35 protein-coding genes and 1 pseudogene are annotated in these 43,998 nt (G+C 71.6%); 17 read left to right on the top strand and 19 right to left on the bottom strand.

The window, feature by feature from the left end:
- Positions 1 to 195: 195 nt before the first annotated feature.
- A complete protein-coding gene (locus ACF07B_RS37550) occupies positions 196 to 1,854 on the top strand; it encodes a threonine/serine exporter ThrE family protein (RefSeq protein WP_392182223.1) in 1,659 nt (552 codons plus the stop codon).
- A 76-nt stretch (positions 1,855 to 1,930) separates the two neighbouring features.
- On the opposite strand, the gene ACF07B_RS37545 is transcribed toward ACF07B_RS37550, so the two are convergent.
- The gene (locus ACF07B_RS37545; RefSeq protein ID WP_392182222.1) at positions 1,931 to 3,175 is read right to left on the bottom strand and encodes a DedA family protein; all 1,245 of its coding nucleotides are present in this window, start codon (positions 3,173 to 3,175) and stop codon (positions 1,931 to 1,933) included.
- A 140-nt stretch (positions 3,176 to 3,315) separates the two neighbouring features.
- Between ACF07B_RS37545 and ACF07B_RS37540 the strand changes: the two genes are divergently transcribed.
- A complete protein-coding gene (locus ACF07B_RS37540; protein WP_362395798.1) occupies positions 3,316 to 3,681 on the top strand; it encodes a YbjQ family protein in 366 nt (121 codons plus the stop codon).
- 175 nt (positions 3,682 to 3,856) lie between these two features.
- Here the strand turns inward: ACF07B_RS37540 and ACF07B_RS37535 are convergent, their stop codons facing one another.
- A complete protein-coding gene (locus ACF07B_RS37535; RefSeq protein WP_392182221.1) occupies positions 3,857 to 4,624 on the bottom strand; it encodes a MerR family transcriptional regulator in 768 nt (255 codons plus the stop codon).
- A gap of 132 nt (positions 4,625 to 4,756) precedes the next feature.
- Here ACF07B_RS37535 and ACF07B_RS37530 point away from each other — a divergent pair, with 132 nt between their 5' ends.
- The gene (locus tag ACF07B_RS37530; protein ID WP_392182220.1) at positions 4,757 to 6,043 is read left to right on the top strand and encodes an ion channel protein; all 1,287 of its coding nucleotides are present in this window, start codon (positions 4,757 to 4,759) and stop codon (positions 6,041 to 6,043) included.
- 96 nt (positions 6,044 to 6,139) lie between these two features.
- Entirely contained in the window at positions 6,140 to 7,546 is a 1,407-nt protein-coding gene (locus ACF07B_RS37525; protein WP_392182219.1) for a glutamate decarboxylase, read from the top strand.
- Positions 7,547 to 7,656: 110 nt separating this feature from the next.
- Here ACF07B_RS37525 and ACF07B_RS37520 read toward each other — a convergent pair whose 3' ends face one another.
- The 6 genes from ACF07B_RS37520 to ACF07B_RS37495 form a co-directional block, all read right to left on the bottom strand.
- Positions 7,657 to 8,385, bottom strand: a complete 729-nt coding sequence (locus ACF07B_RS37520; RefSeq protein ID WP_362395973.1) for an ABC transporter permease — start codon at positions 8,383 to 8,385, stop codon at positions 7,657 to 7,659.
- 113 nt (positions 8,386 to 8,498) lie between these two features.
- Positions 8,499 to 9,452, bottom strand: a complete 954-nt coding sequence (locus tag ACF07B_RS37515; protein ID WP_392182218.1) for an ATP-binding cassette domain-containing protein — start codon at positions 9,450 to 9,452, stop codon at positions 8,499 to 8,501.
- 169 nt (positions 9,453 to 9,621) lie between these two features.
- Entirely contained in the window at positions 9,622 to 10,263 is a 642-nt protein-coding gene (locus tag ACF07B_RS37510) for a PadR family transcriptional regulator (RefSeq protein WP_392182217.1), read from the bottom strand.
- Positions 10,264 to 10,288: 25 nt separating this feature from the next.
- Complete coding sequence (locus ACF07B_RS37505; protein ID WP_392182216.1) at positions 10,289 to 10,837, bottom strand: DinB family protein; 549 nt, start codon at positions 10,835 to 10,837, stop codon at positions 10,289 to 10,291.
- 113 nt (positions 10,838 to 10,950) lie between these two features.
- Positions 10,951 to 12,411: an aldehyde dehydrogenase family protein gene (locus ACF07B_RS37500; RefSeq protein WP_392182215.1), complete on the bottom strand. Its 1,461-nt coding sequence runs from the start codon at positions 12,409 to 12,411 to the stop codon at positions 10,951 to 10,953.
- 135 nt (positions 12,412 to 12,546) lie between these two features.
- The gene (locus ACF07B_RS37495; RefSeq protein WP_351866470.1) at positions 12,547 to 13,371 is read right to left on the bottom strand and encodes a helix-turn-helix transcriptional regulator; all 825 of its coding nucleotides are present in this window, start codon (positions 13,369 to 13,371) and stop codon (positions 12,547 to 12,549) included.
- A 338-nt stretch (positions 13,372 to 13,709) separates the two neighbouring features.
- Between ACF07B_RS37495 and ACF07B_RS37490 the strand changes: the two genes are divergently transcribed.
- On the top strand, positions 13,710 to 14,231 hold the full coding sequence (locus ACF07B_RS37490) for an ATP-binding protein (RefSeq protein ID WP_369481840.1): 522 nt from the start codon (positions 13,710 to 13,712) through the stop codon (positions 14,229 to 14,231).
- A 138-nt stretch (positions 14,232 to 14,369) separates the two neighbouring features.
- On the opposite strand, the gene ACF07B_RS37485 is transcribed toward ACF07B_RS37490, so the two are convergent.
- The 4 genes and pseudogenes from ACF07B_RS37485 to ACF07B_RS37470 form a co-directional block, all read right to left on the bottom strand.
- Positions 14,370 to 14,654, bottom strand: coding sequence for a DUF397 domain-containing protein (locus ACF07B_RS37485; RefSeq protein WP_037625978.1), 285 nt, complete (start codon positions 14,652 to 14,654; stop codon positions 14,370 to 14,372).
- A gap of 206 nt (positions 14,655 to 14,860) precedes the next feature.
- A complete protein-coding gene (locus ACF07B_RS37480; RefSeq protein ID WP_392182256.1) occupies positions 14,861 to 15,331 on the bottom strand; it encodes an SRPBCC domain-containing protein in 471 nt (156 codons plus the stop codon).
- Positions 15,332 to 15,465: 134 nt separating this feature from the next.
- A pseudogene (locus ACF07B_RS37475) lies at positions 15,466 to 15,789 on the bottom strand (ArsR/SmtB family transcription factor); the annotation flags it as partial.
- A gap of 311 nt (positions 15,790 to 16,100) precedes the next feature.
- Positions 16,101 to 16,472 carry a VOC family protein gene (locus tag ACF07B_RS37470; protein ID WP_392182214.1) on the bottom strand — a complete coding sequence of 124 codons (372 nt, stop codon included), beginning with the start codon at positions 16,470 to 16,472 and terminating at the stop codon, positions 16,101 to 16,103.
- Positions 16,473 to 16,662: 190 nt separating this feature from the next.
- Here ACF07B_RS37470 and ACF07B_RS37465 point away from each other — a divergent pair, with 190 nt between their 5' ends.
- Both ACF07B_RS37465 and ACF07B_RS37460 read left to right on the top strand, forming a co-directional pair.
- On the top strand, positions 16,663 to 17,169 hold the full coding sequence (locus ACF07B_RS37465) for a hypothetical protein (RefSeq protein WP_392182213.1): 507 nt from the start codon (positions 16,663 to 16,665) through the stop codon (positions 17,167 to 17,169).
- A gap of 206 nt (positions 17,170 to 17,375) precedes the next feature.
- Positions 17,376 to 17,933 carry a DUF4232 domain-containing protein gene (locus tag ACF07B_RS37460; RefSeq protein ID WP_392182212.1) on the top strand — a complete coding sequence of 186 codons (558 nt, stop codon included), beginning with the start codon at positions 17,376 to 17,378 and terminating at the stop codon, positions 17,931 to 17,933.
- A 251-nt stretch (positions 17,934 to 18,184) separates the two neighbouring features.
- Here ACF07B_RS37460 and ACF07B_RS37455 read toward each other — a convergent pair whose 3' ends face one another.
- Positions 18,185 to 19,312 carry a DUF2786 domain-containing protein gene (locus ACF07B_RS37455; protein WP_392182211.1) on the bottom strand — a complete coding sequence of 376 codons (1,128 nt, stop codon included), beginning with the start codon at positions 19,310 to 19,312 and terminating at the stop codon, positions 18,185 to 18,187.
- A gap of 233 nt (positions 19,313 to 19,545) precedes the next feature.
- Between ACF07B_RS37455 and ACF07B_RS37450 the strand changes: the two genes are divergently transcribed.
- Both ACF07B_RS37450 and ACF07B_RS37445 read left to right on the top strand, forming a co-directional pair.
- Positions 19,546 to 20,328 (top strand): Clp protease N-terminal domain-containing protein, encoded by a 783-nt coding sequence (locus tag ACF07B_RS37450; protein ID WP_392182210.1) that lies wholly within the window; start codon positions 19,546 to 19,548, stop codon positions 20,326 to 20,328.
- Positions 20,329 to 20,431: 103 nt separating this feature from the next.
- Positions 20,432 to 22,123: a bifunctional 3'-5' exonuclease/DNA polymerase gene (locus tag ACF07B_RS37445; protein WP_392182209.1), complete on the top strand. Its 1,692-nt coding sequence runs from the start codon at positions 20,432 to 20,434 to the stop codon at positions 22,121 to 22,123.
- Positions 22,124 to 22,387: 264 nt separating this feature from the next.
- On the opposite strand, the gene ACF07B_RS37440 is transcribed toward ACF07B_RS37445, so the two are convergent.
- Positions 22,388 to 26,578 (bottom strand): BTAD domain-containing putative transcriptional regulator, encoded by a 4,191-nt coding sequence (locus ACF07B_RS37440; RefSeq protein ID WP_392182208.1) that lies wholly within the window; start codon positions 26,576 to 26,578, stop codon positions 22,388 to 22,390.
- 438 nt (positions 26,579 to 27,016) lie between these two features.
- Entirely contained in the window at positions 27,017 to 27,931 is a 915-nt protein-coding gene (locus tag ACF07B_RS37435) for a glycosyltransferase family 2 protein (RefSeq protein ID WP_369481832.1), read from the bottom strand.
- A gap of 532 nt (positions 27,932 to 28,463) precedes the next feature.
- Here ACF07B_RS37435 and ACF07B_RS37430 point away from each other — a divergent pair.
- A complete protein-coding gene (locus tag ACF07B_RS37430) occupies positions 28,464 to 30,026 on the top strand; it encodes an APC family permease (RefSeq protein WP_392182207.1) in 1,563 nt (520 codons plus the stop codon).
- 93 nt (positions 30,027 to 30,119) lie between these two features.
- Here the strand turns inward: ACF07B_RS37430 and ACF07B_RS37425 are convergent, their stop codons facing one another.
- Complete coding sequence (locus ACF07B_RS37425) at positions 30,120 to 31,676, bottom strand: MFS transporter (RefSeq protein WP_392182206.1); 1,557 nt, start codon at positions 31,674 to 31,676, stop codon at positions 30,120 to 30,122.
- Between the two features lie 419 nt (positions 31,677 to 32,095).
- Entirely contained in the window at positions 32,096 to 32,587 is a 492-nt protein-coding gene (locus tag ACF07B_RS37420) for a MarR family winged helix-turn-helix transcriptional regulator (RefSeq protein ID WP_362395744.1), read from the bottom strand.
- Between the two features lie 836 nt (positions 32,588 to 33,423).
- On the opposite strand from ACF07B_RS37420, the gene ACF07B_RS37415 reads away from it, so the two are divergent.
- The 7 genes from ACF07B_RS37415 to ACF07B_RS37385 are packed head-to-tail and all read left to right on the top strand — an operon-like array spanning position 33,424 to position 43,240.
- Positions 33,424 to 35,232: an acyl-CoA dehydrogenase family protein gene (locus ACF07B_RS37415; protein WP_392182205.1), complete on the top strand. Its 1,809-nt coding sequence runs from the start codon at positions 33,424 to 33,426 to the stop codon at positions 35,230 to 35,232.
- Positions 35,233 to 35,272: 40 nt separating this feature from the next.
- Positions 35,273 to 35,566 carry an acyl carrier protein gene (locus ACF07B_RS37410; protein ID WP_362395738.1) on the top strand — a complete coding sequence of 98 codons (294 nt, stop codon included), beginning with the start codon at positions 35,273 to 35,275 and terminating at the stop codon, positions 35,564 to 35,566.
- Positions 35,563 to 39,603 carry an amino acid adenylation domain-containing protein gene (locus ACF07B_RS37405; protein ID WP_392182204.1) on the top strand — a complete coding sequence of 1,347 codons (4,041 nt, stop codon included), beginning with the start codon at positions 35,563 to 35,565 and terminating at the stop codon, positions 39,601 to 39,603. The genes ACF07B_RS37410 and ACF07B_RS37405 overlap by 4 nt, the downstream gene beginning before the upstream one ends.
- Complete coding sequence (locus ACF07B_RS37400) at positions 39,590 to 40,054, top strand: SRPBCC family protein (protein WP_392182203.1); 465 nt, start codon at positions 39,590 to 39,592, stop codon at positions 40,052 to 40,054. Before ACF07B_RS37405 ends, ACF07B_RS37400 begins: the two co-directional genes overlap by 14 nt.
- The gene (locus ACF07B_RS37395; RefSeq protein ID WP_392182202.1) at positions 40,051 to 41,355 is read left to right on the top strand and encodes a beta-ketoacyl-[acyl-carrier-protein] synthase family protein; all 1,305 of its coding nucleotides are present in this window, start codon (positions 40,051 to 40,053) and stop codon (positions 41,353 to 41,355) included. The genes ACF07B_RS37400 and ACF07B_RS37395 overlap by 4 nt, the downstream gene beginning before the upstream one ends.
- Positions 41,352 to 42,593, top strand: a complete 1,242-nt coding sequence (locus ACF07B_RS37390; protein ID WP_392182201.1) for a beta-ketoacyl-[acyl-carrier-protein] synthase family protein — start codon at positions 41,352 to 41,354, stop codon at positions 42,591 to 42,593. The genes ACF07B_RS37395 and ACF07B_RS37390 overlap by 4 nt, the downstream gene beginning before the upstream one ends.
- 29 nt (positions 42,594 to 42,622) lie before the next feature.
- Entirely contained in the window at positions 42,623 to 43,240 is a 618-nt protein-coding gene (locus tag ACF07B_RS37385) for an NADPH-dependent F420 reductase (RefSeq protein WP_392182200.1), read from the top strand.
- On the opposite strand, the gene ACF07B_RS37380 is transcribed toward ACF07B_RS37385, so the two are convergent.
- Positions 43,146 to 43,529, bottom strand: coding sequence for an ATP-binding cassette domain-containing protein (locus ACF07B_RS37380; RefSeq protein ID WP_392182199.1), 384 nt, complete (start codon positions 43,527 to 43,529; stop codon positions 43,146 to 43,148). The genes ACF07B_RS37385 and ACF07B_RS37380 overlap by 95 nt on opposite strands.
- Before the next feature lie 75 nt (positions 43,530 to 43,604).
- The gene (locus ACF07B_RS37375) at positions 43,605 to 43,775 is read right to left on the bottom strand and encodes a hypothetical protein (RefSeq protein WP_392182198.1); all 171 of its coding nucleotides are present in this window, start codon (positions 43,773 to 43,775) and stop codon (positions 43,605 to 43,607) included.
- Positions 43,776 to 43,998 lie beyond the last annotated feature (223 nt).

Below are 43,998 nucleotides of genomic sequence, written 5' to 3'. Positions count from 1 at the left end.
CTTACCCAAACGCCACAAACCGCCCCGGGGGGTCCCGGCCCCCCCCCCGGGGGGGGCCCCCCCCCCCCCGCCTCCCCCCCGGGCCGGGGCCCCCCGGGGGGGCCCCGCGGCCCGTTCGTGTGTCCGTACGCATACTGAGGCATACGGAAGGCAAGAAGGAGAACGACACCGACGGGAAAGGCGAGGCTGGAGTTGGTGGCGGACCCGGAAGCGGAAGACCGCAAGCCCCACTCGGACGAGGCGAGGAGTGCTTTCAGCCCGCCCACGGGTGTGGCGCCGCCGGGCCCGGCGGCGGCCGACGAGGAATCGTCGGCGACCTCGGAGTTCGCGCTCCCCCGGGGCCTCGACGCACCGCAGCCCGCCGGGCCGGAGCACGAGGGCTCCGCGTTCAGCACACCGCGCACCTACAGTGCCCGGGACGCGCCTCCCGCCTTCACACCGGCGACCGGCATCCCTTTGGTCAGCCTGACCAAGGACGCGCCGTGGCAGGACCGCATGCGCACCATGCTGCGCATGCCGGTGACCGAGCGGCCCGCGCCCGAGCCCGTGCACAAGGAGGACGAGTCGGGGCCCGCCGTCCCGCGCGTCCTCGACCTGACCCTGCGTATCGGCGAGCTGCTCCTCGCGGGCGGCGAGGGCGCCGAGGACGTGGAGACGGCGATGTTCGCCGTCTGCCGCTCCTACGGGCTCGACCGCTGCGAGCCGAACGTCACCTTCACCCTGCTGTCGATCTCGCACCAGCCGTCCCTGGTGGACGACCCGGTGACGGCGTCACGGACCGTGCGCCGCCGGGGCACCGACTACACGCGCCTGGGGGCCGTCTACCGGCTCGTCGACGACCTGAGCGACCCCGAGACCGCGATCCCCCTGGAAGAGGCCTACAGGCGGCTCGCGGAGATGCGGCGCAACCGGCACCCGTACCCCGGCTGGGTGCTGACGGCCTCCGGAGGGCTGCTGGCCGGCGCGGCCTCCGTGCTCGTCGGCGGTGACGCGGTCGTGTTCGTCGCCGCCGCGCTCGGCGCGATGCTCGGCGACCGACTCGCCTGGCTGTGCGCCGGACGCGGGCTGCCGGAGTTCTACCAGTTCACGGTGGCCGCCATGCCGCCGGCCGCGATAGGGGTCGCGCTCACGCTGGCGCACGTCGATGTGAACGCCTCCGCGGTGATCACCGGTGGGCTCTTCGCGCTGCTGCCGGGACGGGCGCTCGTCGCGGGGGTGCAGGACGGGCTGACCGGCTTCTACATCACCGCGTCCGCGCGGCTGCTCGAAGTCATGTACTTCTTCGTGGGGATCGTCTCCGGCGTCCTGCTGGTGCTCTATTTCGGCGTGAAGCTGGGCACGCAGCTCAACCCGGACGCGGCGCTGAGCCTCTCCGAGCGGCCCCTGATCCAGATCGCCGCGTCCATGCTGCTGTCGCTCACCTTCGCGGTCCTGCTCCAGCAGGAACGATCCACCGTCCTCGCGGTGACCCTCAACGGAGGCGTGGCCTGGTCGGTGTACGGGGCGATGCACTACGCGGGCGGCCTCTCGCCGGTGGCCTCCACGGCCGCCGCCGCGGGCCTGGTGGGCCTCTTCGGGCAGCTGCTCTCGCGCTACCGGTTCGCTTCCGCGCTGCCCTACACGACGGCCGCGATCGGCCCGCTGCTGCCCGGTTCGGCGACGTACTTCGGGCTGCTGTCGATCGCCCAGAACGACGTCGACAAGGGACTGGTGTCGCTCACCAAGGCCGCGGCCCTCGCCATGGCCATCGCGATCGGCGTGAACCTGGGTTCGGAGATCTCGCGGCTGTTCCTGCGTCTGCCGGGCGGCTCCGCCGGCGGGCGTCGGGCCGCCAAGCGGACCCGCGGGTTCTGAGGCCCGGTCCCGGCAGGCCCGGTCCGAGGAGGACCCGGCTCGGGAGGACCGGGCTCGGGAGGACCGGGCGGGTGCCTCAGTTCTGCGCGGGGCCCTGGCCGTAGGGGTGCTGTTCGGCACCGTACTGACGCCGGGGGTGGCCCTGGGGGTGCTGCTGCGGGTGGGCCTGGTCCTGGTCGTAGCCCTGCTGGTAACCCTGGTCGTACTGCTGCTGGTCGTACCCGTAGCCCTGGTCCTGGCCGTACGGCTGCTGGGGCTGCTGCTGGTACTGCTGGGGCTGGGGCTGGGGCTGCTGGTACCCCTGCTGGGGCTGGTACTGCTGCTGGGACGGGTACGCGTCGCCCTGACGGCCGTAGCCCTGGCCCTGGTTCCCGTAGGCCTGGCCGTGGCCCTGGTCGCCGTACGGCTGCGCCGGTCCCTGGTTGCCGTACGACTGCGACTGGCCCTGGCCCTGGTCCCCGTACGACTGGTCCTGGGCCTGGTCGCCGTACGACCGGCCGTGACCGTGGCCGCCGTACGGAGCGCCGTGGTTCTGGTTGCCGTACGACCCGTTCCGGTCCTCGTGGACCGGCGGCACACGCAGCGGCCTGGTCGCGTCGTCCATGACGGGCGCGGCGGGGCGGGTGCGGGCGGCCTCGGGCCGGGCCGGGAAGGGCTCCTGGAAGTCCTGGGACTCCTCGGCCTGCCGGGGCGGGTTCTTCTTGGCCTGGGAGCGGGCGCGCAGGAACTCGATCATGATCGGGACGACCGAGACGAGCACGATCAGGATCAGGATCAGCTCGATGTGCTTGTTGACCAGATCGATCTTGCCGAGCCAGGAGCCGAGCAGCGTGACACCGGCGCCCCACAGGACGCCGCCGATGATGTTGAAGGTGAGGAAGGGGCGGTACCGCATGCCGCTGACGCCCGCGATGATCGGCGTGAACGTGCGGACGATGGGCACGAAGCGGGCCAGCACCAGGGACTTGGGGCCGTACTTCTCGAAGAACTCGTTGGCCTTGACCACGTTCTCCTGCTTGAACAGGCGGGAGTCCGGGCGGGTGAAGAGCGAGGGTCCGACCTTCTTGCCGAAGAGGTAACCCGCCTGGTCGCCGAGGACCGCCGCGAGGCAGATCAGCGGGATCGCCGCCCAGAGCGGGAAGTCCATGGCGTCCGTGGCGATCAGCAGACCGCAGGTGAACAGCAGCGAGTCACCCGGCAGGAAGAAGCCGATGAGCAGGCCGGACTCGGCGAACACCACCAGCAGCAGGCCCCAGATGCCGAAATTGTCCAGGAGCGTGTTCGGATCCAGCCAGCTGGGACCGAGGGCAAGCGTCATCACGGGTCCGGGCTCCTGAGGGGTGAAGGGAGGTACGGCGGTCCTGTACGGCCTGCCAAAGCTATCAACGCAATGTGTCGACGCCAGGTTCCACCCGTGACTCCAGGATGCACTGTGCGACGACTGGGACAAAGCTGTGGACCATGGGCATCGATGAATACGGCGGCGGCCAGAGTCCCCACGCGGACGTCCTGGTCGTGACGACGAACGACGTTCCGGGCCATCGCGTCGAGCAGGTCATCGGCGAGGTCTTCGGTCTCACGGTCCGCTCACGCCATCTGGGCAGCCAGATCGGCGCGGGCCTGAAGTCGATGATCGGCGGGGAGCTCAAGGGGCTCACCAAGACGCTGGTGGAGACCCGCAACCAGGCCATGGAGCGGCTCGTGGAGCAGGCACGCGCGCGGGGCGCCAACGGCGTGCTCATGTTCCGCTTCGACGTGTCGGAGGCGGCGGACGTGGGCACGGAGGTCTGCGCCTACGGCACGGCCGTGGTCCTGGTGAAGGAGTAGCCCCGCCGCGGGACGGTGCTCCGCGCCGGTGGAGCCCGCGGGCCCTGGACTCCGCCGGCGACCGACCCGTAAAACTCCCGCGACCGGACCGGAAGTGTCCGGCGACCGGCCCGGAAAAGCGGCGACCGGCCCAGAAAGGTAAGGGGCGCCCGCATGGGCGGGCACCCCTTACCTATCAGGCTTCCCCGGTCCGACGGGCGGCGTTCGCCGTGATCGCGTCCCTGAGGTGTTCGGCCAGCCCCGGCCGCATGGAGTCGTAGAACGCCTTGAACCGTTCGTCCGCGACGTACATGTCCCCCAGGCCCCGGTGGATCTCGTACGTACAGGTGTAGAACCACTTGGTGATGTGCTGCCGGTGTTCCTCGGCCATGTCCATCGCCCGCGCGCCGTCCGGCCGCTCCCCGGCCGCCATCAGGGCGTCGTACCGCTCGCCCCAGGAGGCGACCTCCGCCTGCATGCGCTTCCAGTCGTCCTTGGTGTAGCGGGCGGTGCGACGCCGCGACTCGGCGTACGTCTCCGTGCCGCCCCAGCGGCGTTCGGCCTCCTCCGCGTGTTCCTCGGGGTCCTTGTCCCCGAAGACCTCGAACTTCTCCTCGGGCGTGAGGTTGATGCCCATCGTGCGTGCCTCCATGGCGTGCTCCACGGCCGCGGCCATCTTCTGCAGTCTCTCGATCCGGGCGGTCAGCAGGTCGTGCTGGCGGCGCAGCTGCGCGCGCGGGTCCGCTCCCGGGTCGTCGAGCAGGGCGGCGACCTCGTCGAGCGGGAAGCCGAGCTCCCGGTAGAACAGGATCTGCTGCAGCCGGTCGAGGTCGGCGTCGCTGTAGCGCCGGTGACCCGCGTGGCTGCGTTCGCCGGGCGCGAGCAGACCGATCTCGTCGTAGTGGTGCAGCGTGCGCACCGTGACTCCGGCGAATCCGGCGACCTGGCCCACTGAATAGCCCACTTCCGCTCCTTCCTCGGTACGCCCTTCACGATGAGGCCTGACGTGACGTGAGGTGCAAGCCCGAACTCCCGGGCCCGGTCCGGCGGCGACGCTCGGGGTGTTATGTCCGATTGGCACGCTTAGGGTGAGCCCGTGACCCCCGAAGCGGCTCCCCCGGGACCGGCCCCCACCCGGGCGACGCCCGCACGGACTCTGCTGCCGTTGTTCCTCCCGTCCGTGGTCGTCGGCGCGGTCTCGGCCCTTCTCTACGTGGGGGTGAGCAAGCTCGCCGACCAGCTCAAGGACGTGCTCTGGACGGACCTGCCGGACGCCCTCGGCATCGGCGGGTACTCCTCGCTCTGGATGATCGTCATGCTCACCGGCACCGGCGTCCTGGTCGGTCTGGTGGTGTGGAAGGCGCCGGGGCACGCGGGGCCCGACCCGGCCACGGTGGGGCTCCAGGAGGAGCCGATGGCCCCCTTCATCCTGCCCGGACTGCTGGTGGCGACCGCGCTGATGCTCGCGGGCGGCCCGAGCCTCGGTCCCGAGAACCCGATCATCGCCACCAACGTCGCGCTGGCGTTCTGGGCGGGCCGCAGGTTCGCGCCCGCGGCGCCCGGCGTGCTGTGGGTGACCCTGGCCGAGGCGGGGACGATCGGCGCCCTGTTCGGTACACCGGTCGCGGCGGCACTGGTCATCTCCGAGGCGCTCGCCGGACGACAGATGAAGGGCCTGTTGTGGGACAACCTCTTCGCGCCGCTGACGGCGGCCGCGGTGGGCTCGATCACCACCTCGCTGATCGGCCATCCGAGCTTCGACCTGGATCTGCCCCCGCTCGGTGATCCCGGCTGGGCCGATGTGCTGTCCGCCCTCGTGATCGCCTCCGCGGCGGCGGTGCTCGGTATGACCGCCGTCTACGTGTTCCCCTACGTCCACAAGGTGTTCTCGCTCCTGCGCCACCCCATGATCACCCTGCCCGTCGGCGGGCTCGTCCTCGGCCTGCTGGGCTGCCTGGGCGGGCCGCTGACGCTGTTCAAGGGCCTGGACCAGGTCGCCGAGATCGCCCGGCACCCCGACGACTACTCGGCGGGCCGGTACGCGCTGATGGCCGTGGTGAAGCTGGCCGCGCTGGTCGTCGCGACGTCCTGCGGGTTCCGGGGCGGCCGGATCTTCCCGGCCCTCTTCGCCGGTGCCGCGTTCGGTCTGTGCGCCCACGCGCTCGTGCCCTCGGTCCCGGCCTCGCTGGGCCTGGCCGCCGGAGTGCTGGGCGTGCTCCTCGCGACCACCCGGCAGGGCTGGGTGAGCCTGTTCACGGCCGCCGTCCTGGTGTCCTCGCCCACGATCATCGCCCTGCTCTGCATCGCCTCGCTGCCGGCCTGGCTGCTGGTGACCGGACGGTCGCAGCTGCAACTGCGCAAGGACGGAAGACCGGTCCGATGAACCGCCGGAGAACCGCATCTCCAATGAACCAGCGGGAACCCCACATCCGATGAACCATGGGGACACCCCGTCCCGCTGAACCATTGGGAGAAGCCCATGCCGCTCCATCAGGGCCACTCGACGCCCGATGAACGCCCCGCCTCCGTCAACCCGTTCTACGGGGAGACCAATCCGGTCAGCGGCATGACCGAGGCACCGCCGAAGCACCGCCTTCCGGACGGACCGCTGCCGCCCACGACCGCGCTCCAGCTCGTCCACGACGAGCTCATGCTGGACGGGAACTCCCGGCTGAACCTGGCCACCTTCGTCACGACCTGGATGGAACCGCAGGCCGGGGTCCTGATGGCGGAGTGCCGGGACAAGAACATGATCGACAAGGACGAGTACCCCCGTACGGCCGAACTGGAGCGGCGCTGCGTGGCCATGCTCGCGGACCTGTGGAACGCGCCGGATCCGTCAGCCGCGGTGGGCTGTTCCACGACCGGGTCGAGCGAGGCCTGCATGCTCGCCGGCATGGCGCTGAAGCGGCGCTGGGCGCAGCGCAACGCGGACCGCTACCCGGGCGCGCGACCCAACCTGATCATGGGCGTGAACGTCCAGGTGTGCTGGGAGAAGTTCTGCAACTTCTGGGAGGTCGAGGCCCGCCAGATCCCCATGGAGGGCGACCGGTTCCATCTCGACCCCGAGGCGGCGGCCCAGCTGTGCGACGAGAACACGATCGGGGTCGTCGGCATCCTGGGCTCCACCTTCGACGGGTCGTACGAACCGATCGAGGAGCTGTGCGCGGCGCTGGACCGGCTCCAGGAACGCACGGGCCTCGACATCCCGGTCCACGTCGACGGCGCGTCCGGGGCGATGGTCGCGCCGTTCATCGACGAGGACCTGATCTGGGACTTCCGGCTGCCCAGGGTGTCGTCGATCAACACCTCGGGGCACAAGTACGGCCTGGTCTACCCGGGTGTCGGCTGGGCGCTGTGGCGGACGGCGGCCGAACTGCCGGAGGAGCTGGTCTTCCGGGTGAACTACCTGGGCGGCGACATGCCGACCTTCGCGCTCAACTTCTCCCGCCCCGGAGCCCAGGTCGTCGCGCAGTACTACACGTTCCTGCGGCTGGGCCGGGCGGGCTACCGGGCCGTGCAGCAGACGACCAGGGACGTGGCGCGCGCCCTCGCCGAACGCGTGGACTGCCTGGGCGACTTCCGGCTCATCACCCGCGGGGACGAACTGCCGGTGTTCGCCTTCACGACGGCGCCCGAGGTGAAGGCGTTCGACGTGTTCGACGTGTCCCGGAGAATGCGCGAGAGCGGCTGGCTGGTGCCCGCGTACACCTTCCCCGAGAACCGCGAGGACCTGTCCGTGCTGCGTGTGGTGTGCCGCAACGGTTTCACCTCCGACCTCGCCGACCTCTTCATCGAGGACCTGACGCGGCTGCTGCCCGAACTGCGCCGTCAGTCCCATCCGCTGACCCGGGACAAGGGGGCGGGGACGAGTTTCCACCACTGAGGGCCCCCACGGCTCCCCTCCCCTGCCCGAAGCGGCCCCGGGCACCCGAAACAGCCCCGGACACCCGGAGCCCCCGGCATCCGGGGCGGCTCCGCCCCTGTGGTGCTCCGTCAGCGGCTCAGGCGGGCGAACCTCCGTACCGCCAGCGGGAGGAAGACCGCGAGCAGGGCCAGCGGCCACAGGACCGCCGGGCCGATGTGCCCCTGCTCCCCGCCCGGTCCGCCGAACAGCTCGCGGACGGCCGTCGCCGTCTGGGACATCGGGTTCCAGCCGACCGCCGTGCCCAGCCAGCCGGGCATGGAGTCGGGAGAGGCGAAGACGTTGGACAGGAAGCCGACGGGCCAGACCAGGATCTGCACGGCCTGCACCAGCTCCGGTTTCCCGGCCACCATCGCCAGGTGGATGCCGATCCACAGCATGGCGAAGCGGAAGAGCAGGAGCAGTCCCATCGCCCCCAGGAACGCGCCGGGGGTGCTGTCGGGGCGCCAGCCGAGCGCGTACCCGACCCCGGCCAGCACGGCCAGGCTCACCGCCGAGTGGAGCATGTCGGCGGCCGAACGCCCCACCAGGACGGCTCCGTCGGCCATCGGCAGGGAGCGGAAGCGGTCGATGACGCCCTTGCCGAGGTCCTGGGTGACGGCCAGCATCGTGCCCTCCAGGCCGAACGCCATGGTCAGGGCGAGCATGCCCGGCACCAGGTAGTCGACGTAGTCGCCCTCCACGCCCCGGCCCCCGCCCACCAGATAGCCGAACATCAACAGCAGCATCACCGGGAAGACGAGACCCACCGCCGCCTGGACGGGCTGCCGCGCCCAACGGATCAGCTCGCGGCGGGTCATGGTCCAGCAGTCGGAGAACACGCGCACTGACGCGCGGAGTTCGCGCGGCTCACCGGGTCCTCCCGGCCGCCCAGGTCCCCGGTTCCCTTCGCGGACGGTGTCGAACGTCGTACTCACACGGCCTCCTTGGCTCGCGACGCGTCCCCGGTGAGGTGCAGGAACACCTCGTCCAGCGTCGGGCGCCGCAGCGCGATGTCCTCCGCCTCGATGCCGGCCTCCCGCAGAGCGTGTACGGCCCCGGCGAGGGCCGCCATGCGGTCCGTGACCGGTGCGCTGAGCAGACGGCGGTCCGCGTCGACCGACACCCCCTCCCCCGCGAACGGCGGCAGGGCCACGGCGGCGCCCAGCAGGCCCGCGTCACGCAGCACCACGTCGATGCGGTCGCCGCCCGTCCGGGTCTTCAGTTCGTCGGCCGTGCCGTCCGCGATGACCCGTCCGCGGTCGAGGACCGTGATGCGGTCGGCGAGTTGGTCCGCCTCCTCCAGGTACTGGGTGGTGAGCAGCACCGTCGTACCGCCGCCGACCAGGGAGCGCACCGCCGCCCACACCTCGGCCCGGCCGCGCGGGTCGAGCCCGGTCGTCGGCTCGTCCAGGAACAGGACCTCGGGGTCCGTGATGAGCGACGCGGCCAGGTCCAGGCGGCGCCGCATGCCGCCGCTGTACGCGCGGACCGCCTTGCGGCCGGTGCCGGCGAGACCGAAGCGCTCCAGGAGTTCGTCGGCCCGCGCCCGCGCGGCGCGGGAGCCCAGGTGGTGGAGGCGCCCGAACATCTCCAGGTTCTGCCGGCCGCCGAGCTCCTCGTCGAGCGCGGCGTGCTGGCCGAGCAGGCCGATGCGCGACCGCACCCGGCGGGCCTCGCGCACCACGTCGTACCCGGCGACCTCCACCCGGCCGCCGTCCGGCCGCAGCAGCGTCGACAGGATCCGGACCAGGGTGGTCTTGCCCGCGCCGTTGGGGCCGAGCACCGCGTGCACCGTGCCGCGCCCGGCCACCAGGCCCGGTCCGTCCAGCGCGTGATGGTCCCCGTACCGCTTGCGTACGCCTTCGACGACGATCGCTCCGGTCATCCCGCTCCCTCCGTTCCGGCCCGTTTCCGGGCCGGCCCTCAACGCCGGTAATCAAACTTGACTACCGGCATGCCAACGGAGAGTAGGCCGGTGCGCGGGATTAGTCAAACTTGATGAGTGGCGGGACCGATGCGCGACCGACGCGGGTCAGGGCGCGGTCGGCGCGCGGTCAGCGCGCGTCCTCCGGGTGCCGCTGCCCCGTCGCGTAGGGGTTCTCCTGGTCGTCCCGGAGGACCCCGACAAACGGTTCGCCCTCCCCGGCGAAGGTGTAGGCGCCGCCCTCGACGCGGGCGATCAGGCCGCGGGTCCACGCGGCGTCGGCGTCGGCGGAGTGGACCCAGAGGTCCATGAGCTCGCCGATGTGCCCGAGCCGGGCGGGGCCGTCCTCGGGCACGTAGTGCTCGGTGACGGCCGTCCTCCACTGCTCGATCCCGCGGATCCGCTCCTTCAGGAGGGCCACCGCCTCGCCCCTCGGCAGGTCGACGATGAAGCCGATGCCCGCCGAGCGGACGTCCATCTTCTGGTCGTACGACGTCAGGGCCTCACGCAGCAGCGCCAGGAACTCCTCGGTCCCCTCGGCCGTGATCTCGTACTCGGTGCGCGGCGGCCCGCCGACGGTCGACGGCGCGATCTCGTGGGCACGCAGCAGTCCCTGCTTGGCCATCTGCTTGAGCGCGTGGTAGATCGAGCCGGGCTTGGCGTTGGACCACTCGTGCGCGCCCCAGTACTCCAGGTCGTTGCGCACCTGATAGCCGTGGGCCCGCCCGTGCTGGCGGACCGCGCCGAGCACGAGGAGACGGATCGCTGACATACCGCCCAGCCTAGGGGTGCCGTGGTCAGCCCCAGGAGGAGCCCTGCTCCATCGCCACCAGCTCGAAGGCCGTCTTGCCGTCCAGGGATTCGCGGATGATGTCGGCGTGCCCGGCGTGCCGCGCCGTCTCGCGGATCAGGTGCAGGGCCACCCAGCGCATCGAGACACGGCCCTCGGGCGGGAACCAGGGGTCGGGCGGAAGCGCGCAGGTGTCGTCGAGGCTCGGCACCGAGCGCAGGAAGGCCTCCGTCTCGGCGGCGACCTTCTCCCAGTGGGCGAGCTGCGAGGCGACCGTCTCGCCGTCGGCGAGGACGAAGCACTCGTGCCAGTTCGACTCGTCCCGCTTCACGGCCGGCGGCTCGCCCTTGGCCCGCGCGATCCAGCCCTGCTCGACCTCGGCGACATGCTTGAGCAGTCCGCCCAGGGACAGTTCACTGGCGCTCGGCCGGCTCGCGGCCTGCTCCTCCGTCAGCCCGAGGAGCGACCGGCGGATGCCGCCGCGCTGCTCCTCGATGAAGGCGAGCAGTGCCCCGCGCTCATCGCCCCGCTCTTCCGCTCCCACATGCGTGACCATGACCGGCCGCCTTTCATCGGGTCCTTCCGGATGACACCGATGACGCTACGGACCCTTGCGGTCAGTTTCTGTCCGCAAGGGTCCGGGCGCGCTGACAATCACGCGAAGGCGTCTCAGAAGGGGAAGCGGCTCCGCCCGTGCTGCACCGAGATCCACTTCGTCGTGGTGAAGGAGTCGACCGTCGTCTCGCCGTTCAGACGGCCGATGCCGGAGTGCTTCTCACCGCCGAAGGGGACGAGGGGCTCGTCGTGGACGGTGCCGTCGTTGACGTGGAACATGCCGGTGTCGATCTGCTTGGCGAAGTTCACGCCGCGCTCGATGTCGGCCGTGTGGACGGCACCCGAGAGGCCGTAGGGCGTGTCGTTGACGATCCGGACCGCCTCTTCCTCCCCGTCGAACGGTACGAGGAAGACGACCGGGCCGAAGACCTCCTGGCGGAGCAGGTCCGAGTCGGCGGGGACGCCGGTCAGGACGGAGGGCTCGACCAGGTTGTCGGTCGTCGAGCCGTGCAGCAGGGCGGTGGCGCCCTCGGCGATCGCCTGCTGGACGACGCCCGACAGCGCGTCCGCCTGGGAGGAGTTGATGACCGGTCCGATGACCGTCTGCGGGTCCCTCGGGTCGCCGACCTTCAGCTTCCTGACCTTGGCGACGAACTTCTCGGTGAACTCGGCCTCGATCGACCGGTCCACGAGGACGCGGTTGGCGGCCATGCAGACCTGCCCCTGGTGGACGTAACGGCTGAAGACCGCAGCGTCGACCGCGTAGTCGATGTCCGCGTCCTCCAGGACCACCAGGGCGCTGTTGCCGCCCAGTTCGAGCACCGAGCGCTTGAAGTTCGCGGCGCAGACCGTGGCGACGTGCCGGCCGACCTTGTCGGAGCCGGTGAAGGAGATGACCTTCGGCACCGGGTGCTCGATGAAGGCGTCGCCGATCTCGGCGATGTCGGTGATGACGACGTTGAGGAGACCGCCGGGCAGGCCCGCCTCCTCGAAGATCTTCGCGACCAGGGAGCCGCCGACGATCGGGGTGTTCTGGTGCGGCTTCAGGACCACGCCGTTGCCGAGCGCGAGGGCGGGGGCGACGGACTTGACCGACAGCAGGAAGGGGAAGTTGAAGGGGCTGATGACACCGACGACACCGACCGGGACGCGGTAGAGGCGGTTCTCCTTGCCGTCCACCGGCGAGGGGATGATCTTCCCCTCGGGGCGCAGCGCGAGCTGGACCGACTCGCGCAGGAACTCCCGGACGAGGTGCAGCTCGAAGGCCGCCTTGAGACGGGTGCCGCCGAGCTCGGCGATGATCACCTCGGTGATCTCTTCCTCGAGCTCGTCGATGACGGCGAGCGCCTTCTCGAAGACCGCGCGGCGCGCGTACGCGTTCGTCGCGCCCCACGCCTTCTGGGCGCGCTCGGCGGCGCGGTAGGCGTCATCGACCTCGTCGACCGTGGCTATCGTGATCGACGCCAGCTTCTCGCCGTCGTACGGGTTGAAATCGATGATGTCCCAGGAGCCCGTTCCCGGGCGCCACTCGCCGTCGATGTACTGCCGGGCCAGGTCGGTGAAGTAGGACGACATGTGCTCCCTCAATCCCTGTGCTGCCGAGGCAGTCCTTGGCCCGGGTCAGCAGACATCCGATCACGGTCTGATCACATGTCATCGTACTTGTGTTTCAAGGGAGTTGAGGGATACCAGGGAACTCGGCGGCCGCTCTCAGGAGAGCTGGAGCAGTCCTCGCAGCAGATCGCGGCTCTCGTCCGGCCCGGGGCTGTCCTGCTGGAGCTGCTTGAGCGCGCCCTCGTACTGGTTGACGTCCTCGCGTTTGTCCAGATAGAGCGCGCTGGTGAGCTGCTCCAGATAGACGACGTCCGACAGATCGGACTCGGGGAAGCTCAGGATGGTGAAGGCGCCGCTCTCGCCGGAGTGCCCGCCGAAGCTGAACGGCATGACCTGGAGCCGCACGTTGGGCCGCTCGGAGACCTCGATCAGGTGCTGGAGCTGTCCGCGCATCACCTCGCGGTCGCCGTACGGGCGGCGCAGCGCGGCCTCGTCGAGGACGATGTGGAACTCGGGGGCGTTCTCGGAGACGAGGTACTTCTGCCGCTCCAGGCGCAGGGCCACCCGCCGGTCGACGTCGGCGGCGGAGGCGCCCTTCATCCCGCGCCTGACGACGGCGTGGGCGTACGCCTCGGTCTGGAGCAGTCCGTGCACGAACTGCACCTCGTACACCCGGATCAGGTGGGCCGCGCCCTCCAGGCCGACGTACGTGGGGAACCAGCTGGGCAGGACGTCGGAGTAACTGTGCCACCAGCCCGCGACGTTGGCCTCCTTGGCGAGCGAGACCAGGGACGTGCGCTCGGCCTCGTCGGTGATGCCGTAGAGCGTCAGCAGGTCCTCGACATCGCGGGTCTTGAAGCTCACCCTTCCCAACTCCATACGGCTGATCTTCGATTCGGAGGCGCGGATCGAGTAGCCGGCCGCTTCACGGGTGATGCCACGTGCCTCACGCAGGCGCCGCAGATGTGACCCCAGCAGCATGCGCCGCACCACCGAGCCGCTCGACTCACCAGCGCTCACGTTCGTCAGCCTCCCCAACCGTCTTCCAGACGCCGAAGTCTGCCACTAAAACACTTCAAGCAGTACTCGTTCAGTTACGGAAACGGAAAGCAGCCAAAGCCGATGCACAGGAAAGGATCAGCCAAGGGGCAACAACTGAGAATAAGGTGAAGGAAGAAATGAGCAAGAAGTAGCAGATGAAGGTCCAATTCGGGCGCGTGCACGTGCATCTGCCCTTGCATCTGCTGTACGCATTCGGAACCATGGTCCCCGCGCCACCGCTGCATCGCAACGACCGCGAACACCCGGGAGTGCCTCGCATGGGGACGAATGGATCGACCATGCTCGAACCCTTACGGCAGGGACTTCCGCCTCTCGATCCCGCGGCCGTGTCCAGCGCCGCTTCGTGCGCCTTGCCCGCCCGCTACGAAGCGGTGCGCGAGGCCCGGCAGTTCACCCGCGGAACGCTGGACCAGTGGGAGATCGGCGACCGTTTCGACGACGTCTGCCTGGTGGTCTCCGAACTCGTCACCAACGCCCTGCGGCACGCGCTGCCCGCGGACACTCCCCGCAAGGACGACCAAGGGCCGCCCGTACGGCTGCACTTGATGAGGTGGACCTCACGACTGGTGTGCGCGGTGCGCGACCCCAGCCACGAGAGTCCGGTCGCCGGCGACTCGGACGACTTCGCGGCGGAGTCGGGACGCGGCCTCTTCCTGGTCGACTCGTTCTCGGACAGCTGGGGCTGGCACCCGCTCGCCGGAACGCTCAGCGGCAAGGTCGTCTGGGCGCTGTTCCGACTGGGAGCACAGCCGGGGACGGCCGCGCTCTCCTCCGAATAACGACCGCGGCGCCTTTTGGCGCCGCGGTTCTACGCGCGTTACGGAACGCTGAGTGAAGCTCACCCTCGGTTTACGTCATCCGTACCGTGGCCACCCTCCCGTGACCGGCCGGTTCGGGGCTGTTCGCGATCACGGCGCTCAGCCCGCGATCAGGTGGTCGAACTCGCCGTCCTTGATGCCCAGGAGCATGGCTTCGATCTCGGCGCGCGTGTAGACGAGCGCGGGCCCCTCGGGGAACCGCGAGTTCCGCACGGCCACGTCACCGCCGGGCAGCCGCGCGAACTCCACGCAGGAACCCTGTGAGTTGCTGTGCCGGCTCTTCTGCCAGGCGACGCCGTCAAGCTCGGTCGCAGCCATGCCGTTGTACACGAATTCAGCCATACCGTCGTACACGTCATCCACGTCGAACACGTCGTGGTCCACAGGTCGCTCCCCGGTCGTGCAGTGGCTGAGGTGGCCATAGATGCAGTAGTCAACTGACTCGGATCATAGCTCTGTTCATGTGCAGATGCATGGGCAGATGCACGTGCACGCGGGGTGGTCCTGCGGTTACAGCTTTTACCGGCCCTTGACTACCGGCTGTCGTTCGACCGACTACGGCCCGCGCCTCACCGGAGTGCGGCACAGGCCTACATACGGTCCAGCGCATTCCCCAGAGATCGCATCACATGCGATCTCCAGCCCCCGTCCATGATCTTCCGCGCCATCATCTGTGCGGGATCGTCCGGATCGAATCCCTCGTGTACTAGGAAGAGACGCGTACCGCGCCCTTCCTGTTCCAACGTCCAGGTAATGGTCCAGTCCGCCGGTCGCCGCGCGTTCGCGTCGGCCCAGCGGACCCTCAGCATCCGCTGCGGCTCGTAGGCGAGAACGCGCACGTCAACGGTGCCGGAGAAGTCCGTGTTGGGGCGCGGCACGGCGGTCAGCGTGTACCGGTGACCGACTTCGAGCCGGAAGTCCTCGGACCCCGGCATCTGCCACTGGGCGAGCAGTTCGGGCTCGGTGAGCGCCCGCCAGACCTTGGCGGGCGGATGCGGCAGGAACTGGGCGACGCGGATGGTCGTCAGGTCGTCGTCGCCATCGGGGGCCGGGCCCCGCACATCGGACTTCGCGCCCTCCGGGCCGGGATCGGCGCCCCGCGAGTCAGGGCCGGCACCCTCCGGCTGAGCGTTGGTGCCCTCCGGATCGGGGTTCACGCCCTGCGACTCGGGGTTCACGTCGTGCGGATCGGGGTTCATGTCTCGGCATCGTCGGGCATGCGGTCCAGGAGATCGCCGAGGCCCTTCAGCCTGTCGCGCCAGAACCGCTCGTACGGATGGAGCCAGTCCTGGACGTCGGCGAGCGGGGCGGCCTCCAGGCGGTAGATGCGCTGCCGGCCCGCGCGCTCCTCGGACACGAGTCCGGCCTCCCGGAGCACCTTGAGGTGTTCCGAGAGGCTGGGGCGCCGCATGGCGAAGTGGTCGGCCAGCGCCTGAACGGGCTGGGGTCCCTGCTCGCGCAGCAGCCGGAGCACCTCACGACGGGTGGCGTTGGCGAGCGCCGCGAAGAGCTGGTCCTCGCGGACGGCGGGAGCGTCGACGCCACCACCGGCGGCGGCTCCGGCCCCGACCGAGGATCCGGCTCCGACTCCGGCTACCGCTCCGGCCGAAAATCCGACTCCGGCTCCAGCCGGAGCTTCGGCGGCAACAGCGGCCTCGGCGGGAGCGTCGGCGCCTGGAGCTTCGGCTGCGCCGGGAGCGCCGGCGGCGGCTCCGGCACGCACCCCGGCCCCGGCCCCCGCTCCGGCACGCACCCCGGTCGTGGTCCCCGGCCCGGCACCGATCCCCGTCATGGCGCGCTCAGCACCTTTCATTCCTGTTCGGAGGCCGACTAAAGGGCCTTCTCCGTGATCAGCATCAGACCGTTGCCGTCAGGGTCCCGGAACGAGGCCATGCGGCCCCAGGGAAGGTCGTCGGGACCCTCCACCACGACACCGGCGGCGGTGAGCCGCGCGCAGTCCGCGTCGACATCGGTCGTCACCAACATGATCCCCCGGGTCCCTCCGGGCGTGAAACCCCCCATCCCCGGACCCGAGAGCGTGAAGACGGTCTGCGCCCCCTTCGGCGCGACCTGGAGCCACCGGCCGGGCGGCATCTCCAGGTCGGCGGTGACCTCGAATCCGAGGACGTCCCGGTAGAAGCGAAGGGCCCGGTCCTGGTCGGCGACGGGAAGCGTGACGAACGAGGCGTGAGTGATGTTCATGGGCGCAGCATAGGTAGGGAATTCCCTACGCGTCAACCGTAGGACATCTCCTACGCATACTTCACCCTCTCCCTGGCACCCGCCCGTGAGCAACCGCACGCCGCATTCCCGGAGGGGGTCCCCAGGTCCTCCTGATAACTTGCTGCGATCGTTCGGGCGACCCGCATCCATCCCACCCTTGGGGGCTTCAGTGACTACGGCGACCTTCCCGTCCCGCCACGCGCGTATCGCGGCCGCGACCGCGGGACTGGCGGCGGCGCTCGTGCTGACCGGTTGCAGTGGCGGGGGCGACGACTCCGGGGACCCGTCGGCGAGCCCCAGCACGTCGGCGACGGACGGTGCCGGTACGGGCGGCGGCTCCGGTGCCACGTCCGCGACCGGCGGCAAACTCCAGGGGAGCTGGCTCACCACAGCGGACGGCAAGGCCGTGGTGCTCATGGTCAACGGCAAGCAGGCGGGCCTCTTCGCGACCGGCGGCACCGTGTGCAGCGGAACGTCGTCCGAGGAGGCGAACATGCAGATGATCCGTCTGTCCTGCACGGACGGCAGCAAGAAGCGCGCCGTCGGCATGGTCGACTCCGTCAGCGGTACGACCCTGACGGTCACCTGGGAGGGCGACCTCGGCAAGGAGACGTACACCAAGAGCGAGGGCGGAAAGCTGCCGACGGGTCTGCCCACGGCGGGCCTGGGCTCCTGATCACCCGGCCGAGCGCGCCACGGGATCGCGCCTCCGCGTCCCGCGGGGCGGGCGGTTCCGCGGACCTGCCCGGCACAGCGGGAAGGTCCGTGGCCGGTATCGGGTGACACCGGTCCCGTGCGGGTGAACGGGGAGGGGTGCGCAACCTCGGCGCACCCCGGTGCGTGATGATCGATGCATATCGTCACGACTCCCCAGGGGAACCCATGCGCGCTCTGCCCATCGCCGTCACCGTCCTCGCGGCGGCCCTCGCCCTGACCTCCTGCGACGGCGGCGGCTCCGGCAGCTCCAGCGGTTCCGGGAAGTCCGGTGACACGTCCGGCCCGGCGAAGAAGACCGCCGTCGCGGCCTGCGCGATCGGCGACGCCGGAATCCAGGTCGGTCCCGCGAACCCCGCCACGGCCGCCGGGGACACGGGCAACATCCCGGTCACCCTCACCAACAAGGGCGCCCGGTGCGCCCTGAAGGGCTTCCCGGGACTGACCGTCGAGGGGGGCGGCACCTCCGCGGAGATCGCGGCGGACGAGTCGGCGGCGCCGCAGGAGCTCACCCTCGCCGAGGGCGACACCGCGTCCTTCACCATCACCTACGTGCGGGGCGCGGAAGGCGACGCGAAGACCCTCGCCGTGAAGACGCTGAAGATCGGCCTGCCCGGCGCCGCCGCGGCCCAGAGCTTCCCGTGGTCGTTCGGTCCGGTGGCCGGAAAGGGTTCGGCGACCGAGCCGAACGCCTCCGTGACGCCGTTCCAGCACGCGGGCGACTGACGAACGGGACCCTGGCCGGGCCGCTGGCGTGGCCCCCACGGCAGCGGCCGCGGGCGATTGCCGGACGAGAGCCCGGCCGGCCGTGGGCGTGACCTCACGGCAGCGGGCGCGGGCGATTGCCGGACGAGAGCCCGGCCGGCCGTGGGCGTGACCTCACGGCAGCGGGCGCGGGCGATTGCCGGACGAGAGCCCGGCCGGCCGTGGGCGTGACCTCACGGCAGCGGGCGCCCCGTCGGTGGCCGCGGCTCGTCCTACGGGAGCGGGCGCCTGCCCCGGACCTGGGCCCGGTCCGCCGCCGCGGCTCCCTCGTGCCATCCGGCCTCGTCGGTGATCCCGCGCATCCGGGTCGTCACCGTCTCCGGGAACATCCGGTCCAGATGGTCCGTGACCGCCACGTCACGGGCCGCCAGGACCGGCAGCAGCTCCCCCTCCGTGGCGGTCACCTGTTCCTCGGCGACCGACGCGAGCCGGTCGCCGATCCGGTGCGCGTAGGCGGCGAGGAACGACTGCCGGAAGGCCTTCGTGCGTTTACGGCCGCCCGCCCGCTGCGCCGCCTCCGCCTTCGTCATCGCCGCCGTGGCCTGCACGAGGAGCGAGGTGTAGAGAAGCTCGACCGCTTCCAGGTCGGGTTCGAAGCCGACGACGGTCGAGAAGCAGAGGGCGTCGTTCCACACGGCCCGGCAGCGGTTCGCGCCCGCGACCGCGTCCAGGAGCACGGCCTTGGCCGTCTCGTACGGCGGCTCGACACCCATGCGGCAGGCGCCCGGGGCGTCCTTCGCGTGGGTCCGGGCCGCGAGCAGCGCCTCGTCGATGCTGTGCCGCGCCATCAGCTCCTGCGCCTTGGCACTGAGCGCCTCCGCCTCCTCCGGGAACCCGGTCGCCTCCGCCTTCGCCAGCAGGGCGCGGATGCGGGTGAGCATGCGCGTCTCCTGCGGGGCGGTGCCCGTGACCGGCGCCCGGGGCGGGTCCAGCGGCTCGATGGAGGGCAGGCGCAGGAGCAGCCGGTAGAGCTCCAGGGTCGCGGTGGCGCGCGAGAAGCGGTCGGCCCGGAGGTCGTGGGGTTCGGCCTCCAGTTCGTCGAGCTGAGCCGCCCAGCGCGCACCCCGGGGGGCGCGGTCGCCCTCCCTCTCCTTGAGGACGAGGAAGATCAGCAGGCGTACGTGTACGTCGTCCAGGTCGCGCCGCGCGATCCGTACGACATCGGCGGGCTGCCAGCCGCGCCGCCAGGCCGCCGCGACGAACTCCTCACCGCGCCGGGCGAGTTCGGCGTCGGAGGCCGGATCGGCGGCGAGCACGGAGGCTCCGGTGTCGAGCGACGCGTCGGTGTCGGCGTAGAGGGAGGCCGCGAAGGCGCGCTCCACGGTGCTGGACGTACTCATCCCCCGATCGTGTCACGGGCGGACCGGGGCCCCGACGCACACCCCGGCGCCACGGCCACACCTTGTCCACACCCTGTGGACAAGGTGTGGCCCGCCGGAATCGGGGCGGCGGGGACCCGGCCCGCACTCCACCCTTCGAGGGTTCCCCGCCGATGCCGCGCGCGCATTCCGCCCCGTGCGGCGGGTGTCAACTCCGGGTTGACACCTGCCTACTGTCAACCTACCGTTGACACATGACGACGAACTCACCCGGCAAGGCATCCGTGCGTCTCGACGACCTCATCGAGGCCATCAAGAAGGTGCACAGCGACGCGCTCGACCAGCTCCAGGACGCGGTGATCGCGGCGGACCACCTGGGCGACGTGGCCGACCACCTGATCGGGCACTTCGTGGACCAGGCCCGGCGTTCGGGGGCGTCCTGGACGGACATCGGCAGGAGCATGGGCGTCACCCGGCAGGCCGCGCAGAAGCGGTTCGTGCCGAAGGCCGAGGCGGACCTCGACCCCAGCCAGGGCTTCGGCCGCTACACCGAGCGGGCCCGCAAGGTGGTCATGGCCGCGCACAACGAGTGCAAGGCGCTGGGCGGCACCGAGGGCCTGCCCGAGCACCTCGTCCTCGGCCTGCTCAGCGAGCCCGACGCGCTCGGAGCACGGGCCGTCACCGCGCAGGGAGTCTCCCTGGACGCCGTCCGCGAGGCGGCCGTCGCCGCGCTCCCGCCGGCCGCCGACGAGGTCCCCGAACTGGTCCCGTACGGACCGGCCGCCAAGAAGGTCCTGGAGCTCACGTTCCGCGAGGCCCTCCGCCTCGGCCACAACTACGTCGGCACCGAGCACATCCTGCTCGCCCTGCTGGAGTACGAGAACGGCGAGGGCGTTCTCAGCGGCGCCGGCGTCGACAAGGCGGCGACCGAGGCGCACGTCGGGCGCATGATCGCGGAGCTCGTGAAACTGAACGCGGAAGCACAGGCGCAGGCGGAGGCGGAGGCGGAGGAGGCCGGGTCGGAGGAGCGGCCGTAGCGGTCCCGGGGGATGCCCGGGGGATGCCCGGGGGATGCCCGGCGGGCACCGAGGTCCGTGTGGCCGGACGGCATTGTCAGACCCTCCTGCGAGACTCGGAGACATGACCGAGCGCTGGGCTCTCGCGCCGGCCGAGGACGGTGGCGTCGAGATCGCCGCCCTCGGCCCGGACGGGCTGCCCGCGGGGGAGGTCCGCCGGGAGGCGGACCTCGCGGAGGCCGTACGGGCCCGGCCGGACGTGAGCCGGTGGGTCTGGCGGTCGACGGCCGATGTCTATCCGCGACTGCTCGCCACGGGGGTGCGAGTGGAGCGGTGTTACGACATGGAGGCCGCCGAGACCCTGCTGCTCGGACACGAGGGGCGGCTCGGCGAGCCCCGGTCGGCGGCCGCCGCGCTGGCGAGACTGCGCGGCGGCCCCGTACCGCCCGACCCGCCGCAGCGTTCCGCCGAGCCCGGTTCGCAGTCCTCCCTCTTCGAACCCCGCCCGGTGCACGTGCCGCTGGCGGATCTCCTCACGGTCTACGCCGACCAGCAGCGTCGCCATGGCGCGACCGCGCATCCGGAGCGCATGCGCCTGCTGACGGCGGCCGAGTCCGCGGGAATGCTGGTCGCCGCCGAGATGAACCAGGCGGGGCTGCCGTGGAGCGCGGACGTCCACCGGGACGTGCTGCACGAACTGCTCGGCGAGCGGTACACCGGAGGCGGTGAGCCCCGGCGCCTCGCCGAGCTCACCGACGAAGTGTCCGCCGCGTTCGGACGACGGGTCAGACCCGACCTGCCGGCCGACGTCGTCAAGGCGTTCGCGCAGGCCGGCATCAAGGTCAAGTCCACCCGCCGTTGGGAGATCGAGTCGATCGACCATCCGGCCGTGAAACCGCTGATCGAGCACAAGAAGCTGTATCGGATCTGGGTCGCCCATGGCTGGTCCTGGCTCCAGGACTGGGTGCGCGACGGGCGGTTCCGGCCCGAGTACCTGCCGGGCGGGACCGTCACCGGACGCTGGGTGACCAACGGCGGCGGCGCGCTCCAGATCCCCAAGGTGATCCGGCGTGCCGTCGTCGCCGACCCCGGCTGGCGGCTGGTCGTCGCCGACGCCGACCAGATGGAGCCACGCGTCCTCGCGGCCATCTCCCGCGACCCCGGCCTGATGGAGGTCGCGGGCCGGGAGAGCGACCTCTACCAGGCGGTGTCGGACCGGGCGTTCTCCGGCGACCGGGCGCAGGCCAAACTCGCCGTGCTCGGCGCCGTCTACGGCCAGACGTCCGGCGACGGCCTGAAGAACCTCGCCCTCCTCCGCCGCCGTTTCCCCAAGGCGGTCGCCTACGTCGACGACGCGGCCCGCGCCGGCGAGGAGGGGCGTCTGGTGCGGACCTGGCTGGGGCGGACCTGTCCCCCGGCGGCCGGAGCGGGCGACGGCGGCGGGGAGGAGGCGGGCATCCCGCAGGACGATCCCGTCGACACTCCCGTCGACCAGGGCTGGGTGCCGGGTTACGCGTCCTCCAACTCCCGCGCCCGCGGACGGTTCGCGCGCAACTTCGTCGTGCAGGGCAGCGCCGCCGACTGGGCCCTGCTGGTGCTGGCGGGACTGCGCCGCACCTGCTCCGGACTCGCCGCCGAACTGGTCTTCTTCCAGCACGACGAGGTGATCGTGCACTGCCCCGCCGAGGAGGCCGACACCGTGGTGGCCGCCATCCGCGACGCGGCCGAGGTCGCGGGCCGCCTCACGTTCGGGGAGACACCGGTGCGCTTTCCGTTCACGACGGCGGTCGTACGGTGCTACGCGGACGCGAAATGACGCGGTAGGCCCGCCGCCGCCGGCCGGTCCGGGACGCGGGCAGCCCCCACGGGCCGCCGGTCACCCCGTGGTTCAGACGGGTGCCCTCACCGTCTGTCCGTCAGCAGGTGGTCCGAGACGGGCGCCCTCACGATCCGCCCGTCAGCAGGTGGTCCGAGGCAGGCGCCCTCACCGTCCGCCCGTCACGGGGTGGTCCGAGACGGGTGCCTCACAATCCGCCCGTCACTCAGTGGTTCGAGACAGCCGCCCTCACGGTCCGAACCGTCACGGGGTGGTCTGCGGTTCCAGCAGTTTGCGCAGTTCGCCGGTCACCGGGCTGTCCGTCTCCTCCAGGGCCTCCAAGGCCGACGTCCACTCCCGGTAGGCCGCCTCGGCGTCGCCGCGTTCCCTCAGCAGCAGGCCCGACTGGTGACGGGCGAGGCCTCCGGTGTACCGGTCGGCACGGCGGTCGGCGCGGCGGCGCAGCAGATCGCACTCGCGCGCGGCCCGTTCCCGGTGACCGACACCGCGCAGGGCCCGCACCAGGCCGAGCCTGGTCTGTGACTCGCCGTGCCAGTCGCCGTGGCCGCCCAGGATGCGCAGGCTCTCCTCGAAGTGGGGTACGGCGGCGGCCGGTTCGCCGAGCGTGAGGTGGGCGTAGCCGATGTTGCAGTGCGCGGAGTGCCGGATGATCACGTCCTGCACGGCGTCACCGATCGCGAGACTGCGCTTGTGGTGATCGATGGCGGCCCGCGGGTCGGTGTGCTCGTACAGGTTGCCGAGGTGGCTGTAGGTGATGGCCTCCATGTGCGGGTCGCCCAACTCCCGCGAGAACTGGAGGCTTTGCAGCAGGGCCTCACCGGACTCGGCGTGACGGCCGAGGGATTCGAGGAGCATGCCCCTGTTGTTCAGCGCCCGCCGCTGACAGGAGCGCACCCCGAGGCGGCTCCAGATCGCGAGCGCCTCGTCGTTCAGGGTGAGGGCCTCGCCCACCCGTCCCGTCATGAAGTGCAGGCCCCCGAGGTCGCCGAGCGCGTACGCCTCGGCGGCCTCGTCGCCGAGCAGGCGCGCCGCCGCGAGCGCGGCCCGCTGGAGGACCTCCAACTCGGCGACGCGGCCACTGCGTTGGACGTAGGGGTTGAGAAGGCGGGCCAGCAGGGGGAAGTACGGCGAGCCGTGCGCGTGGCGCTCCGCGAGCGCGACCACGTTCGCCAGCTCCGTGTCGCCCCAGGCGAAGGCCTCCCGCCCGGAGCGGAACGGGGGCGTGGCCGCGACGTCCGCCGCGTGCCCGGCGGGCTGCGAGGCGGTCGGCGTGCCGCGGTCCTCCCTGTCGAGACCGGGTTCGAGAATCGCCTCCAGGGAGCGGGCGGCGACACCGGCGTACCAGCGCAGGGCACGCTCGGCGACGACCGCGTCGTGACCGAGCGGTACGGCACTGCCGTGACCGCCCGGAAGGGACGGACCGTCGCCACCGGAGCCGACGGCGAGCTCTCCGCCCCGGACGGCGACGGCCTCACCTCCGGGAGCGGCCCCGGCGGCCGCTGGGCCCGCGCCGATGCCCGCACCGGCACCCCCGGCCGCTGCCGCCGCTGTCACCACCGTCGCGGCGGACGCTGCCGCCGCTGCCGCCGTCGCTGTCGCGAGGACGCACTCCGCCGCGCCCGCGATCTCCCGGGCGAAATCCCGTACGAGATCGTGCGGCGCGTACCGCCCGTACGCGGTCTCCTCCAGGAGGGCGACATCGACGAGGCGGTCGAGCGCGGCCTCGGCTCGACGTTCGTCGGTGCCGGTGAGGCGGGCGACGAGGGCGGCTCCGTAGGCGGGCAGGTCGAGCGCGCCGATACGGCACAGGGCGAGCGCCGCGTCCCGGTCGGCTTCCCGTTCGGAGGCGCGCAGCGCGTCGTGCGCGACGGCGAGCGAGCGGCGCACGCTCAGGTCGTCGTACTCCAGATGGTGCAAGCGGCCTTCCGTGGCGGCCAGTTGACCGGCGAGAACGTCGGGGGTCAGTGCGCGGCGGGCGGCGAGACGGGCCGCGACGACGCGCAGGGCGAGGGGCAGCCCGCCGGTCAGTTCGACGAGGGGATGACCTCCGTCGAGTCCGTCCCGGCGGCCGGAGACCGCGCGGAGCAGGGCCGCGCTGTCCTCGTCCGTCAGCGGCGCGAGCGGGAAACGGTCGGCGCCGTCCAGCGCGGTGAGCGGTGAGCGGCTGGTCACGATCACCGCGCAGCCCGCTCCGGCCGGCAGCAGCGGGCGGACCTGGGCGGCGTGCGCCGCGTCGTCCAGCACCATGAGGGTGCGGGTGGGCGCGAGCATCGACCGGAGCAACGCCGCCGCCGCGTCGGGGTGTTCGGGGATGCGCCGGGGTTCCGCCCCCAGGTCGCGCAGGAGCGCGGCGAGCGCCTGACCGGCGGTGAGGGGGGTCATACCGGGGGTCGCGCCGTGCAGGTTGACGTACAGCTGACCGTCGGGGAAACGTTCCCGCAGTCCATGCGCGACATGGAGCGCGAGCGCGCTCTTGCCGACGCCCGCCATTCCGCTGATCACCGCGACCCGGGGCAGCCCGGTGGCGGAGCCGCCGCCGAAGGGGCGGCCGTACGCGGCGCCCCGCGGATCGCCGGTCGCCCGGCCGGAGGTCGCCCCGGCGGCCGCCCGGCCGGCTGTCCCGCCGGTTGTCAGGCCGGGCACCCCGGCGATCGTCGTGGCACCGAATCCGGGCGCGAGGGACGCACGGGCGGATGCACGGGCGAACGGACCTGCGGACGCTCTGCCGGTGGGCCCGCAGTCCGGGTGCGCCAAGTCCTCCGAGTGCGTGAGACGCGCGGAGTGTTCCGGGTCCAGGAGCTGGAGCAGCCGGTCGCGGACGTCCTGGCGTCCGGTGAAGTGTGCCGGGGGCGGCGGGAGTTGGGCGGGCCGGGGTGGCGGCGCTCCGCCCTGGTCACCCCGGGCGGACTCGGCCACGGACTCCGCCGCCCCACCGCCCACGTCCCGGCCGACGTTCCGGCCCCGGTCCCCGTCGCCGTCCCGGCCGACGTTCCCGTCCCGGTCCCCGTCGCCGTCCCGGCCGACGTTCCGGCCCCGGTCCCCGTCGCCGTCCCGGCCGACGTTCCGGCCCCGGTCCTCGTCGCCGTCCCGGCCGGCGTTCCGGCCCCGGCCGCCGTCGCCATCGCCGTGCGGGCAGGCGCTTCCGCCCCGGCCACCGGCCTGGCCACCGTTCCCGAACCGACCCCCGTCGGGGTCGCCGTCGCCGGTGTCCCGGCCGAAGCGCCCGTCCCGGCCGCCGTCGTCGCGACCGGCGCTCCCGTATCGGCCGCCATCGCCATCGCCGTGCGGGCCGGCGCTTGCGTCCCGGCCGCCGGCCTGGCCACGATTCCCGACCCAGCACCCGTCGCCACCATGGCCGGGGTTCCCGCCCTGGCCACCGTTCCCGAACCGGCCCCCGTCGCCGTCGCCGCCGTGCCGACCGGCATGGGCGACCCGGCCGCCGTCGCCGTCGCTCGTCCGCCCCCGGTTGCCGGTCCCGTCGCCGTCGGTGCTCCAGGTTCGATAGCCGTCCCCGTCGCCGGCGCCGTCGCCGGCCCTGGTTCGAGCCCGGTCGGCGTTTCCGTTCACGCTCCGGTTCAGGGCCCGGCGCCGGGGGCCGGTCGCGCCCCTGGCGCGCTCTGCGGCGCCGGATCCGCCCGAGATCACGTCGTCGGCGTGGACGTCGCCGGGAAACCGGTCGTTGTCCCGCAGGATCTCCAGGTGGGCCCTGCGCACGGCCGGTCCCGGCTCGATGCCGAGTTCGTCGAGCAGGCGGGCCCGCAGGTCACGGTGGACGGCGAGGGCCTCGGCCTGGCGTCCGGTGCGGTGCAGCACGAGCATGAGAAGCCGGTGGAACGACTCGCGGAGCGGATGCTCGGCCGTGCGGGCGGCCAGTTCCGGTGCAAGCCGGTCGAGCCGGGAGGCCGTCGGATCGAGGCGCAGCTCCGCCTCGTACCCCCACTCCAGGACGAGCAGCCGGGCTTCCTCCAGCCGCTGGACGAAGGCGTGTCCGCCGGTCTCGGGCGGCAGGCCCCCGAGCGGCGTACCGCGCCACAGCACGAGCGCGGCGGTGGCCTCGCGCAGCGCCCCCTCCCAGTCGCGCTCGGCGTACGCGTCCCGCGCGACGGTGGCGTGCCGTTCGAAGACGCGGACGTCCAACTCGCCCTCGCCGACCCGCAGGACGTATCCCGGCGGCACCGCGCGCAGGCGTTCCGGATCATCGAGGAGACGGCGCAGCCGGGTCACATGGTTCTGGAGGGAGGCCTGGGCGGAGGCGGGTGGCGCCCCGCCCCACAGCGCGTCCCTGAGCACGTCGACGGAGACGACCCGTCCCGGTTCGAGGAGCAGCGCGGCCAGCAGGGCACGCGTCTTCCGGCTGCCGATCGAGCCGATCTCGCCTTCGGCGCCGTACAGGACCGGCGGCCCCAGCAGCCCGAACCGCAGCCCGTTCCGCATCACACCGCCCCATCGCCTCTCCGCCCGGCCGCACCGGCCGCGCACCACGGCGGTTTCGCGCCCTCTCAGGACGAGTTCACGCCGATCAAGTGATCGTTCCCGAGGGAACCGTTGGCCTCATGTTAGCGATCCGTTGGCGGGGGCTGATCTGATCATTACATCGGATCTGGCCCGACGGTGCGCGCGTACTACGCGTAACTCGGGGGAGTGTCGCCGCCGCGGCCGGATCCGGGGACGTGAGAGGCCCCGGTCGTCGAGGTGATCGACCCGGGGCCTCCGTCCGTAGGACATTCCCGTACGGAATCCCGTACCGAACCTCCGCACGAACCCGTGCGAGAACCCTCGTAGCGCGTCCCCACGGGCCTGTACCGCGTCCCCGCGGGATTCCCGTGGAGGAATCGGGCGCGGGACCGGGGGTACGGGACCGGCGAGCCGGGGTCAGATGACGGGGGGACGGCCGAGACGGGTGAGCCGCCAGACCGTCCGCCACCGCATCGGGCGCCGCTCTCCGCCGGAACGCCGCAGCCCTTCCGCGAATCCGCCGAACCAGGCCCTCAGCCCGCCGACCGACCGCGTCCGCAGGAGCGTGAGCACGATCCAGACCCCCAGGTGCACGGGGATCAGCGCCAGGGGCAGGCGGCGGCGGGTGAGCCAGACCCGGTTGCGGGCGGTCACGCGGTAGTAGATGGCGTGCCGGGCGGGCGAGGTCTTGGGGTGCTGGAGGAGCAGTCCGGGCTCGTACAGCACGGTCCAGCCGGCGTCGATCGCCCGCCAGGCGAGGTCGGTCTCCTCGTGCGCGAAGAAGAACTCGGCGGGCCAGTCCCCCGTCTCGGCGAGCATCGGCATGGACAGCGCGTGGCCGCCCCCGAGGAAGCCGGTGACCGGTCCCCCGCGCATCGGGTCCTTGGCCCCGACCCTCGGCACATGGCGGCGCTGCGTCTCCCCGTGCTCGTCGGCGATGCGGAAGCCGACGATGCCGAGCCGGGGCTGGGCGGCGTACAGATCGCGCACCTTGCGCAGCACGTCGCCGTCCACCAGGAGTCCGTCGTCGTCGAGTTCGACGACCACGTCCACGTCCCCGAACTCACGCAGCCGGCTCAGGCCCACATTCCGGCCACCGGGGCAGCCGAGGTTGTCGTCCAGTTCGACCGTGGTCACCTCGCCCGGCAGGCCGAGGCGTTCGGCGAACTCCGGCAGCGGGCAGCCGTTGCCGACGATCACGATCCGCGTGGGGGCCACGTCCTGTTTGGCCACGGAGGTGAGCAGTGCGTCGACCTCGACGGGCCGATTGCCCATGGTCACCACGGCAACGGCGATCCGTGGCCCCTCCTCCGCCTGCGACACGACACCCACCCCATCCCGGCCGACAACTGTGCCGCGATGCTAGTCGTTCACCGGGATGCCCCCTCACGTACGCCGTCAGGTCCGCCGTGCGTACGTCCTGGTCCAGACCCATACGTCCGTGTTCAGGAGCGCCTGTTCCCCCCGCGGCGGACGAATTTCAGCCCCGACCGGTCCTCCCCCGGGGCGCCACCTCGACGTCGACGACGCCGAGGGGCAGGAGGAGGTCCCGCGGATGGTTCTCCGTGATGTCACTGCGGTGTCCGGCCGCGCGCCCGGGCCGGGCGATCCCCAGCATGACCTCGTCGGACAGGCCGGCGGCCAGTCCGGCCGCCTGGGTCGCGAGCCGGGCGCGCGACGGGTGACAGCCGCCCGGACGCGGCCCGACTACCGGTTGTCGGCGAGCGGGTTCATGCTGGTGGGAGCGGCCCGGTCCCCCGGACGTCCCCGGTGATTCCCGGGATGGCCGAAGCTCCCCGGGCCGGGGACAGCGTGCGCCCGGTGGACCTCGGCGGGCGGACGCCACCAGGTTCCGGAGGGCGTCATGAGCTCACGATCCGTCCCGCCGCCCGCGCCACTGCCACCGCTGGGCCCCGGGTCCACGGAGAAGGGTCTCAAGGGCGGCGCCCTGAGCCTGTTCTCCAGCACAGTGATCGGGCTGGCCTCCACGGCCCCCGCCTACAGCCTCGCGGCGACCCTCGGCATCATCGTCGGCATCGTGGGCTTCCAGTCGCCGATCGTGATCATCCTCGCCTTCGTCCCGATGTTCCTGATCGCCTACGGCTACAAGGAGCTGAACCGGGCCGATCCCGACTGCGGCACCACGTTCACCTGGGCGGCCAGGGCCTTCGGCCCCCGTACCGGCTGGCTGGGCGGCTGGGGCATCGTCGCGGCCGACATCATCGTGATGGCCAACCTGGCCCAGATCGCCGGCGCGTACGGCTTCCAGCTCGTGGGCGCGGACGGGCTGGCGCAGAACACGTTCTGGGTGACCGTCGTCGGCGTGCTGTGGATCGCCGTCATGACGCTGGTCTGCTACATCGGCATCGAGCTCTCGGCCAACCTCCAGAAGGCGCTGCTCAGCATCGAGATCGTGGTGCTGTGTCTGCTGGCGGTCACCGCGCTGGTCAAGGTGTACGGCGGCACGGCGCCGAACGTCTCCTCGGAGATAACGTGGTCGTGGTTCAACCCCTTCGAGATCAACTCGTTCGACGACCTGACCAAGAGCATCCTCGCCGGAGTGTTCATCTACTGGGGCTGGGACACCGCGGTGTCCGTGAACGAGGAGACCGTCGACCGCGACCGCACTCCCGGCCGCGCGGCCGTCATGTCGACCGTCATCCTGCTGCTCGTCTACGTCATGGTCACCACGTCCGCGCAGGCCTTCGCGGGGGTCGGCGAGCACGGCATCGGCCTGGGCAACCCTGACAACTCCGGAGACGTCCTCTCCAGTCTCGGCGCCGAGGTCTTCGGCACCGGGGGCTGGGGCACGGTCGCCACCAAGCTCCTGATCGTGATGGTCCTCACCTCCGCGGCGGCCTCCACGCAGACGACCATCCTGCCGACCGCCCGCACCACGTTGTCCATGGCCGCGTTCAAGGCCATTCCGCAGCGCTTCGCCCGCATCCACCCCCGGTTCCTCACCCCGACCTGGTCCACCGTGGGCATGGGCATCGCCTCGATCGTCTTCTACGTCCTGCTGACCAGGGCGAGCGAGAACGTCCTGGCCGACTCCATCGGCTCGGTGGGCCTGATGATCGCCTTCTACTACGGACTGACGGGCTTCGCCTGCGTCTGGTACTACCGCAAGGTCCTCACGCGCAGCCCGCGCGACCTCTGGACGCGCGGGATCATGCCGGGCCTGGGCGGCCTGATGCTCCTGTACTTCTTCGTCAACGCCTGCTTCGTGTACGCCGCCGCCGACTACGGCAGCACCTCGTGGACCCTGCCGTTCCCGCCGCACTGGCAGCTCGGCGGCGTCTTCGTCACCGGCGTCGGCGCGCTTCTGCTCGGAGCCGTCCTGATGCTCGTGTACGGCGCGGTCCGCCCGTCCTACTTCCGCAAGGAGACGATCCGGGTCTCGTCCCACGACCGGGAAGGCCACTGACCCGCACGTCGGTGCGGGTCAGGACAGCGGTGAGCCGCCCCGGTGGCGCGGGGGAAGAGGCCACCGGGGCGGGGTTCCGGAGGGACGGTGGCGTCAGGCCGGCGCGCCCACCGCGACGTCCGTCGAGCCGTCGGACCGCACTTCGCCGTCCTCGTCGACGTCCGGCGGAATGGTCGACAGCGCGCTGGCGTGCAGGTCCTTCGTACGGAGCATCGTGAAGCCGATGACCGCGGCGACGAACCCGAGGATCGCGCTCAGGGTCATGGCGCCGTGGAAGGCGCTCATGAACGCGTCCTGCCCGGCGGCCAGCACCTTGTCGTGCAGGGGGCCCGAGGCCTTGGCGACGGCGTCGAGCGAGCCGGCGCTGATGCCGTGCGCGGCCTCCTCGGCGGCGCCGCTGCCCATCTGCTTGCCGACCGCGGAGGTAGTGAAGTCGTCGGCCACGCTGTGCTGGAAGTACGCGCCGACGGCGGCGATACCGACCGCGATACCGACCTGCTGGAAGGTCTCGTTGATGCCGGAGGCGACACCGGCCTTGGCCGGTTCCGTGACGCCGATGGCGAGCGCCGCCCTGGCCGGGTTGAAGGCGCCCATGCCGAAGCCGGAGATGACCAGCGCCGGGACGAGCACGGTCCAGGACGAATCGGCCTCGGTGAGGTTCAGGAACAGGATGCCGACGGCCATGACCGCGGTCGAGCCGCCCAGCAGCACCCGGAAGGGGACCTTGCCGATGAGCCCGCCGCCGAGCGCGCCGGCGACGAACATCGCGCCGGTCAGCGGCAGGAACCGCAGGCCCGTGCCCCAGGCGTCCACGTGCAGCATGTTCTCCAGGTAGCTGGTCTCGAAGAACACCGACGGCAGGGCTCCGGCGTTGCCGATCATGGCGACCAGGGAGATGCCCACGAAGGTGGGGCTGCGGAAGAACGCGAGGTCGATCAGGGCCCGCTCGCCCAACCGGCGCTCGATGACCACGAAGAGCACCAGGAAGAGCGCGCTGGCCGCGTACAGACCGAGCGTGGTGCCGGAGGTCCAGCCCTCCACGGGCCCGCGGATGGTCGCGAAGACCAGCGCCCCGAGCGCGATGCTGAAGGTGGCGAGACCGGTCCAGTCGGTGGGGTGGGCCCGCTTGTTGAGCGACTCGCGGACGCGCAGCGCGCCGACGAGGAGGGCCAGCGCACCGACCGGCACGTTGATGTAGAAGATCCAGCGCCAGGACAGCGCGTTGATCAGCGAACCGCCGATGAGCGGGCCGGTGGCGACGGCGAGACCGACGGCGGCGCCGAACGCGGTGAAGGCGGTCGCCCTCTCCTTGCCGTGGAACTCGTGACTGAGCATCGCCGGACCGACCGCGAACATGATCGCGGCGCCGACACCCTGGACGGCGCGGAACCAGCTCAGCTGACCCGATCCGTCGGCCAGACCGCAGGCCAGCGAGGCGAGGGTGAAGATGGCGAAGCCGACCTGGAAGACCTTCTTGCGGCCGATCCGGTCGGCGAGCGAGCCCGCCGCCACCAGGAAGATCGCCAGCGTCAGGGCGTAGGCGTCGAACACCCACTGCAGGTCGGCGAAGCTGCCTCCCAGGGAGCGGTGGATCTGGGGCAGCGCGATGGAGACCACGCTCAGATCGAGCATCAGCATGAACGAGCCCAACGCGACGATCCCGAGTGTCCACCACCTAGTGGGCGACGGAGCGCGTTCTGCGGACATGCGAGAACCTTCCAATCAACGGGATCTTTAGATGATGGAAATCTAGATGATTGGAAAGCCATACGTCAACGTTCGTGACGGTCCGTAGTGACCGGCGGGTCGGCCGGACCTGCGGCCTGCCCTTCGCCGGAGCGCGGTCACCTGGAGTGACAGCCACGGGAACGACAGAAGCCCGCGGCACCGTCGACACGGCACAGCGGGCTTCTACGGGGAGGCGCTCATCGACTCCAGGAACGACCGGAATCACGCGCGGGACGGGTCGGGCCCGGGACGGACCCGAAAGCGGGGGGCAGCCGGAAAGCCCGCGCGGCCCCGGAAGCGCGGGGCCGGCGGAGGGCCCGGGGCAGGGCGGGGAGTGTGCGTCAGTCGGAGCAGACGGAGGCGGGCCAGCGGCCCGCCATCAGGACGCCGAGCATCCTGCGCAGCGCCTCGCGATCATCCTCCGCGAGCGCGCCGAAGAAGGCCGACTCGACCTCCGTGGCCACCCGGTCCGCCGTCGCGAGCGCCGCACGGCCGGAGTCCGTGAGGATCAGGTTGTAGCGCCGCCGGTCGGCCGGATTGCGCCGTCGCTCGACATGACCGTTGCGCTCCATCTCGTCGATCACCGTCACGACCGTGGTCGGATCGAGATTGAGCAGCCGGCTCAGATCCTGCTGCGAGAGCTCGGGCCCGCCCGCCAGGGCGGCCAGCACGAAGAAGTCGCGGATACGCATACCGACCCCGGCGAGCGCCTTCTCCACGTCCTCCACCAGCACCAGCCCCGCCTTGTGCAGCAGGTAGCCGGGACGCTCGGCGATCAGGAAATCCTTGCGGGGGGACGCCCCGTGCTGCTCGGCGTTACCGCTGCGCACCATGAGCCGTCTCCTTCGATCGTGGCAGTCTCCACCATCGAAGATACAACGATTCCTCCGCGGGGAACCCTCCCCCTTGGCGGGATCGCGCTCGATCACGGCCCGCCCGCGCCGCACCGGCGGCCACCCCGCGGGGGGCTGCGGGCCGAGGGGAATTCACCCGTCCGCTACGGCGCCGTGACGCCGTCCGTTACATCGACGCAAAATCGAACGGACCATCACGGTCCGCATTCGGCGAAATGGAACCGATCATTCTCCGGAAATGGCCGAGGTCAGCCTTTCGATGACCGCGTGCGGAATCAGGCATTCGGCCGGAGTGACGAAGCCTCCTTGTGGCCCGAGTCACATGGGTTGACGGGGAGCGCCTGCTAGGCTCCTGAATTGCCTGGCCAGAACATCGCTGACAGCGACCTGGACACGCACGGGGAAAACAGAGGCGCTTAGCGCAACGGGGGAAAACAGAAATGGTTAATTTTTCGATCAGATGCTGTCGCGGACAACGCTGACGCCGGGGAGAGCGCGCTCGTACGCGCCGCCCCCACACCGCTGGTCCCACAGTGCCGGTCTGACACAACTGGCCTGAAATCACTGGTCCGGCGTCCATCACCGGTCTGTAGCACCGGTCCGGCGTCCAACGTCCGCCTGCCGTCACCGGCACGGCATCCATCACTGATCCGACTTCATTCGACTTCTCAGGTCTGACATCTCGCACCGTGCCGCGCTACGCGCGTCGCGCCGTGCGTTGTTTTGTCACGCACCTCTCCATCACCACGGCCGTTTTTCGGACAGGGCTGCTTTTCGACGCCCGCGTCCTCTCCAGCATGGAATGGAAACGCTCGATGAAACAATCAAGCACCGCTCTCGCCGAAGCCCTGGAGGACTGGCTCGGCGACCCCGCGGTGGAGCGGAACTCTTTATCATTCGCCGGGGCTCTTGCGCTCGACGAACGGGACGAGCTGCCGTCCGCGGGAATCGAACAGGTCCGTGCTTTCGGATTCAACCGTTATTTCGTTCCCGAACGACTGGGCGGCGATCTCCGGGCCGCCGAGGACATCCTCATGCTGACCAGGGTGATCGCCCGCCGGGACATGAACGTCGCGGTGAGCGAGAGCACCCAGGTCTGGATGATGCTCGCCTGGATCGGCGGGAACGCCGAGCAGCAGGAGAAGCACGCGGCCACGGTCCTGGGCGAAGGGGTCGTCCCCTGTCTGGCCTACTCCGAGCCGGAACACGGCGCCGACCTGGCCGCCAACCGGTTCACGGCCACCCCGGACGGCGGACAGTACGTCCTGACCGGTGAGAAGTGGCCGATCAACCGGGGCCGGACCTCCACCCACGTGGTGCTGCTCGGAATCACCGGCGACGAGACCACACCGGCCAAGCGGCAGCAGTCCATGTTCCTCGTGGACCGGTCGCAGATCCTCTCCGGCGAGGTGACCGGCGTCCCCCGCGTCCCGACCTACGGACTGCGCGGCTGCGACATCAGCGGAATCGCCTTCGACGGCGCCCGGGTGGACGCCTCGGCCCGGCTGGGCGCCGAGGGCGAAGGACTCGAACTCGCCCTGCGCGGCCTCCTGATCACCCGGACCTTCTGCACCGGCCTGTCGCTCGGCACGGGCGACACCATGCTGCGGACGGTGGCCGGGTTCCTGTCGGACCGGGTCCTCTACGACGGACCCGCGACCGAGATCCCGTACGTCACCGAATCCCTCGCCAACGCCTACCTGAGCCTGCTCGTCGCCGAGTGCGAGAGCCTCGTCGCGATGCGCGGACTGCACCTGTACACCGAGCAGTTCAGCATCTGGGCGAACCTGGCGAAGGTGCAGGTGGCCCGCCTGGTCGACTTCAACAGCAAGGGGCTGGCCCGCACGCTGGGCGCCCGGTACTTCATGCGGTCCGCCGAACACGTGGGCACCTTCCAGAAGATGCTCCGCGACGGCGCCGTCGTGTCCGTCTTCGACGGCAGCGAGCCGGTCTGCCTGGACAGCCTCGCGCTCCAACTGCCCGCCCTGGCCAAGGCACATGGGCACACCCCGGACGAGGACTGGCAGGCGTTGTACGACCTGCGGGCCGCACTGCCCGTCTTCGAGCCGCACCGGGTGAGCGTGTTCGGGCGCGGCAGGGACGCCACGTTCGCCAGCCTGCCCGCGCTGATCACCCGCCTCGCGGAGGTGTCACCCTCCGCCGGCTGCGACGCGGACCGGCTCGCCGACCTGCGCGGCCGGGCCGAGGAACTGCGCCACGAACTCGACGCGCTGCTCGCACGGATCCACGAGGTACGGCGGTGGAGCGCCGGGCAGCCCGCACAGCCGTCGGCCTCCGCCAAGTCCACCCCGCCCCGGCTGATCCGGGTGGCGGAGGAACTGAGCGCCCTGCACGCCAAGGTCGCCGCCCTCGGCGTGTGGCTGTTCAACCGGGACCACCTCGACGAGTTCTTCGCCGACGGCGAGTGGCTCCAGGCCGCGCTGGCCCGCAGGCAGGTCCACCAGTACGAGTCCGGCGACCTCGACCCGGCGACCGCCCAGCGGCTCTTCGCCCAGCTGAACTCCCAGTACGCCACCGACGAGTTCTTCTCGATCCGCCGCACGCGCATGGCCGCGCCCGGCGCGGGCGAGGCCCGCCGGGGCCACGAGTCGAACGCCGCCTGACATGCCCTCACTGCCGAACACCGAAAGGTACCGACCTGCGATGAGCACGACCGACATGACGATCGACGAAGTGAAGAAGGTCCTCCTCGAAGCGGTGGCCACCGAAGCGGGAGTCCCGGCCGCCGAGCTGGAGACCGACCGGCCCTTCACCGACTACGGCCTGGACTCCATGGCGGCGCTGACCGTCGGCATGGAGATCGAGGACGTCTGCGGGCTCTCCGACCTGCCCGTGGACCTGCTGTGGGACCACCCGACGGTGGACACCCTGTCCGAGGCGCTCTGGAAGCTGATGAACGCCCAGCCCGTCTCCGCGGCCACGGACGGCCCGCGATGACGACAGCGCACCTGACGACGACGGCCGGCACGGCCGCTCCGGTGAACCCGACAGACCCGGCCTCTCCGGTCGACTCCGTGCGTCCCGTCAACGCCCAGCAGGCAGGGCTCTGGTTCATCCACGAGACCGACCCGGGGTGCTCCGCGTACCACATCGTGTTCGGCGCCGAGGTCACCGCCGACGCCGGACTCGGCGCCCGGGCCCGGAACATCCTCGACGACCTCACCCGTGAACACGAGGCCCTGCGGACCGGCTTCCGACGCGGCCCGCAGGGGCCCGAGCAGTTCGTGCGCGACGCGGTCCCCCTCGACATCCGCCTCACCGACGCCCGGGGGACCGACCCGGAGAAGCTGCGGGACCTCGTCAGGACGGACAGCCGGACCCCGTTCGACCTGTCCCGGCCGCCGCTGTGGCGCGTGCACCTGTACCGCACCGGCGAGCGCACCTGGGTGTTCGCCCTCGTGATGCATCACATCGCGGCCGACTTCTGGTCACTGGCCCTGCTCCTCTCCGAGGTCCGCGCCCGGCTGGAGGGAACACCGGGCCGGTTCACCCTCGACGGCGGCGCCTTCGCCGCGTACGCCGACCACCAGCAGTCGTTCCTGGACGGCGAGAAGGCACGGGCCCTGCGCGACGGCGAGGAGAAGCGCCTGGGGGACGCGCCGACCCATCTGGATCTCTACGGAGACCGGCCGCGCCCGCCCGCCCCGTCCTACGACGGCGGATCGGCCCCGTTCGCGCTGTCCGCCGCCACGACCGAAGCGGTACGCCGCCTGGCGCGGGAGACCTCGGCGACGCCGTACACGGTGCTGCTGTCGGCCTACTTCGTGCTGCTGAGCCGGCTGAGCGGCCAGTCGGACATCCTGGTCGGCACCCCGACCTCCGGCCGGCTGCACCGGCGGTTCCGCGACGCCCTCGGCAACTTCGTCAACACCGTCGTCGTACGGGGCGAGGTCGACGAGGAGTCCACGTACCGCGGGCTGCTCACCTCCTCCCGCGAGCGGGTGCTCGAAGCCATGCGGGCACAGGAACTGCCCTTCCCCTGGCTGGTACGGGAGCTCGCCCCGCCGCGGGATCCCAGCCGGACACCGCTGTACCAGGCGGGCTTCGCCTGGGACCGGCTGCCGTTCCTCCACGACATGGACGCGTTCTTCCTGCTGGAGCCCGGCCCGGGCGCCGAGCTGGACATCGCGGGCGCCACCCTGCGGCCGTATCCGCTGCCGCAGCAGGAGGGCCAGACCGATCTGTGGATCGAGATGGGCGCGGAACGGGACGGCGCCTTCGCGGGCGTCCTGCGCTACAACACCGACATCTTCGGGGCGGGCACGGCCCGTGAACTCGCCGCCACCTTCGTCACCACGGTGGAGACCCTGGTCGCCCGGCCGGACGAGCCGCTGCGCGCCCTGGCACGCGGCGACGAGCACCAGCGGGCACGGCTCGCCGCCTGGGGCACCGGACCCGAGCGCGCGATACCCGCGGCCCGGCTGCCGGAGCTCTTCCGGGACCAGGTCGCGCGTACACCCGGCGCGACCGCGCTGACCGCCGAGGGCGAGGAGTGGAGCTACGCCCGGCTGCTGGACGCGGTCGAGCACACCGCGGCGGCCCTGCGGACGGCCGGTATCGTGCCGGGCGACCGGATCGCGGTGATGGCCGAACGCGGAGCGACGCTCGTGGCCTCGCTCCTGGCGGTCCTGGACGTGGGCGCCGCCTACGTCCCGCTCGACCCGAAACTCCCCGTCGAGCGGCTGGCCTACATGGCCGAGGACTCCCGCGCCCGGCTCCTGATCAGCAGGAGCGACCTGCGCGAGGGCCGGCCGCCCGGCCTTCCGGTGCTGGAACTGGACGACCTCGCCGCCGGGGTGCGGAGCACCGGCGCGGACAGGGATGTGGAAGCGCCCACGTCCGGTCCCTCCGACCTGGCGTACATCCTCTACACCTCGGGCTCCACCGGACGCCCCAAGGGTGTGGCAATCCCCCATCACGCGCTGACGAACCTGCTCCTCGCGATGCGGGACGACACCGGGTTCACCGCCTCGGACAGCCTCCTCGCCGTCACGACGATCTCCTTCGACATCGCCGGCCTCGAGCTGTACATGCCCCTGGTGGCCGGCGGCCGGGTCATCGTGTGCGACAGCACGACGGCCGGCGACGGTGCCGCCCTCGCGGCCCGCATCGACGACTCCGGCGCCACCTGGATGCAGGCCACCCCCACCTCCTGGCGCATGCTGCGCGACGCCGGCTGGAAGGGCTGCGCACGGCTCAACGTCCTGTGCGGCGGGGAGGAACTCCCCCTGGACCTCGCCGAGTTCCTGGCCGGACGGGTGGCGAGCCTGCGCAATGTGTACGGGCCGACCGAGACGACCGTCTGGTCCACCGCCGGCCGGGTGGATCCCTCGTCCGGCATCGACATCGGCGCGCCCCTCGCCAACACCCAGCTCCACGTCCTCGACCCCCAGGGCCGTGGCGTCGAGCCGGGAGTCCCCGGCGAGCTGTGGATCGGCGGCGACGGCCTCGCCCTCGGCTACTGGGACCGGCCGGAGCTGACCGCGGAGCGGTTCGTCACCGGACTGCCCGCCGCCCCCGACCGGCGCCTCTACCGCACCGGCGACCGGGCCCGCTGGACGAGCGACGGGCGGCTGCTGCACCACGGCCGCCTGGACAACCAGGTCAAGCTGCGCGGCTACCGCATCGAACTCTCCGAGGTCGAGGCCGTCCTCGCGGCGGTGGACGGAATCTCCACGGCCGTCGTCGTCGTCCGCGACGACCGGCTCGTCGCCTATCTGGTCGCCGAGCCCGGGACCGAGCTGCGGACGGCGGACGTCAAGTCGGCGGCCGCGGTGTCGCTGCCGCCGTACATGGTGCCGGGCATCGTCATGGTCCTCGACGAACTGCCCCTGACCGCCAACAAGAAGATCGACCGGAACCGGCTGCCGGAACCCGTCGTCTCCTCGGACGCCGGTTTCGAGCAGCCGCGCGACGCGACCGAGATCGTCCTGGCGCGGATGTGGACCGAGATCCTCGGGATCTCCCAGGTCGGCATCCACGACAACTTCTTCGACGTGGGCGGCCACTCGCTGCTCGCCGTCCGGCTCAGCGCGGCCGTCCGCGCCGAATGGGACGTGGAGATACCGATCTCCGACATGCTGCGCCAGGGCACCATCGCCGAACTGGCCGCCATCGTGCGGTCCGGCGGCCAGGGGACCTCGCGCACCCCGGTCGTCACCCTGCGGGAAGGCACGGCGGGCCAACGGCCCGTCTTCCTCTTCCACCCCTTCGGCGGCACCGTGTTCTGCTACGTCGAGCTGACCCACCACCTCCCGCCGGGCAGGCCGGTCCTGGCCATCGAGGCCCCCGGCATCCAGAACGAGGGCGAGGCGGAGATCAGCGTGGAGGCCATGGCCACCCGCTACATCGAGTACCTCAGGGAGATCCAGCCGGCCGGCCCGTACGCCCTCGGCGGCTGGTGCTTCGGCGGCGTGATCGGCTACGAGGTGGCCTGCCAACTGCGTGCCGAGGGCGAGGAGATCGAGTTCCTGATCGGCATCGACAGCCGGGCACCCGTCGAGGAGAACATCCCGGAGTCCGCCGACGACTCGACGATCCTCTCCTGGTTCGCACGGGACCTCGCCGTACCCGCCGGGAAGACGCTCGACATCCCCGCGGACGACCTGCGCGCCCTCGGCGGTGACGCCGCGTTCGACCACATCCTCCAGCGGGCCGCCGCCATCGGGGTCCTCGCCGAGGACGCGGACCGCGCGCAGATCCTGCGCTACTTCGAGGCCTACCTCGCCAACGGCATCGCCCTGCAGACCTACCTCCCCGAACCCGCCGAGCTGGACCTGGTCCTGCTCCGCGCGGCCGACGAGCCCGCCGCGTACGGACCGCGGCTCGGCTGGGAGGCCCTGATCAAGGGATCACTGACCGTCATGGACGTCCCCGGGGACCACAACTCGGTGATGTACCCGCCGCACGCCGAGACCGCCGCCCGGGCGATCGCACCCCACATGGAAGGACCCACCGACAATGGCAGCGACTGAAGTGGTGAAGGCCGAGTACGCGTTCCGCCTCCCGGTGACGCCGAAAGAGGCGTTCGCGCAGATCTCGGACCCCGCCCAGGACCCCGTATGGCAGGCGGCCTGCGTGGACGTGAAGCTGCTCGACGGGGAGCCGCGGCCCGGCGGCCGGTACGAGATCACCTTCCAGCTGATCGGCAAGCGGATGGAGTTCACCGTCGAGATCAGCGAGTTCGAGCCCGGCAGGCGCTCGAAGTTCCACACCCTCGAAGGACCGTTCGGCTACGTCGGCACGTACGACTACACCGAGAACGAGGACGGGACCACCACCGTGCACTGGACGTTCGAGGTGGAGCCCGGGGACTACTTCGGGATCATGCCGAAGTCCCTGCTCAGGAAGGTGCTCGTCAACTCGGTGAAGAAGGACTCCGGAAAGCTCGCGGCACAGCTCGGACAGGGAGCGCGCAACCGATGAACACACGTCAGGAGAACACCCGCCAGGGCGCGGGCACGAAGGTCGTCGTCACCGGACTCGGGGAGATCACCCCGCTCGGCGAGACCGTGGCCGGCACCTGGGACGCGATGCTGCGCGGTGAGAGCGGCTTAGGACTGCTGGACGAGCCCTGGGCCAAGGACCTCCCTCCGCTGCTCGGCGGGCGGGCGACGGTGGACCCCGGCCTCGGCCTCGAACACCAGCAGCGCCGGCGGTTGAGCCGCTCCGCCCAGTTCGCGGTCAAGGCCGCGGCGGAGGCGTGGTCCGACGCGGGGCTCGACGACACGCCCACCATCCCGCACCGGGTCGCCGTGGTGGTCTCGGCCGCGCTCGGCGACATGACCTCGATCATCGACGGCTGGGAGGCGCTGAAGACGCGGGGCTGGCGGCGCGTACCCCCCATGACCGTGCCGATGTCCATGGGCAACGGCTCCGCGGCCGCCGTCGCCCTGCTGGTGAACGCGCGCCTCGGCGTGCACGCCACGGTGAACGCCTGCTCCTCCGGAACCCAGGCGCTGGTCACGGCGGCCGAACTGATCCGCGCCGGGGACGCGGACATCGTGGTCGCGGGCGGCGCGGAAGCCCCGCTGCACCCCCTCGTGCTGTCCTCGTTCGCGGCCATGCGGGCGCTGTCGCAGCGGGTCGACGACCCGGCCTCCGCCTGCCGCCCGTACGACGCGGACCGCGACGGGATGGTCCTCGGCGAAGGCGCGGGCATCCTCGTCCTGGAGTCCGAGCGGCACGCACGCGAGCGCGGCGCCCGGATCTACGCCGAGCTCGCCGGCGTGGGCATCTCGTCGGACGCCTACCACATCGTGCAGCCGGAGCCGAACGGCACCGGCACCGTCGCGGCCGTCCGCACCTCGCTCGCGGACGCCGGTGTGACCCCCGCGGACGTCGCGCTCTTCAACGCCAACGGCACCGCGACGGGCCCCGGCGACGCGTCCGAGGCGCGCGCGGTGCGAGCCGTGTTCGGGGACGCGGACCAGGGTCCGGCGCTGACCGCGAACAAGTCGATGACCGGGCACAGCCTCGGTGCGGCGGGCGCGATCGAGTCGATCACCACGATCCTCTCCCTGTACCACGGCCTGGTGCCGCCGACCCGTAACTTCACCCGTCTCGACGAGGGGCTCTCGGTCGACGTGGTGCACGGCAGCCCGCTCAAGCTGGGGCCCGAGCAGAACGTCGCGGTGAAGAACTCGGCCGGGTTCGGCGGCCACAACGTGGCCCTGACCTTCCGTGGCCCGGTCGACCGCGCCGACGGCGAAGGGGACGTGACGTGACGCCGGCCGGAAGCCGGGACCACGGCGCGGTCGTGACGGGACTGGGCGCCATGACGCCGCTCGGCGCCACCGCGGCCGATTCGTGGCAGGCCCTGCTCGACTCCCGGTCCGGAGTGCGCGGCCTGGACGAGGAGTACGAGGACTGGCCCGGGGATCTGCCGGTGCGGATCGCGGGGACGGTGACCGCGGACCCGGTCGAGGTGCTCGGCCGGGTCCAGGCCCGCAAGCTCGACCGCGGCGAACAACTGGCCGTGGCGGCGGCCCGCGAGGCCTTCGGGGACGCGGGCCGGCCCCAGGTCGAACCGGAGCGTCTCGCCGTGGTCGTCGGCACCGGGATCGGGGGCATCCTGAGCGCGCTCGGACAGGACGACCTGTACGAGCGGGTGGGCATGCGCAAGCTGTCCTCGTTCGCGGTCCCCATGCTGATGCCGAACGGACCGGCGGCGTGGGTCAGCATCGATCTGGGGGCGCGGGCGGGTGCCCGCTCCCCGGCGAGCGCCTGTGCCTCGGGCGCCGAGTCGATCGCCCTGGCACTGGACCTGATCCGGCTGGACCGCGCCGACGTCGTGGTGGCCGGGGGCACCGAGGCCTGCCTGCATCCCTTCATGGTGGCCGCGTTCGCGCAGATGAAGGCACTGTCACGGCAGCAGGGCGATCCGGCCGCCGTGTCCCGGCCGTTCGACGCCGCCCGCTCGGGCTTCGTGATGGCCGAGGGCGCCGCCGTCCTGGTCCTGGAACGCGCCGAGTTCGCCCGCGCCCGGGGTGCCCGCGTCTACGGCACGGTGGCGGGCGCCGCGGTCAACTCCAGCGCCCGGCACATCTCGGCGTCCGACACCGAGGGGCAGGTCCTCGCGATGCGGGCGGCACTGCGGGACGCGCGACTGGAGCCGCGTGACGTCGGCCATGTGCACGCCCACGCCACCTCGACCCCGGGCGGCGATCTCGCCGAGGCCGAGGCGGTGGCGAAGGCGCTGGGCGAGCACCCCGTGGTGACCGCGACCAAGTCGATGACCGGTCACATGCTCGGCGCCTCGGGGGCGTTCGGGGCGATGTCCGCGCTGCTCTCGCTCCACCACGGGGTGGTCCCCGCCACCCGCAACCTGGACGAACCCGACCCGGGCATCCGGCTGGACGTGGTCCGCGGCGCGAACCGCACGGGCCGGTGGGACGCGGCGCTCGCCAACTCCTTCGGCTTCGGAGGACACAACGTCAGCCTGGTGCTGACGCGTACGGCATGAGCCGGGACCGGGGAAGGGAGAACACGGCCATGACGATCGGCGTACTGGGAACCGGCGGGATCGCCGTCACCCTGGCGGCGATGTTCGCCCGGGCCGGCCACGAGGTGCTGCTCGGCTCGGGCGCCGGGGGACATGGGGTGACGGGGGTGACGGGGGCGACCGGCCCGAAGGGTGAGAGCGGGGCGGTCGTGACCGGCGGGTGCTGCGAGGAGGTCGTCGCGCGGTCGTCGGTGATCGTCCCCGCCTTCCTCGGCGTCCAGGGAGCGGTGCAGCAGCTCAGGCCCTGGCGGGCCGGTCTGCGCGGGAAGATCCTGGTGGACATCACCAACCCGTTCACCGGCGGGCACATCGACTTCGTGGGCCCCTGGGCGGTCGGCGGCACCGAGGACCTCGCCGCCGCGTTCCCCGGTGCCCGGCTGGTGGGCGCCTTCAAGAACGTGTGGTGGGAGGCGTTCGACGGACACCCGGATCAGGCCGTCCCCGCCATCCAGGTGATCTCCGACGACCCCGAGGCGAAACGGACGTTCCTGCGGCTGTGCGCCGCCACCCCCTTCACCTACGTCGACGCCGGAGGCCTGAACCAGGCACGCCGGGTGGAACGGATGGCACTGTCGGGGGTGAGCTCGACGGGGGTGTCCGCGGCATGACCCGGGGCGGCAGCGGGCCGGCGCTCCGAGCCCTGTGCGCCGTACGGCGAACCCGGCGCCCCGGACCCTGTGCGGCCACCAGCCCGAGCGCCCGCCCTTCGAACCGCACCTGACCGCGCGCGGCGGGCAGAACCCCGGCGAGGCAGTAGAGCAGCGAGGACCTTCCGGAACCGCTCTGTCCGGTGATCGCCACGACTTCCCCGACGGACACCGAGAGGTGGGCGTCGAGAACGGCCGGCTGATTGCCGTAGGAGAGGTCGACTCCCGTGACAACAAGTATTTCTGACATGCTGTTGGCTTCCCCCAAAGAAGCGTGCGGGCCCAGGCGTACGTCCTGGACCCGCGGTCTTGCCTGAGTGGCCGACTACTGACCACCCTTGAAGCTTGCGCCCCCCGTGGTGAGCGTCGGAATGTCGCGCCACGAGACCGCCATCGCGGTCCCGGCGCTCAGGGCGAAGATTCCGCCGGCGAGCACGCCGACTGCCAACTTGCGCATTTTTTTTCTTCCGTTTGGTAATTCACCCTGGTTGGTCATGACGCTTCCAGGGCCGCCGATGATCGTAACGGGAGCAATCACGACCGAAGTTGGACTAAGCGACACCTCGCCGCTTTGCTGGATTCCGACGGTGCCCAGGGGAGGTCTCTTCACGAACGCGGGGGGGGGGGGCCCGGCCCGGGGGCCCCCCCCCCCCCCGCCCCCCCCCCCCGGGCCGGGGGGGATTTGGGAGGTGGGGGGCCATTTTGGGGTGGGCCGGTGC

It is taken from the genome of Streptomyces sp. NPDC015532, from assembly GCF_043078065.1.
Lineage (GTDB): Bacteria > Actinomycetota > Actinomycetes > Streptomycetales > Streptomycetaceae > Streptomyces.
Note: the sequence above shows the minus strand (reverse complement) of the source record. Positions and strands in the feature narration are given on the sequence as shown.

Excerpts from the sequence above, each read along its gene's own strand:
- ACF07B_RS37510 (WP_392182217.1), bottom strand. The coding sequence starts at position 10,263 with ATGTCAGCGATCCGTCTCCTCGTGCTCGGCGCGGTCCGCCAGCACGGG.
- ACF07B_RS37385 (WP_392182200.1), top strand. The coding sequence starts at position 42,623 with ATGACGATCGGCGTACTGGGAACCGGCGGGATCGCCGTCACCCTGGCG.
- ACF07B_RS37410 (WP_362395738.1), top strand. The coding sequence starts at position 35,273 with ATGAGCACGACCGACATGACGATCGACGAAGTGAAGAAGGTCCTCCTC.
- ACF07B_RS37520 (WP_362395973.1), bottom strand. The coding sequence starts at position 8,385 with ATGACCCGCCGCGAGCTGATCCGTTGGGCGCGGCAGCCCGTCCAGGCG.
- ACF07B_RS37470 (WP_392182214.1), bottom strand. The coding sequence starts at position 16,472 with ATGAACATCACTCACGCCTCGTTCGTCACGCTTCCCGTCGCCGACCAG.
- ACF07B_RS37415 (WP_392182205.1), top strand. The coding sequence starts at position 33,424 with ATGAAACAATCAAGCACCGCTCTCGCCGAAGCCCTGGAGGACTGGCTC.
- ACF07B_RS37455 (WP_392182211.1), bottom strand. The coding sequence starts at position 19,312 with ATGAGTACGTCCAGCACCGTGGAGCGCGCCTTCGCGGCCTCCCTCTAC.
- ACF07B_RS37450 (WP_392182210.1), top strand. The coding sequence starts at position 19,546 with ATGACGACGAACTCACCCGGCAAGGCATCCGTGCGTCTCGACGACCTC.
- ACF07B_RS37445 (WP_392182209.1), top strand. The coding sequence starts at position 20,432 with ATGACCGAGCGCTGGGCTCTCGCGCCGGCCGAGGACGGTGGCGTCGAG.
- ACF07B_RS37380 (WP_392182199.1), bottom strand. The coding sequence starts at position 43,529 with ATGTCAGAAATACTTGTTGTCACGGGAGTCGACCTCTCCTACGGCAAT.
- ACF07B_RS37395 (WP_392182202.1), top strand. The coding sequence starts at position 40,051 with ATGAACACACGTCAGGAGAACACCCGCCAGGGCGCGGGCACGAAGGTC.
- ACF07B_RS37490 (WP_369481840.1), top strand. The coding sequence starts at position 13,710 with ATGGGGACGAATGGATCGACCATGCTCGAACCCTTACGGCAGGGACTT.
- ACF07B_RS37400 (WP_392182203.1), top strand. The coding sequence starts at position 39,590 with ATGGCAGCGACTGAAGTGGTGAAGGCCGAGTACGCGTTCCGCCTCCCG.
- ACF07B_RS37515 (WP_392182218.1), bottom strand. The coding sequence starts at position 9,452 with ATGACCGGAGCGATCGTCGTCGAAGGCGTACGCAAGCGGTACGGGGAC.
- ACF07B_RS37495 (WP_351866470.1), bottom strand. The coding sequence starts at position 13,371 with ATGCTGCTGGGGTCACATCTGCGGCGCCTGCGTGAGGCACGTGGCATC.
- ACF07B_RS37525 (WP_392182219.1), top strand. The coding sequence starts at position 6,140 with ATGCCGCTCCATCAGGGCCACTCGACGCCCGATGAACGCCCCGCCTCC.
- ACF07B_RS37505 (WP_392182216.1), bottom strand. The coding sequence starts at position 10,837 with ATGGTCACGCATGTGGGAGCGGAAGAGCGGGGCGATGAGCGCGGGGCA.
- ACF07B_RS37375 (WP_392182198.1), bottom strand. The coding sequence starts at position 43,775 with ATGACCAACCAGGGTGAATTACCAAACGGAAGAAAAAAAATGCGCAAG.
- ACF07B_RS37500 (WP_392182215.1), bottom strand. The coding sequence starts at position 12,411 with ATGTCGTCCTACTTCACCGACCTGGCCCGGCAGTACATCGACGGCGAG.
- ACF07B_RS37420 (WP_362395744.1), bottom strand. The coding sequence starts at position 32,587 with ATGGTGCGCAGCGGTAACGCCGAGCAGCACGGGGCGTCCCCCCGCAAG.
- ACF07B_RS37405 (WP_392182204.1), top strand. The coding sequence starts at position 35,563 with ATGACGACAGCGCACCTGACGACGACGGCCGGCACGGCCGCTCCGGTG.
- ACF07B_RS37540 (WP_362395798.1), top strand. The coding sequence starts at position 3,316 with ATGGGCATCGATGAATACGGCGGCGGCCAGAGTCCCCACGCGGACGTC.
- ACF07B_RS37460 (WP_392182212.1), top strand. The coding sequence starts at position 17,376 with ATGCGCGCTCTGCCCATCGCCGTCACCGTCCTCGCGGCGGCCCTCGCC.
- ACF07B_RS37430 (WP_392182207.1), top strand. The coding sequence starts at position 28,464 with ATGAGCTCACGATCCGTCCCGCCGCCCGCGCCACTGCCACCGCTGGGC.
- ACF07B_RS37440 (WP_392182208.1), bottom strand. The coding sequence starts at position 26,578 with ATGCGGAACGGGCTGCGGTTCGGGCTGCTGGGGCCGCCGGTCCTGTAC.